Annotated in this window: 43 protein-coding genes and 1 pseudogene (1 of these 44 only partly in view); 19 read left to right on the top strand and 25 right to left on the bottom strand. The window is 71.8% G+C overall.

Annotated elements, in window-relative coordinates:
* From WMF11_RS40700 to ftsH, 4 genes are all read left to right on the top strand, one after another.
* On the top strand, positions 1-1,203 hold the 3' portion of the coding sequence (locus tag WMF11_RS40700; RefSeq protein ID WP_437974613.1) for a class I SAM-dependent RNA methyltransferase. Its footprint begins 195 nt before the window's first position; 1,203 of the gene's 1,398 nt are visible here — the last part of the coding sequence; the start codon falls outside the window, past its left edge; the stop codon is at positions 1,201-1,203.
* 128 nt (positions 1,204-1,331) lie between these two features.
* Positions 1,332-1,568, top strand: coding sequence for a hypothetical protein (locus tag WMF11_RS40695; RefSeq protein ID WP_437545180.1), 237 nt, complete (start codon positions 1,332-1,334; stop codon positions 1,566-1,568).
* On the top strand, positions 1,565-2,566 hold the full coding sequence (gene tilS / locus WMF11_RS40690; protein WP_437974612.1) for a tRNA lysidine(34) synthetase TilS: 1,002 nt from the start codon (positions 1,565-1,567) through the stop codon (positions 2,564-2,566). The genes WMF11_RS40695 and tilS overlap by 4 nt, the downstream gene beginning before the upstream one ends.
* A gap of 163 nt (positions 2,567-2,729) precedes the next feature.
* Positions 2,730-4,676, top strand: coding sequence for an ATP-dependent zinc metalloprotease FtsH (gene ftsH, locus WMF11_RS40685; RefSeq protein WP_437545176.1), 1,947 nt, complete (start codon positions 2,730-2,732; stop codon positions 4,674-4,676).
* A gap of 136 nt (positions 4,677-4,812) precedes the next feature.
* On the opposite strand, the gene WMF11_RS40680 is transcribed toward ftsH, so the two are convergent.
* The 3 genes from WMF11_RS40680 to WMF11_RS40670 form a co-directional block, all read right to left on the bottom strand.
* Entirely contained in the window at positions 4,813-6,282 is a 1,470-nt protein-coding gene (locus WMF11_RS40680) for an alginate export family protein (protein ID WP_437974611.1), read from the bottom strand.
* A gap of 219 nt (positions 6,283-6,501) precedes the next feature.
* Positions 6,502-7,350 (bottom strand): hypothetical protein, encoded by an 849-nt coding sequence (locus tag WMF11_RS40675; protein ID WP_437974610.1) that lies wholly within the window; start codon positions 7,348-7,350, stop codon positions 6,502-6,504.
* Complete coding sequence (locus WMF11_RS40670) at positions 7,341-10,283, bottom strand: GYF domain-containing protein (protein ID WP_437974609.1); 2,943 nt, start codon at positions 10,281-10,283, stop codon at positions 7,341-7,343. The genes WMF11_RS40675 and WMF11_RS40670 overlap by 10 nt, the downstream gene beginning before the upstream one ends.
* Before the next feature lie 153 nt (positions 10,284-10,436).
* On the opposite strand from WMF11_RS40670, the gene WMF11_RS40665 reads away from it, so the two are divergent.
* From WMF11_RS40665 to WMF11_RS40655, 3 genes are all read left to right on the top strand, one after another.
* Positions 10,437-11,177, top strand: a complete 741-nt coding sequence (locus tag WMF11_RS40665) for a ComF family protein (protein WP_437974608.1) — start codon at positions 10,437-10,439, stop codon at positions 11,175-11,177.
* A gap of 996 nt (positions 11,178-12,173) precedes the next feature.
* Complete coding sequence (locus WMF11_RS40660) at positions 12,174-13,211, top strand: polysaccharide deacetylase family protein (RefSeq protein ID WP_437545169.1); 1,038 nt, start codon at positions 12,174-12,176, stop codon at positions 13,209-13,211.
* Between the two features lie 189 nt (positions 13,212-13,400).
* A complete protein-coding gene (locus WMF11_RS40655; protein ID WP_437904495.1) occupies positions 13,401-14,114 on the top strand; it encodes a hypothetical protein in 714 nt (237 codons plus the stop codon).
* Between the two features lie 53 nt (positions 14,115-14,167).
* Here WMF11_RS40655 and WMF11_RS40650 read toward each other — a convergent pair whose 3' ends face one another.
* Complete coding sequence (locus WMF11_RS40650; RefSeq protein WP_437974607.1) at positions 14,168-15,232, bottom strand: endonuclease/exonuclease/phosphatase family protein; 1,065 nt, start codon at positions 15,230-15,232, stop codon at positions 14,168-14,170.
* A 14-nt stretch (positions 15,233-15,246) separates the two neighbouring features.
* Here WMF11_RS40650 and WMF11_RS40645 point away from each other — a divergent pair, with 14 nt between their 5' ends.
* Positions 15,247-15,705 carry a hypothetical protein gene (locus WMF11_RS40645; RefSeq protein WP_437904494.1) on the top strand — a complete coding sequence of 153 codons (459 nt, stop codon included), beginning with the start codon at positions 15,247-15,249 and terminating at the stop codon, positions 15,703-15,705.
* A 99-nt stretch (positions 15,706-15,804) separates the two neighbouring features.
* Here the strand turns inward: WMF11_RS40645 and WMF11_RS40640 are convergent, their stop codons facing one another.
* Entirely contained in the window at positions 15,805-17,166 is a 1,362-nt protein-coding gene (locus tag WMF11_RS40640; protein ID WP_437974606.1) for a tetratricopeptide repeat protein, read from the bottom strand.
* Positions 17,167-17,345: 179 nt separating this feature from the next.
* Here WMF11_RS40640 and WMF11_RS40635 point away from each other — a divergent pair, with 179 nt between their 5' ends.
* Positions 17,346-18,371 (top strand): hypothetical protein, encoded by a 1,026-nt coding sequence (locus tag WMF11_RS40635; RefSeq protein WP_437974605.1) that lies wholly within the window; start codon positions 17,346-17,348, stop codon positions 18,369-18,371.
* 34 nt (positions 18,372-18,405) lie between these two features.
* On the opposite strand, the gene WMF11_RS40630 is transcribed toward WMF11_RS40635, so the two are convergent.
* Together WMF11_RS40630 and WMF11_RS40625 are read right to left on the bottom strand one after the other, a co-directional pair.
* Positions 18,406-19,818 carry a DUF4331 domain-containing protein gene (locus tag WMF11_RS40630; RefSeq protein WP_437974604.1) on the bottom strand — a complete coding sequence of 471 codons (1,413 nt, stop codon included), beginning with the start codon at positions 19,816-19,818 and terminating at the stop codon, positions 18,406-18,408.
* A 32-nt stretch (positions 19,819-19,850) separates the two neighbouring features.
* The gene (locus tag WMF11_RS40625; protein WP_437974603.1) at positions 19,851-20,915 is read right to left on the bottom strand and encodes a hypothetical protein; all 1,065 of its coding nucleotides are present in this window, start codon (positions 20,913-20,915) and stop codon (positions 19,851-19,853) included.
* 289 nt (positions 20,916-21,204) lie between these two features.
* Between WMF11_RS40625 and kbl the strand changes: the two genes are divergently transcribed.
* A complete protein-coding gene (gene kbl / locus WMF11_RS40620) occupies positions 21,205-22,395 on the top strand; it encodes a glycine C-acetyltransferase (protein ID WP_437545155.1) in 1,191 nt (396 codons plus the stop codon).
* A 5-nt stretch (positions 22,396-22,400) separates the two neighbouring features.
* Here the strand turns inward: kbl and WMF11_RS40615 are convergent, their stop codons facing one another.
* The 3 genes from WMF11_RS40615 to WMF11_RS40605 all read right to left on the bottom strand — a co-directional run bounded on the left by WMF11_RS40615 (position 22,401) and on the right by WMF11_RS40605 (position 26,645).
* Entirely contained in the window at positions 22,401-23,570 is a 1,170-nt protein-coding gene (locus WMF11_RS40615) for a zinc-binding dehydrogenase (protein WP_437545153.1), read from the bottom strand.
* Positions 23,571-23,870: 300 nt separating this feature from the next.
* Positions 23,871-25,331 carry a signal peptidase I gene (gene lepB / locus WMF11_RS40610; RefSeq protein WP_437974602.1) on the bottom strand — a complete coding sequence of 487 codons (1,461 nt, stop codon included), beginning with the start codon at positions 25,329-25,331 and terminating at the stop codon, positions 23,871-23,873.
* Positions 25,332-25,571: 240 nt separating this feature from the next.
* Entirely contained in the window at positions 25,572-26,645 is a 1,074-nt protein-coding gene (locus WMF11_RS40605) for a hypothetical protein (RefSeq protein WP_437904490.1), read from the bottom strand.
* A 104-nt stretch (positions 26,646-26,749) separates the two neighbouring features.
* Here WMF11_RS40605 and WMF11_RS40600 point away from each other — a divergent pair, with 104 nt between their 5' ends.
* The 4 genes from WMF11_RS40600 to WMF11_RS40585 all read left to right on the top strand — a co-directional run bounded on the left by WMF11_RS40600 (position 26,750) and on the right by WMF11_RS40585 (position 33,345).
* The gene (locus tag WMF11_RS40600) at positions 26,750-27,748 is read left to right on the top strand and encodes an NAD(P)H-dependent glycerol-3-phosphate dehydrogenase (protein ID WP_437545147.1); all 999 of its coding nucleotides are present in this window, start codon (positions 26,750-26,752) and stop codon (positions 27,746-27,748) included.
* A 100-nt stretch (positions 27,749-27,848) separates the two neighbouring features.
* Positions 27,849-28,889 (top strand): hypothetical protein, encoded by a 1,041-nt coding sequence (locus tag WMF11_RS40595; RefSeq protein ID WP_437545145.1) that lies wholly within the window; start codon positions 27,849-27,851, stop codon positions 28,887-28,889.
* Between the two features lie 50 nt (positions 28,890-28,939).
* Positions 28,940-30,886, top strand: coding sequence for a sigma 54-interacting transcriptional regulator (locus tag WMF11_RS40590; protein WP_437974601.1), 1,947 nt, complete (start codon positions 28,940-28,942; stop codon positions 30,884-30,886).
* Entirely contained in the window at positions 30,886-33,345 is a 2,460-nt protein-coding gene (locus WMF11_RS40585) for an endonuclease MutS2 (protein WP_437904486.1), read from the top strand. The genes WMF11_RS40590 and WMF11_RS40585 overlap by 1 nt, the downstream gene beginning before the upstream one ends.
* Positions 33,346-33,382: 37 nt before the next feature.
* On the opposite strand, the gene nusB is transcribed toward WMF11_RS40585, so the two are convergent.
* From nusB to WMF11_RS40545, 8 genes and pseudogenes are all read right to left on the bottom strand, one after another.
* On the bottom strand, positions 33,383-33,805 hold the full coding sequence (gene nusB, locus WMF11_RS40580; RefSeq protein WP_012239877.1) for a transcription antitermination factor NusB: 423 nt from the start codon (positions 33,803-33,805) through the stop codon (positions 33,383-33,385).
* 16 nt (positions 33,806-33,821) lie between these two features.
* Positions 33,822-34,331 carry a 6,7-dimethyl-8-ribityllumazine synthase gene (gene ribH / locus WMF11_RS40575; RefSeq protein WP_272102824.1) on the bottom strand — a complete coding sequence of 170 codons (510 nt, stop codon included), beginning with the start codon at positions 34,329-34,331 and terminating at the stop codon, positions 33,822-33,824.
* A 96-nt stretch (positions 34,332-34,427) separates the two neighbouring features.
* The gene (ribB, locus tag WMF11_RS40570; protein WP_437974600.1) at positions 34,428-35,597 is read right to left on the bottom strand and encodes a 3,4-dihydroxy-2-butanone-4-phosphate synthase; all 1,170 of its coding nucleotides are present in this window, start codon (positions 35,595-35,597) and stop codon (positions 34,428-34,430) included.
* 55 nt (positions 35,598-35,652) lie between these two features.
* Positions 35,653-36,396, bottom strand: a complete 744-nt coding sequence (locus WMF11_RS40565; protein ID WP_437545137.1) for a riboflavin synthase — start codon at positions 36,394-36,396, stop codon at positions 35,653-35,655.
* Between the two features lie 17 nt (positions 36,397-36,413).
* A complete protein-coding gene (locus WMF11_RS40560) occupies positions 36,414-36,776 on the bottom strand; it encodes a PilZ domain-containing protein (protein WP_272102827.1) in 363 nt (120 codons plus the stop codon).
* A 6-nt stretch (positions 36,777-36,782) separates the two neighbouring features.
* A complete protein-coding gene (locus WMF11_RS40555; protein WP_437974599.1) occupies positions 36,783-39,374 on the bottom strand; it encodes an Rne/Rng family ribonuclease in 2,592 nt (863 codons plus the stop codon).
* A gap of 545 nt (positions 39,375-39,919) precedes the next feature.
* A complete protein-coding gene (locus tag WMF11_RS40550) occupies positions 39,920-40,456 on the bottom strand; it encodes a hypothetical protein (RefSeq protein WP_437904483.1) in 537 nt (178 codons plus the stop codon).
* A gap of 332 nt (positions 40,457-40,788) precedes the next feature.
* A pseudogene (locus WMF11_RS40545) lies at positions 40,789-41,160 on the bottom strand (carboxyl transferase domain-containing protein); the annotation flags it as partial.
* A gap of 694 nt (positions 41,161-41,854) precedes the next feature.
* Here WMF11_RS40545 and WMF11_RS40540 point away from each other — a divergent pair.
* The gene (locus WMF11_RS40540; protein WP_437904482.1) at positions 41,855-44,515 is read left to right on the top strand and encodes a protein kinase domain-containing protein; all 2,661 of its coding nucleotides are present in this window, start codon (positions 41,855-41,857) and stop codon (positions 44,513-44,515) included.
* Between the two features lie 9 nt (positions 44,516-44,524).
* Here WMF11_RS40540 and WMF11_RS40535 read toward each other — a convergent pair whose 3' ends face one another.
* The 3 genes from WMF11_RS40535 to pyrH all read right to left on the bottom strand — a co-directional run bounded on the left by WMF11_RS40535 (position 44,525) and on the right by pyrH (position 47,702).
* Complete coding sequence (locus WMF11_RS40535) at positions 44,525-45,760, bottom strand: KamA family radical SAM protein (RefSeq protein WP_437974598.1); 1,236 nt, start codon at positions 45,758-45,760, stop codon at positions 44,525-44,527.
* Complete coding sequence (locus WMF11_RS40530) at positions 45,747-46,808, bottom strand: peptidylprolyl isomerase (protein ID WP_437974597.1); 1,062 nt, start codon at positions 46,806-46,808, stop codon at positions 45,747-45,749. The genes WMF11_RS40535 and WMF11_RS40530 overlap by 14 nt, the downstream gene beginning before the upstream one ends.
* Positions 46,809-46,940: 132 nt before the next feature.
* Positions 46,941-47,702: a UMP kinase gene (gene pyrH / locus WMF11_RS40525; protein ID WP_080599110.1), complete on the bottom strand. Its 762-nt coding sequence runs from the start codon at positions 47,700-47,702 to the stop codon at positions 46,941-46,943.
* A gap of 236 nt (positions 47,703-47,938) precedes the next feature.
* Here pyrH and rpoZ point away from each other — a divergent pair, with 236 nt between their 5' ends.
* Positions 47,939-48,181, top strand: a complete 243-nt coding sequence (gene rpoZ / locus WMF11_RS40520; RefSeq protein ID WP_044966694.1) for a DNA-directed RNA polymerase subunit omega — start codon at positions 47,939-47,941, stop codon at positions 48,179-48,181.
* 108 nt (positions 48,182-48,289) lie between these two features.
* Positions 48,290-49,177, top strand: coding sequence for a class I SAM-dependent methyltransferase (locus tag WMF11_RS40515; RefSeq protein WP_437974596.1), 888 nt, complete (start codon positions 48,290-48,292; stop codon positions 49,175-49,177).
* A gap of 164 nt (positions 49,178-49,341) precedes the next feature.
* Here the strand turns inward: WMF11_RS40515 and WMF11_RS40510 are convergent, their stop codons facing one another.
* Positions 49,342-50,079, bottom strand: a complete 738-nt coding sequence (locus WMF11_RS40510; RefSeq protein WP_012239864.1) for a metallophosphoesterase family protein — start codon at positions 50,077-50,079, stop codon at positions 49,342-49,344.
* A gap of 364 nt (positions 50,080-50,443) precedes the next feature.
* On the opposite strand from WMF11_RS40510, the gene WMF11_RS40505 reads away from it, so the two are divergent.
* Entirely contained in the window at positions 50,444-51,136 is a 693-nt protein-coding gene (locus tag WMF11_RS40505) for a hypothetical protein (RefSeq protein ID WP_437974595.1), read from the top strand.
* A gap of 93 nt (positions 51,137-51,229) precedes the next feature.
* Positions 51,230-54,142 carry a type VI secretion system membrane subunit TssM gene (gene tssM / locus WMF11_RS40500; protein ID WP_437904477.1) on the top strand — a complete coding sequence of 971 codons (2,913 nt, stop codon included), beginning with the start codon at positions 51,230-51,232 and terminating at the stop codon, positions 54,140-54,142.
* Between the two features lie 15 nt (positions 54,143-54,157).
* Here tssM and rimI read toward each other — a convergent pair whose 3' ends face one another.
* The 3 genes from rimI to alr all read right to left on the bottom strand — a co-directional run bounded on the left by rimI (position 54,158) and on the right by alr (position 57,230).
* Positions 54,158-54,682 carry a ribosomal protein S18-alanine N-acetyltransferase gene (gene rimI, locus WMF11_RS40495; protein ID WP_437904476.1) on the bottom strand — a complete coding sequence of 175 codons (525 nt, stop codon included), beginning with the start codon at positions 54,680-54,682 and terminating at the stop codon, positions 54,158-54,160.
* Positions 54,679-55,887 carry a vWA domain-containing protein gene (locus tag WMF11_RS40490; protein ID WP_437904475.1) on the bottom strand — a complete coding sequence of 403 codons (1,209 nt, stop codon included), beginning with the start codon at positions 55,885-55,887 and terminating at the stop codon, positions 54,679-54,681. The genes rimI and WMF11_RS40490 overlap by 4 nt, the downstream gene beginning before the upstream one ends.
* A 62-nt stretch (positions 55,888-55,949) precedes the next feature.
* Positions 55,950-57,230: an alanine racemase gene (gene alr, locus WMF11_RS40485; protein ID WP_437545113.1), complete on the bottom strand. Its 1,281-nt coding sequence runs from the start codon at positions 57,228-57,230 to the stop codon at positions 55,950-55,952.
* Positions 57,231-57,242: the final 12 nt, after the last annotated feature.

Here is a 57,242-nt window from a genome sequence, read left to right as displayed (position 1 = left end):
AGGGGCAGGCTCCTCGGTGTCGTCGAGCCGAGCGCCGACCGCGTCGCTCCGCCGTGCCGCTTCGCTGACGCCTGCGGCGGCTGCGACTGGATGCACGTCCGTATCGAGGCGCAGCAGGCCGCGCACGAGCAGATCGTCCGGCAAGCCATCGCGCGGGCGACGTCGCTCGCCGAGGCCGATCTGCCGCCGATCCGCGTACATCCGGCCCCCCTTTCGCTCGGCTACCGGTCGCGGGCGAGGTTGTTCGCGCGCGCGGAGCGCGGCGAGGTGCGCGTGGGGTATCGCGCGCCGAGGACGCACGCGGTGGCGGCGGTCGATCGCTGCGTGGTGCTTGTCGACGCGATCGCGCCGCTCGCCGGCGAGTTGCCCGGCGTCCTCCATGGAGCCGTGGGGGAGGGCGATGTCCTGATCTCGCTGGGCGCCTCGAGCCGCCCGGTGGTCGAGGTCCTGTGGCGTGGGCAGCTGCCGCCGGCCGTATGGCAGCGGCTGGACGAGCGCACGGCGCGCGGGGAGTGGGCCGGCGCCCGCGTCACGCTCGACGGCGCGCGCGAGGCCGCGTCGTTCGGCGATCCGCGGCCCGCGATCCTGGGAGCGGACGGCCTGCCGCTGTTCCTCGCGCCGGGCGGGTTCGGGCAGCCGTCCGAGGAGGGGGCGGCCGTCCTCGCCCGCCGCGCCGCCGAGCTCGCCCACCTCGACTCGACCCGGCCGCCGCACGTCCTGGAGCTGTTCGCCGGGAGCGGGACGCTCTCCGTGCTGCTCGCGCGCGGCGCGCAGCGACCCTCCCCGGCCGCCGAGCCCGCCGGGGCCGCGGCCTCGGGCCCGCCGGGGCCCGCGTCCTTCACGGCCGTCGAGCTCTCGTCCGCAGCGGTCGCTTGCCTGCGGCAGAACCTCGCCGCTCGGGGCCTCGCCGGCAAGGCGATCGAGGCGGACGCCGATCAGCACCCGATCCCGGCGCGCACCGACGTCGTGGTGCTGGATCCGCCGCGCAGCGGGGCTCCCGGCGCGGCGCGCGCGATCGCCGCCTCGAGCGCGCGCGTGGTCGTCTACGTCTCCTGCGATCCGGCCACCCTCGCGCGCGATCTCGGCGGGATCCTCCGCGGCGGCTTCGAGATCACGGACATCGAGGCGGTCGAGCTCTTTCCCCAGACGAGCCATATCGAGTCGATCGTGCGGCTCTCCCGCGCCCGCAAATCCGTGCGCTGACGCGCGCTGATCCGCTCGGGCATGCCGGCCTGCTCTCCGCGCCGAGCGCTGCTCCGCCGAGCTCGGCCGGAGGGCCGCGCGCGGCCGCGTGGCGCCGTCGCCCGGCGGCTTGCGCTACGCTGCCAGGGATGATTCACCACCTCGACGATCGGCTCCGCGAAGAGGCGCGGCGCTATCGCCTCGTGTTCGCCTGCCCCGATTGCGCCTCGTTCGAGCCGGTGGTCCCCGATCCCGACGAGGGGGGCGCCGGGTCGCCTGGCCGCGGGCCTCGTTGCTCGCTTGGCTACCCGGTCGCGCCGCACCTGAGCACCTCACTCGAGGATCGCGACGAGATCATCTTCTGCAAAGCGTTCGAGCTGCGATGAGCCCTCCTTCTGGACCTCCCCCGCCGCCCAGGCGGGGCCGGTCGCACCCCCCGTCGCTGCTCCGCCTCGCCGAGCGGCTGATCCGGGATGAGCGGCTGCTGGCTCGCGGCGACGTCGTGCTCTGCGCCTGCTCCGGAGGCCCCGACTCGACCGCCCTGCTGCACGTCCTTTCGCTGCTCCGGCGGCGGATCGGCCACGAGGTGGTCGCGCACGGCGTCGACCACGGCCTCCGCGCCGCGGCCGCGGCCGAGCTCGCGATCGCGCGCGACCTGTCCGAGCAGCTCGGGGTCCCTTACGCCGAGACCCTCGTGAACGTGGCGCCCGGCGCGAACCTCCAGGCCAGGGCGCGCGCCGCCCGGTTTGCCGCGCTGGCAGCCGCCGCGGCGGCGCACGGCGCCCGCGCGATCGCGACCGGCCACACCGCGGACGACCGGGCCGAGACGGTGCTCTTGCGCCTGCTGCGGGGCGCGGGGCCGCGTGGGCTCGCTGTCCTGCCGCCGCGCGCCCCGCTCCCGTCCGACGTCGCCGGCGCGGCGTGCGGCGGTGTGGAGCCGGGCTCGGCGGCGAGCATCGAGCTCATCCGCCCCTTACTCCAGGCCCGCCGCGCCGACATCCTGGCTCACCTCGGCCGACATCGAGTGGCGTTCGCAGAGGATCCCAGCAACCGGGATCCCCGCTTCACCCGCGTCCGCGTCCGCCGCGAGCTCCTCCCGCTCCTCGAGGGCCTGTCGCCGGCGATCGTCGAGCACCTCTGCGCGCTCTCGGACATGCTCGTCGCCGAGCGAGATCGGCCGCTTGGCGGCGATCCAGACGTCCTCGACGGCAGCGAGCCGCTGTCGATTCCGCTCGGTCGGGCGCAGCGATTCGCGATCGAGCGGGCTCGCAAGCTGGGGCGGCCGCTGCGCGTCCGGGTTCGCGGCGGCGAAGAGATCGCCGTGGGCTTTCCAGAGGAGTCCAGCGTGCTTATCGAGGATGGGTCTGCGCGTCGCGGGACCTGACCGCATGCACCCCACCCGCGGCCCCTGTCGAGCCCCCTTTTTTCGCCGTGTCACCACGGTGGAGACCCGCGGTCGACGACCGAGCTGACGGGTGGCATGCTGACTGGAACACGCGTACAATTTCAGTACACGCCGGCTCGCCGCGCGAGCTTAGAGGGTCCTCGTGAAGCAATCGCACAAGACGCTGCTGCTCTGGGTTCTGCTGATCATGATGTTCTTGGCGATCTGGCAGTTCTTGAGCCCGGATTCCCGGCCCGCCACACAAGTCGCGTTCAGCGAGTTCATGGCCCAGGTCCAGGTCGAGGCCAAGGACAAGGATCCGCACGTCGAGTCGGTCACGATCAAGGACCGCGAGTACACCTTCTGGGTCAAGGACCCGAAGAGCGGGACGAAGACGAAGAAGGTCACGATCGGGCCTGACAACGCCGACGAGATCACGAAGACGATCGTCGACAACAAGGTCGCGGTGTTCTTCGAGAAGGAAGACACGTCGCCGTTCTGGCCGGGGGCGATCATGTACCTCCTGCCGACGGTCTTCCTGCTCGTGATGTTCTATCTGTTCATGCGCCAGCTCCAGGCCGGCGGCGGCAAGGCGATGAGCTTCGGCAAGTCGCGCGCCCGGCTGCTCAGCGAGGCGCAGAACAAGGTGACGTTCGCCGACGTCGCGGGCATCGACGAGGCGAAGGACGAGCTCGAGGAGATCATCGCGTTCCTCAAGGACCCGAAGAAGTTCCAGAAGCTCGGCGGCCGGATCCCGAAGGGCGTCCTGATGATGGGCCCCCCCGGGACGGGCAAGACGCTGCTCGCGCGCGCGATCGCCGGCGAGGCGGGCGTGCCGTTCTTCTCCATCTCCGGCTCGGATTTCGTCGAGATGTTCGTCGGCGTCGGCGCGAGCCGGGTGCGCGACCTGTTCGAGCAGGGAAAGAAGCACGCGCCGTGCATCATCTTCATCGATGAGATCGACGCGGTCGGCCGCCACCGCGGCGCGGGGCTCGGCGGCGGTCATGACGAGCGCGAGCAGACGTTGAACCAGCTGCTCGTCGAGATGGACGGCTTCGAGTCGAACGAGGGCGTGATCATCGTCGCCGCGACGAACCGCCCCGACGTCCTCGACCCGGCGATCCTGCGGCCTGGCCGCTTCGACCGGCGCATCGTCGTGAACCGCCCCGACGTGCGCGGCCGCGAGGGCATCCTCCGGGTCCACACGAAGAAGGTCCCGCTCGGCCCGGACGTCGACATGGAGATCCTGGCGCGGGGCACGCCCGGGTTCGTCGGCGCCGACATCGAGAACCTGGTCAACGAGGCGGCCCTCCTCGCGGCGCGTCAGGACAAGGACGTCGTCTCGATGGTCGACTTCGAGATGGCCAAGGACAAGGTGCTGATGGGCGCCGAGCGCCGCAGCATGGTCATCAGCGACGAGGAGAAGCGGACCACGGCCTACCACGAGGCCGGGCACGCGCTCGTCGCGAAGCTCCTGGAGAAGTTCTCGGATCCGGTCCACAAGGTGACGATCATCCCGCGCGGCCCGGCGCTCGGCCTCACGCAGCAGCTGCCGAAGGAGGACCGGCTCAGCATGTCGCGCGACTTCGCCAAGGCGCGGCTGTCGGTGCTGATGGGCGGCCGCGTGGCGGAGGAGATCGTGTTCGGCCAGTTCACGACGGGCGCGGGCAACGACATCAAGCAGGCGTCGAACCTCGCGCGGCGCATGGTGACCGAGTTCGGCATGAGCGACGTGATCGGGCCGATCTCGTACGGCGCTGACGAGGAGAGCGTGTTCCTCGGGCGCGATTTCACGAGCCGGCGCCGCGACTACTCGGAGACGATCGCCAATCAGATCGACGACGAGGTGCGGCGGTTCATCCTCGACTCCCACGCCGAGGCGCGGCAGCTCCTCACGGACAACCGCGAGATCCTCGAGCGGCTCGCCATTGCGCTCCTCGAGCGCGAGACGCTGGACGCCGAGGAGGTCGACGCCATCGTCGGGGGCCGCGAGCTGCCGCAGCGCCAGCGCGTCGTGATCCCGAGCTACAGCGACCGGGATCGCGCCGCCAAGGAGAAGCGCCGCGCGGCCAGCATCTTCGGCACCCCGAAGCCCGCCCCGAGCACCTGATCACGAAGCGCGGGGTGGCGCCCGATGCCTCGGGCGGCCCCCCGCGTACCTGAGGCGCCACGCGGGACGGCGCGGCGCCTCGAGCCCCTCGATTCCCTTCCCCAGCAGAAAAGCGGCGCGCGCTCCCGGGATCGCCTCAGGGGGCGGTCAGCGTTGCCTGCAGGAACGCCCACTGCTGCAGATCCGCCGGGCGGCCGTCGTCGTGCGCGCGGTTCGCCTTCGTGAAGATCGCCTGGGCGCCGTCACCGAAGATGAACAGGCCGTAGCCGAGCGCGAGGCGCAGCGGCTCCCACGGCTGCAAGGCGAGCGAGACGTCGATCTCGTGGCCCAGCGTCCGGCTCTCGTTGTCGCTGGCGGCGCCGACAGGGAGGAGGCGCGCTGTCACCCACCTGCCTGTCGGAGAGGCGAGGCCGACGAACGTGTATCCGGCGGCGACGGTCAGCGGGTCGAAGGGCGAGGCGCGGACGCTTCCGCCCCCCTCGATCACGTTGGACCACGCGTAGAGCCCCATGCGGCCGTGGTTGTTCTGCGCGTCGGGCAGGATCGGATCGAAGCGGCGTTGCGTCTCGCCCACCGCGAGCGTGCCGTCGTCGCCCGTCGCGTAAGCGCCGCGGGCGCTGAAGGTGAGGTGGGCGGGGAGCGCTGTCTCGAGCTCTGCCCGCGCTGCGGCCGCGAACGCGCCGAGAGCGCGGTCGGCCGCGAACGTTGCCACACGACCGAGCTCGTACGCCCCCTCGATCGCGTAACGAAAGCCCCGGCGGTCGCCGGAGACGCGCGCGTCGAGGACGACGGTGTCGCCGGGCGTGAGCCAGGCCGGGCGCGGCTCCCGGGTGATGCGCGCGAGCGCCGTGGCCTCGAGGTGGAGCAGGGGAGCGAGCCGCCAGATCGCGTTCAGGCCGTAGAGCTGGGACCCTGTCCCGGCGGCGATGGGCTTGCGCGTCCCCGCCACCTCGGGCGGAGCGCCTCCCGGCGCGGCGAGGAGCACGGCCATCGCCTCGAGGTCGACGTTGCCGAGCTGCAGCCCTGCGCGCACCGCGTCGAGCGATCGCCCGGTGAGCGTCTCGTCGTCCGCTCCGACGAGGCGGCCATCCCCCCACGCGATCCGCTGCCGGCCCAGCCGGATGAAGGCGCGGCGTCCCGAGCGCGCGCGCAGATCGATGTACGCCTCGTACGGCGCCGTCTCCGGGAGGGCCGGCTCGCCCGGCCCGACGAAGATCGCGTCGTCGTTCCCCCAGAGGCGCGCGTCCTGCAGCGTGACGACGCCCGTGACGGGGCCGCGCTCGACGCTCAGCCCGAGGCGCGCGCGCTGGGCGAAGAACCACTGTGTCTTGACGACGTTGCCCGTGTCGCTGAGCGGCGGCAGCGCGCCTCCGAAGCCCTCGGCGAGCACCGCGTTCGAGCTGTAGACGTCGCCGCCCGTGTCGACCGGGTACCGGCGGAACTCTCCGCGGAGCCGGAGCTCCACCGAGGGGCGGAACGTGAACCCGCCGACGGCCAAGCCCTCCGACTGCGGCGACGCCTGCGCCGCCGCCCTCCTGGGCGCGAACGTGAGCGCGAGGAGCGCCGATCCCAGAGCGATGGAGGCGAACGGCAGGGATCGGATCATCAGCGAGGAGGGCCGGAGCGCGGGGGCGTCGAACTGCACATGTGCGGCCAGGGCCGCGGCGTTCAGGCGGGCCGCGCTCCTGGATCGCTCGCGCGAGGATAGGCGTCTCGATGCGCGTCGGACAAGTGGGGAAGCGGCTCCGCTCCTCCCCGGCGGCCCCGGCGTCCAGCGGGGCCAGCGCGCGCCGTGCGGCGTGCGCGGTGCGCGATGCCGACGATGTCAGGGATCGAAATCGTCCTCGCCGTGCGACGTCGGTGGCTTCGGCGGCTTCGGGGCGGCCCCCGTGCTGCTCCCGCGCCGCGGCGGCGCCTTCACGCTCGCGGCGGGTTGCCTCGTCGGCGGTCGGCTCGCCGCGCCCCGCCGCGCCGGAGCGTCGCCCGAATCGACGGCGAGCACCAGATCGAGCGCGAGCTTCGACGCCCTGCCGGCATGTCGATCCGCGGCCGCGCCCGCCTCCGCGATCACGCGTTCGGCCGCCGCGAGCTCGTGCTTCACCTCGCGACGCTGCGGATCGTCCGCGAGCGCCTCTGCCCACGTGGCCGAAAGCGACGCCCGCTTCTTCTCGAGCTCCGCGGCGCGGTTCGAGAGCTCGCCGAGCTGCTTCGACGTCGCGAGGGAGCTCTTCAAGGACGCCTCGAACGCCGCGATGGTGTCCCTGTCCTCCGCGTCCAGCGAGCGCCCGCCTCGGGCGCTCGCGATCCGCGCCTCTGGCACGAGCTCGACCTGGAGCAGCACGCCCGCCGCGCGGAGCTCCGCCGCGCGCGCGCGCGCCGCTTCGAGCGCCGCCTTGCTGTCCGATTTCGGATCGAGCCCCAGCGCGCGCGACAGCTCGGCCGGCGCTGCGTTCGAGAGCTCCTCGGCCTTCAGCGACTCGTCGCGGAGCGCCCGGGTGGCCTCGAAGAACTCGTCGTAGGGCTGCTTGCCCGTGCGCAGGGCCTGTCCCTGATCGAGCAGCGAGACCTGCGCGGTGCACGCGGCGAGCAGGGGCGCGTGCGGCGCGACCAGCAGCAGCGCGAGCGCCGCCACGCGGAGCCGGCTCGCGCGGCCCGGCGGCCTCGTCACCCGCATTGGAGGATGACCCCCCAGAGCTCGTAGCTCGCGGCAGGCTTCGAGAGGAACACCACGCCCACGTAACCCGAGCGCGACGATACGCCGAGCACGCCTTGCCCGAAGTTCCCGGCCGGCGGCGAGAGCGCGATCGGATCCCCGATGGGGGAGAAGTTGGCGGCCAGGGTCTGCGCGCGCATGGCGCGGCTCCCCGGCGGGCCCTCGGTCCACACGAGGAGCCAGCGTCCATCGCCGAGCCCCGCGATATCCGGCGCGAAGGCGTCCCCCCCGGGGCCGCCGGAAGGGAGCGGGATCACCTGGGTCGACCTGGGGATGGTGCCCGGAGCGGCCTGCCCGGCGCGGATCTCCCATCGCCCGTCCGCTGGCCGATCGGCAAAGACGACGGCGAGCGCGCGCTCGTTCCATCCGAGCGATGGCTTGCCGATCGAGCCTCCGGAGCCGATCACCCGGGTGAGCTCGCCGACGGGCTTGCGCTCGGCGTCGAGCCAGCCTGCCCACACGGCCTTCTCGCGGCGGAACGCGACGGCGTAGCCGCTGGCGCCGGCCGCGAGCGCGCGCGGCGCCTCGAGCGGCTCATCCCCTTGCACCGGCCAGAGCGGGGAGGGGGCGGCGTCGGGAGCATCGGCCGCCACCAGAGCGCCGTCCGCCAGACCGACGACGAACGACCTCGGCCCCGGCACGCTGACGGGAGAGCGGATGGCCTGCTGCGCTGCCGTGAGGACGGTGAAGCGCTCCTCGACCGGCGAGATGCTCACGATGTCGGCGGCCTCTCGGTTCGAGAACCGCTCGCTTCGCTCCCCGGTCGCGGGATCGATCTCGAGGCCGACGGCCTCCATGGGGCTCTTCGCGTACCCCACCACGAGCTTGCCGCCCTTCGTCGCCGTGACCTCGAAGGGGATGCTCTTCGCAACGAGCGGCGCCCATGGCTGGGGCTGACGCGCCACCCAGCAAGGCTTCGGCGGGACGGGGATCGCCGAGCGCGCGGCGTCCTGCGCTGCGCCGAGCGTCGTGCGCGCCGTCCCGACCGGCGACTGGCGCGCGGTCGTGACGGAGCGGCGGCCCGCGAAGAAGGCGACGACGCTCATGAGCAGCGCCGCCCCGCAGAGGCCGACGAGCGACGAGACCGGTACGGTCACCGCTGCAGAGAGCCCCTTGCCGTCACCGCGTCGCGCCGCGAGCGCGCGCGGGTTGAGCCCTGGCGGGCCGTTGCCCGATCCGGGGACAGAGCCCCGATCCGATCGCTGGCCCGAGGCCTGCAGCGCGTCGGCAGCCGTCGCGCTGCGCTGCGGGTTCGGCAGCCCCGGCCACGAGCGCATCGCCGGGTGCCCCTGCGACGCGCTCGATCCGACGCCGACCGACGGGATCGTCGCATACTCGCGGCGCCCCATCGGCGCCTCGGCGGCCAGAGGAGAGCGCTTCGTCTCGCTGGGCACGGGCGGCGTGGGGAGCTCCGGGCTCTCGCGGCGCAGCACCGTGGTGGAGGGCTCCGGGGCGTCGCCGCGATCGCGGCTCGCCGCGGGATCGCGGCCGTCGGCGGCCGGCGTGTCCTCGGCGCTGCGGGGCGAGGGACCGTCGGCGGACGTCGCTGGGCTCGCAGGGCGAGAGCCAGGCGACGCCATCGCCGCGGGGCCGGCGACCGTGACAGGCGCCGCTTCGGCCGGCGGGGCCGGCGCAGCGAGGGGCAAGGTCGGCGTCGCCAGCGGGGCCGACGGCGCGGGGGGCGCTGCGATCAAGGGCGTGGCGCGGGGCGCGTCCGCAGGGGGGCGCGGCGGCGGCGCGGGGAGCGCTCCGAGACGGACGAGAGCCTTTGCGCCGGCCGCCGTCTGATCCGACGCGTCAGGCGCGCGCGGGCCTGCAGGCCGCTTCCCGGCGACCGCGGGGAACCGGACCGGAACTGGAGGTGGCGGCACGGAACGCTTCCCCGTGAGCGCGGGGCGCTTCGTGGCGCGACCGGGGCTCGACGGCGCCGGTGGCCCCGCCGAAAGAGGCTTGCCGGCGCCCTGATCCGCGCCGGTCGTCGCTCCGCCGCGCCCATCGTTCTGCGGTGCAGCGCCCGCCAGCTTCGCGTCGCGATCGACGGGGAGAGGCGGCGGCCGGGGTGGTCTCGCCTCCGCGCGCGACGTCGTACCGCCCGCGGCTCTCGGCGCCGTTCCCGGGCTGCTGGGCGCGGCCGCGCCCGCCGCGCGCCTCGGCGGCGCCGGCTCATCGCCGTCCGCCGTCGCGCCGGCGCCTCCCGCGGCGCTGCCTGCGTCTGCGGCAGGGCGCTGACCCGCGGAGGTCTCCTCGGGTTCCTCCGCCCCCGAGGGGAGCTTCGGCGCGCGCGGGATCTCGGTCGGTCCCTGGTCGCCGGGCGAGGGGCCGTCGTAACGGGGGAGCTGGGTGATCGCGCGGGCGACCCCCGCATCGAACGTCCCGCCCGCGGCTGGCACGACGATCGGCGCGCTCTGTCCGCTGGCCGGCGCGTCTGCCGGCGCCTCGACGCCTGTGAGCGTCCTCATGGACTCTCGCTTGCGCGGCGGCAGGGGAGGCGGCTTCGGTCGCGTTGTCGCCCGGCTCGCGTGCGGCGCCGCGGGCCTCCGCCCGTTCGAGGACCTCTCCGTGGGCGCCGGGCCGACGGGCTGCCCGCTGCGGGCGGGCGCTGCACCCAGATCCTCGATGAGCTCGAGCTCCAGCGCCGCGCCGTCCTCGCGAGCGGCCTCTTCAACCCCGGCGGCCGGCCCCTCGGGCGCAGCGGTGCGCGCCTCGGGCTTGCGCCGGAGCTGGGCGGCGTCGGCGAGCTCCGGCTGCCTGGACGCGGGCGCCCAGGCGTCCATGCCCTTGCGCCAGACGAGCGTGGAGCCTGGAATGATCCCGGCAGCCAGCGCGCTGCGCAGCTCGGCGGTGCCCAGGCTCCGCTGGACGCCACGCTCATCCGTCCATCTCCACGCGCTCAACGGGGGCCCCTCCGCCAGCTGGTAGAGCGCCGGAATTTCAGGACGTGAACCACGATGATCGCGATCGTACCGCGCGTCGTTTGCAAAGAGATCTTCTTTCGTGCGCCCACGCAACCGCACGTCCACTCACGACGAAGATCGCGCTGGTAGCTCATGAGCCTTTCCAGCGCCCTCGTCGCCGCAGTCCGCTCCGTGGTCGCCGCCGCTGCGCACACGCTCAGCCCGCCGGCCTGTGCGGGCTGTGACACCCCGATCGCCTGTGCCTCGGTGTTCTGCGCCGATTGCGCGCGGACCTCCGTGCCTTACGCAGGGGGGGCGCCGCGAGGAGGCGCGGGCACGCGCGCCGCTGCGGGAGCACCTCTCGTCGCGTTCGCTCCGTTTGGCGGGGCGGTTGCGGAAGGTATCCGGCGCTTCAAGTACGGAGATCGTCCGGATCTCGCGCGGCCGCTCGGCCGGTTGATGCTCTGCGCGGCGCGCGATGCGGACGTGCGCGTCGACCTCGTTGTCCCGGTGCCGCTGCATCCGCGTCGTCTCGCCGAGCGCGGGTACAACCAGGCCGCCCTGCTGGCCGCGCACGTCGCTGACGGACTCGCGGTGTCCTTCGCCCCACGGGCCCTCTGCCGTGTCCGTCCCACCGCGCAGCAGGCGCAGCTCCCGCGCGATCTCCGCCTGCAGAACGTGGCAGGTGCGTTTCGCGTGCACGCGCCCGAGCGCGTCCAGCGCCGGAGGGTCGCGCTCATCGACGACGTGGCGACCACGGGGGCCACGCTCGAGGCGTGTCGAGATGCGCTCCTCGGCGCGGGCGCCGTTTCGGTGATCTACCTCGTCCTCGCGACGGCCGAGAGCGGGGCGGACGAGCTCAGAAGCTCACCTCCGTCAGCACACCGCACTTGACGCGGACGGTCCTGCCCTCGGTGAGCCATCGCGTGCCGTCGCGCGTCGGCTCGCCGAGTCGAACGAAAAAGCGCCCGCAACGCACCTCGACGGGTCGCTCGCTGGGTCCCACCGGCACGCCCGTCACGTAGACGGTCGCATTCTGGGAGGAGTTGAGCTTGAGCAGGCCGTGGCCCTTTCGCGGGGTCGGCGGAGTCGTCGCTGCAGCGTCGACGGATGTCTGTTGTTGAAGGGCTGCCGTCTCGGTGGCTGATGGTGCTGGAGGTGCCGCGGCCTCGATGGCTGATGGTGCTGGAGGTGCCGCGGCCTCGGTGCTTGGCGGTACTGGCGGTGGCGCAGCCTCAGCACGTGGCGTCGGGGATGCGGTCGGCGTCGGCTGTGCCGTGGCCTCGGTCGCGCTCGCCAGCTGCATGGGGACGGCTGCTTGCTTTGAAGCCACAGCGGTGATGCTTACAGGACCGCCGGTGGTCACGATCGCCGGTCGAGGTGCTCGGCTGCGTGCCGCCAGTTCGGGCAGGCTCGTCTCGACGGTATACACCCCCAGCGCAAACAGGATGGTTGCTGTCGCCAGCGCAACTCCGGCGGTGCCGAGCGGCGAGAGCGGCTTCGACAGAGGCGCCGCGACTGACTCAGGTTGAGGCGAGACCGAACCAGGCTGGGGCGAGGGCGGCTTCGAGGGGGGGCCATCGCCCGACCCAGGTTGAGGTACGTCCACGCCCGTCGACCCAGGTTGAGGTACGTCCGACCCAGGTTGGGGGGCGTCCGACCCAGGTTGGGGGGCGTCCGACCCAGGTTGAGGGGCGTCCGTCGAGAACATCGGGCGCCACTTTAGCGGGATCGCTGCCGCCCCGGATTCCCCGGTCGGCGGCCCACCCGCCGGAAGCGCAGGAGCTTCGCCGTCGGAGCCGCTCTCGAGAGCAAGCACCAACGTCGGATGTGTGCTGGAATACATCCGTGTACGTCGTCGCACATCCACTGACGTGGATTCGCAGGAGGTTGCCGCGCGGTCGTCGTGTGCTCGCCGCCGGGGTGCTCGACACCCTCGGGCTCCTGGATCGCTTCCTCTGGCTGCGCGCGAAGCTTCGGCTGCCCGTGCTCTCCGTGTTCACCTACCACCGCATCGCGGAAGTCTCGGAGGTGGACGAGCTCGATCCCGGGGTCGCCGAGGTGAGCGCGCGCGAGTTCGAGGAGCAGCTCGCGGTCATCAAGACGCACGGCACCGTGGTGTCCCTCCGGGACGTGCGGCTCCTCGCGAAGGGGCGGAAGCTCCCGCCGAACCCCGTCATGGTCGCGTTCGACGACGGCTACCGTGACAACCACGACGTCGCGTTGCCCCTCCTCGAGCGCGCGGGGGTCACGGCCACGTTCTTCATCGCCACCGGGTACCCCGACAGGGGCCGCCTCTTCTGGTGGGATCGCGTCGCGCTCCTCATGCACCGGTGCCGTCGGGCGCGCGTCGAGATCGCCTACCCAGCGACCCTCGTGCTCGAGCCGCTGCGCGACCCGATCGCGGCGGCGATGCTCGTCTGCCAGACCATCAAGCGCACCTCCGGCGTCGACATCGGGCGCCTCTGGGACGAGATCGAGCGCGCCACGGGGGTGTCGATCGACCTCGGCGAGGAGCGCGCGCTCGCGACCAGGACGATCATGGACTGGAACCACATCGGGGCGCTGCGCCGGGCGGGCATGGACGTGCAGTCGCACTCGCACAGCCATCGTGTCCTCCAGACGCTCTCGCCGGAAGAGGCCACTCGCGATCTTGCGCGCTCCCGGCGCGTGCTCTCCGACGCCCTGAACGAGGCCGTGCACGCGGTCGCGTACCCCGTCGGATACAGCCTGTGCGGCGCGTTCCATCGCGCCGTGAAGGAGGCCGGCTTCGAGATCGGCTTCACCAACAACTCCGGCCTTTGCATGCTCTCGTCCTTCGACCCCCTGAATTTCCCGCGCATCGCCATGGACCGCGGGCAGATCGGCGCGCTCTTCAAGCTCAAGCTGCTCATCGGCCAGCGGCCCGGCTCCCGGTCCGGCCGCTGATCGAGCAAAGACCGCGCGCCGCTCCGCCGCCGCGCGCCCCGAGCGCCTCCGCTCGCTCGACGCCGCCTCGGCCGGCGCGCGTGTGGCCTGGGCTGTGCACGTGCACGTCGCTGGGCCGGTTCTGCACGCGCGTGGCCTCGATGGGCCAGGAAAGCTGCTGCGCAGCCTGTTCGACGAAGGGGGGCTCCCGTGAAAGGCACAATCCATGAACGCAGCTTCCGCGCCGCCGCCTCCATGCTCGGCGCAGCCTCGCTGATCTCCGCGGCCCTCGCGTCGGGATGCGGCGGCGCGTCGGCGCCCGCCGCCTCCGCGAAGGCGCCCGCGCGACCCGCGCAGGCATCGCCCGACGGGCAGGGCGCGCGGGGGGCCAGCGTCGAGCAGCGCGAGCAGCGCGAGGCCCAGCGCGCCTGGTGCGTGTACCTCGAGGCGCTCTACCAGCGGGCCACCGAGCAGGCGAAGGGCTGGCCGAAGTTCGAGCAATGCACGCAGATGACGACGATGGCCTCGCCGAAGATGCTCCGCGCGACCTCGGAGTGCTCGCTGGCAGCGCTGCGGCGCTTCGAGGGCGATCCCTTCACCGCCGCCTATGCGGAGGAGGTGAGCCGCTGCGGCTCCGAGGCCATGACGGCCACCACGCTCCCGCGCGCCGACCTGGCGCCGTACATGGCCGTCCTCTGCGGCCGCCTCGCGGGGTGCGGAGACCTCGATTACGACACCTGCCGGCAGAGCCTGGAGGACGGCCTCGGCCCGCAGCTCGAGCGAGCCATCGGCGCGATGAACAGCCGCGGCCGGCACGAGGTCCGCGCCTGCTTCGGCAAGCTCGCGTGCGGCGCCGATCTCGGCCCCCAGATCTCCGCGTGCCTCGAGCCCATCATGGACGACCTGCTCTGGCTGCCGGGGTGAAGGGCCGCCGCGCGGCGCTCCGCCGCGCCCAGAGCGGCGGCGCTGCGGGGCGGTCAGCCGGCGGAGCCCGGCAGGCGGCAGCGCGCGATCAGGGGGACATGATCGGATAGCCCCGCGAACGCGCCCTTGTGCCCGAACGGGTGCGTGCCCGTGAAGTCCAGCCACTGGAGGCGCTCGGACGAGTAGACGTGGTCGAGGTGCATGCGGAGGTTCATGAAGCCGGCCGTCGGGAAGGCGCGCGCCTCGGTCTCGGAGAGGCAGCGGACCTTCGCGAACGCGTCCACGAAGCCGATCTCCTCGCGCAGGAAGCGATCGACCGGCGAGCCTGGCAGCGAGTTGAAATCGCCGACCACCACGAAATTGTCGCTCCGGCGCTCGCGGCGGACGAAGTCGGCGAGCACCCTCGCCTCCTCGATCTGATTGGGCCCGAACCCCATCCGCGCCTCGCCTGTCCAGAACTCCCGCGAGAACACGCTCGGCAGGCTGAGGTGGGTGTTGAACACATCGAAGCTCTGCCCGCTCTCGTGCTCGAACGACACGTGCGCGCAGATGCGCGTCTGCTTCAGGCTCTTGACCCCCCGCCGATGGGTGATGTCGTGCGGGCGCTCCGCGTTGTGGTGTCCGATGTGGAATGTGTCGCGCGCGAGCACCGCGAGCCCGGTCGTGTAGATGTTCGTCCGCGAGGTAAGCCTGTAGGTGTGCGCGGGGAAGTAGTAGGCGACGTAGCGCTCGCGCCGCTCTGTCTGCGCCAGCGCCGCGTGCAGCTCCGTCATCAGGCGATCGAGCTGGGTCTCTTCCGGGTGCCAGCGCGGGTTCATCGTCGAGGACCTCAGCGACTGGGTCTCGACCTCCTGGAGGCACACGAGATCGGGCAGCGGGGACATCCGCGCGAGCGTCGTCGCGATCCGGGTGATGGCGGCGCTCGTCGAGGCGATGCCCCGCAAGCCGTGCCCGAAGTAGCGGACGTTATAGGTGACGATCCTGAGCGCCGTGGCGTCGTCGCGCGGCGTCCCGTGGCCGCGGAGAGCGCCGGGCGCCGCGCGCGTCGAGGTCGGGTCCGGTGCCCGCTCCTCAGGTGTTGTGCCGCTCGAACGAGGTGGGAGGCGTCGCTCGGTCATGTATCCTCTCGCCCATGGGCAAGAACGTCATCGTTTCCGAGGATACCATTCGTGACCTGCTGGAAGCGCATGCCTCCCTCTCCGCCTGGTATTACGAGCTCTGGTCGGCCCTGCGGGTCGCGAAGGCCTCGGCGAGCGCCCCCGATGATGCGGCCCGTGCGGCGTTTGTCGAGCGGATGGCCATGAGCTTCCCGGAGGTCGCGTCGATCGCCCGCTCCATCCAGGTGCCGAGGATGTTCGTCCCGCCGCCGCCCGCGGTGAGCGTGCCCCCCGTCGCGGCGGGGGAGACGGGAGGAGATGAGGCCCCGACAGCGATCGAGCCCGCGCCCGCCCGGCTGCGGGAGCTCCACGGCCAGCCACCGAAGAGCCAGCCAGGATCGGACCCCACCGATGAGCCCGCCCCTGCGCCGTCACAACCTGCGATCGCCCCTCCACCGCTGGTGGTCCCGTCGACCGTGAAATACGACACCTGAGGTCGAGTGCCCCCTCGGCCGGACTCCCGAGCTTTCACAACACGGCACGCCTCGCGTGCTCACCCTCAGCGCGCCTCCCGCGCTGCTCCTTCAGAGCCGTCAGCGCGCCGGGCCGCGGGGGGCCTTGCGACGCGCGAGGAGCTGCTCGGCCTCGGCGGCCCCTGTCATGTCGAACCCGGGGTTCAGATCGAGCGCGTCCCGCACGAGCCGCTCGCCTCGCGCCAGGTCCCCCAGGGCGATCCGGATCGCCCCGGCGTGGTAGAGCAAGCGCGCGTCCCTCGTGCCGAGCGCCAGCGCCCTGTCGCTGGCCGCGCGCGCTTCGGCCAGCTTGCCCGCGCGGTACAGCGCCCAGGCGTGAATGTCCTCGGTGTAGATGTCTGCGCGGACGGCGCGCTCCGCGTCGGCGAGGCGGAGCGCCTCGTCGCGCTCCAGGCCCTTGGTCGCGTAGTACAGCGCGAGGGTCCGCCGGTCCGACCGCTGCCCCGCGTCGACCGCTCCGGCGTAGGCTCGCGCTGCGCCGGCGTGGTCGCCTGCAGCCATCCTGGCGTCGCCGAGCAGCCACGCGGTCTCCGCGTCCGGGCGCTGCTGGTGGGCCCGCTCGAGGAGCTCGACGGCGCGGCCCCACGCGCCGCGGGCCAGCGCGACGCGCGCCCTGCCGGCGAGCGCCGGCGGATACCCGGCCTGCGCGGCGAGCGCCCGCTCGAAGCCCAGGTCTGCGCCCTCGTGGTCGCCCTCGTGCCAGAACATCATGGCCGCCTGGGTCAGGGTCCACGCGAGCGCCTCGGGTTCGCCCGGGTCGCCGGCGTCGATCGCGAGGCGGATGATCCGCTTCGCCGTCGCCGCGTCGCCCTGGAGCCACCGGAGGTGTGCGGCCCGCGCGTAGGACGGCAGGCCGGGCCGCTGGTCGACCATCCGCTGCGCGGCGTGCGCCGCGACCTGGAAGGCGCCGAGCGCGAGGGCGGCGTCGCTGAGCGTCCCGAGCGCGAGCGCGTCGCCCTCGTCCCGCGAGAGGACCCGCTCCGCCGCGTCGCGCGCCTCGGTGAACCTGCGCTCGTGGATCAGCGCGAGGCCGAGCAGGTTGAGCGACGCGCGATCCCCTGCGGCCAGCGCGAGCCCGGCCTCCGCGCACGCGTGAGCCCGGCCGTAGAGCGACGGATCGCCCGAGGCGCGCGCCTTTCGTAGCCACGCGTGGCCGAGCGCGCTCCAGAGATCCGCGCCGTCGGGCGCCTTCGCGATACGCCGGGATAGCGCCTCGATCTCGCGATCGACGGCGCTCGCGCCCGCCGGGGCCGCGAGCGCGAGCGCGCGCGCCGCGTCGAGGCTAGAGGGCGCCGGCGCCTCGGCGGGGCGCCCGGTCGACGCCGTCGCGGCCGGGACGGCCTCGGCGCGCGGGCGCTCGGTGCAACCGAGGCTTCCGCTCAGGGCAGCGCAGGCGAAGAGGCAACCCGTTCGTCGCAGCATCGGAGCGCTGACCTCCCCTCGCGCCGGAGCTCCGCCCTGGGCGCGCCGTGGCTCTCCCGGGGGCGTCACAGGCTCGAGCCGATCGCGAAAGAGCTTGCCTCGCCGGCCTGCGCCGGCAAGCTCGCCGCTCCAGCGCATCGTTCGATCGACCAGCAGCGCGCAGCGCGGAGGAGATCGCATTGCCTGTCCAGACGGATGGCCACCGCCTGCAGCGGCTCTGCGCCGCGGCGCTGATCGTGCACCTCTGCGCCGCGTGTGCTCGCCGCACCTCGCCGGAGGCGGGCGCGACCGCGACGCCGTCGCCAGGGGCGGACGCGGACGCGGCGCCCTCGCCGGAGGCGGGCGCGACCGCGGCGCCCTCGCCGGCAGGGCCCGCGGAGAACCTGCCGGGCGACGAGATCACCCCCGTCTACGGGAAGGCCGAGGGCGCGCCGGAGCCGCTCGCGGCCCGGCTGTGCGACGCGCTTCACGCATTGCCCGCGCGGCGCAAGGCGGCGTGCTGCGGCGGCGCCGCGGGCTTCCAGGCCGCCGCCGAGTGCGTGCGCGCCCTGAGCGTCGCGGTGCGCGCGCGGGCGGTGAAGCTATCGACCGACGATGTGGGCCGCTGCGTCGAGGCGATGGAACGGTCGCTCGATGGGTGCGACTGGGTCTCTCCGCTCGCCGCCCCGGTCCCGCCAGCGTGCGAGGGGATCGTGCTGGGCGCGCTCGACGAGGGGGCCCGGTGCCGGTCGTCGCTCGAGTGCGCGGGCGGGCTGCGCTGCGAAGGCGCCGGCCCCACCGACGCGGGCACCTGCCGCGCCCCGCGCGCCGCGGGGCCCTGCGGCCTCTCGGTCGACGCGCTGGCCGCGGTCACCCGGCAGACGCGCTACGCCGAGGCGCACCCCGAGTGCCGCGGCCACTGCGCCGGGCGCGCGTGCGCGGACGACGTCCCGCTCGGCGGCCGCTGCGAGGCCCACGCGGCCTGCGGGCGGGGCCGCCGCTGCGTCGACGCGCGCTGCAGCGAGGCGGCGCTGCCCTCCGCCGGCGCCGCCTGCCTTGGCGGGCTCTGCGCGGCCGGCGCGCGCTGCGTGGACGGGCGCTGCGCGGCGCCGAAGGCCGAGGGCGAGGCCTGCACGCGCGACGGCGAGTGCCGCGCCGCGTGTGTTCGACGAGGGCGCGGGGGCGCCGCGGGCGGCGTGTGCGGGATGCGGTGCGCTGCGCCGTGACAGGCGAGCTGCGCGCTGCGCCACGCCGGGCCGCTCAGGGCCGGAAGTGGCCCTGGGTCGCGCCCTCCCAGGCCGTCGCGAGGTAAGGGAAGGCCGGGAGGAACCGCGCGTCGTTCGCGCCCACGCCGTCGCCCGCCGTCGCGCCGAGCGCGCCGGTCAGGACGAGCGTGAGCAGCGCGTCGGTGACGTCGGTCTGCTCGTGATCCGCGCCGGGGACCAGCGCGCGGCCGTTCGGGAAGCCCGACGGCATGCCCAGATCGATCCGGAGCACGTCGCCGACGGTCTCCAGGCTGTGCCCTCCGAGGCTCGCGGGCTTCAGGTTGAAGGCGTCGATGAGGTCGCTCCGGCTCTGCTTCAGCGCCTCGGGATCGAAGGCCGCGAGCGGCTGGCCTGCCTGGTAGAGCCCGGCGAACTCGGCGTCCCGCACCAGGATCGGGTTCAGGAAGTAGGCTCCGAAGTTGGCGAGATCGTCGCGCGGGTGCGCGCGGTTGTACTTGTCCTTGTCCTGCAGGCCGATGATCCAGGTGTTGATCAGCGGCAGGCCGACGCGCGACACCTGGACCCAGGGACCGAGGCCATCTTCCTTGCCGTTCGCGCGCAGGATCCGCACCTTGCGGCGGCTCGCGGAGGCCCAGACGCCGAGCGTCTGCCGGTCGCTCGGCCCCGGCGTCGGCTCCGCGCCGCCGTTGACCGCGGCGAGCGGGAGCTCGAGCGCGAGCGTGTGGACGTTGAAGCCAGCGAGGTTGTCGCGCGCGGTGCACGACGGGTTCGGCGCCGCGAGGAGCGGGCACAACCCCGCCAGATCGGACGCGCGGCCGAGATCCGCGTAGAACCCGTCGTCGCGCGGCCCGGCCCAGGCGCGCCCCGCGCCGCCCGCCATCTGCTTGAGGAACTTCGAGGACGTCGCGAAGGCCGGGTAGCCGCCGCCGGTGATCCGGTAGGCGAGCTGGTTCGTCCTCCTCCCGATGTTCGGCGGCGCGACCGGGGCGTCCCTCAGGAGCACGGTCGACGCGCCGCCCTCGATCTTCGTCACGGAGTACGTCTGCTCCCCGCCGGCGAGCTGCGAGAAGAACTCGTTGCCGCCGCTCGGCGCCGGCGTGAGCCCCGCCGGATCCGCCGCCACGTACGGCCTTGTCGAGAACCGGAACTGATAGGTCAGCGCGTCCTCGAGGCTCGACGGCCCGCGCGCGATGTGCACCTCGTAGAGCACGTCGTCCGAGAAGCCGTGGAAGTTCGGCCCGCTGGCGGGCTCCTCGAGCGGAATGTAGCTCGCGAGGATCACGAGGTTGCCGCCTTCCACCCACGCGTACAGGTCGGTGTTGTCGGCGGCCGGATCCCTCGCGATGGCCGGCGCCTCGCGGTGGCTCGACGCTGCGGCGAGGCTGGGCGCGCTCAGCGCGACGGACGCCGTGAAGACGGCGACGGCGCGCGACGGTCGGTGGATCATGCGTGCGGGTCCTTCCATCGCTCCTCTGCGGCTCATTGCCTGAGCAGGAACACCGAGCCTTGCTTCTGGGCGCTGTGATCGACGAACGCGAAGACGTCGGCGCCCCTCGCCCGGTGCAGCCCCCCGGGCTCGTCGTGGCCAGGCGCGCCGGCGGCCGTCGCCGAGCGCGCTCCGGACGCCACCTCGATCCACACGACCTCGTCGGCGCCTCGGGTCGGGTCGCGCGTGAGCACGAGCAGCGCCGCGTCGTCGCGCGTCAGCGCGATGCCGCACGGAGTACCGACGTGCAGCCCGGTCGCGAACGGGCTCACGAAGCCGTCCTCGATCCTGAAGACGGTCGCCGTCTTGTCGGGGCTCGCGAGGGTGTCGCACACGAAGACATCGCCCCGGCCGGCGACCGCGATCCCGCTCGGATCGACGAGCGGGCTCCCCTTGGCGAGCGCCGACGCCTCGCCGCCGCGCGCCGGCAGCGAGAACACGCCGGGCTCGCCATCGTCGCGATCGCGCCCCGAGAAGATGATCCGCTCCTCGTTGTCCGCGCCGCGGGCGACCTCGAGGCCGCGCGCGCGCAGCCCCTCGCCGCCCTCGATCGGGGCGACGGCGCCGCCGGGCAGATCGATCGCGAAGAGCGCGCCCGCGTCGTCGAGCGCCGGGTCGCCCGCGCCTGGGTCGGCCACGAAGACGCGACCGCCGTCCGCGCTCGTCGCGATCCCGAGCGGCGCCACGAGCGGCGGACCGGCCGCGATCTCGGCGGCGCCCGCGCCGCCTTGCGCGCCGATCCTGAAGACCCCGGCCCTGCCGTCCGCGCCAAGAGCGGTGAAGTACACGTAAGCCCCGGCGACATCCGGCGTCGCGTCGAACGCGATCGCCGGGACGAGCGGCAAAGCCGCATAGGGAGCATCCCCCCCCGCGCCGCCCCCGCCTCCCGTTCCGCTCGCCGCGGTCGTGCCTGGCGCTCCGCCGGTGGAGCCCGCGCTGGTCCGTCCGGGCGGATCCTCCGCGCGGCTGCAGCCCGGGTGGCTCGCGGCGGCCGCGAGCCACGCGACAGCGCACAGCACACCGGCGCTTCGCCGGAAGTCCCCCCTGGCTTCCGTCATGCCTGCTCCTCCCGAGGGCGCCGTTCGTGCGCTCGGCCCGCGCGGCGCGCGCTGGCGCACGCGACGCGAGCCGCACGGCGATCGCGCGGCGCTGGACGCTGCCCGTTCTGCCACGTGCCTCCTGGATCGAGTAGGCCGCGGCCGCGCCGCGCGCGACAAAGCGGCGTGCACCCTGCCTCTCGTGTCCGGGGTCGCCTGCTGGCGCTCAGGCCCATGAGCAGCGCCGCCCTGGGGGTCCGGACGGCGTTCCCCCGTCGACCGGCTGACAGCCCCGTTTTATAACGACGTCATGTTCGATGTCGCTCGGTCACTGTACGTACGGGCGTTGGAGGACATCCGTGCGGCGGGTCTCTACAAGGAAGAGCGGATCCTCGCGACGCCGCAGGGGCCGGTGATCCGGACCGAAGGCGGCGCCGGAGTCCTGAACTTCTGCGCGAACAACTACCTTGGCCTGTCGTCGCACCCGGCGGTCATCGCGGCGGCGAAGGAGGCAATCGACACGCACGGCTTCGGCCTCTCCAGCGTGCGCTTCATCTGCGGCACGCAGGACCTTCACCGGCGGCTCGAGTCCAGGATCGCCCGCTTCTTCGGCACCGAGGACGCCATCCTCTACTCGTCGTGCTTCGACGCGAACGGCGGCCTCTTCGAGACGCTCCTCGGCGAGGAGGACGCCGTCATCTCGGACGCGCTGAACCACGCGTCGATCATCGACGGCGTCCGCCTCTGCAAGGCCGAGCGGCACCGCTACCCGAACGGGGACATGGCCGCCCTCGAGGAAATCCTCCGCGCGACGGCCGGCAAGCGGCTCCGGCTCATCGCCACCGACGGCGTGTTCTCGATGGACGGGTACCTGGCGAAGCTCGATACCATCTGCGATCTCGCCGACAAGTACCGCGCGATGGTGATGGTCGACGACTCGCACGCGACCGGGTTCATCGGGCCGACGGGGCGCGGGACCGCGGAGCTCTGCGGGGTCATGCACCGCGTCGACGTGATCACCTCCACGCTGGGCAAGGCGCTGGGCGGGGCGAGCGGCGGCTTCACGACCGGCCGGCAGCCGATCGTCGATCTGCTCCGGCAGCGATCGCGGCCGTACCTGTTCTCCAACACGCTCGCCCCGGCGATCGCCGGCGCCTCGATCGCCGTGTTCGACCTCATCGACGCGGAGCCCTCGCTGCGCCTGCGGGTGATGGAGAACGCGCGCCGGTTCCGGCAGGGGATGACGCAGGCCGGCTTCACCATCAAGCCAGGCGTCCACCCGATCGTGCCCATCATGCTGGGCGACGCGCAGCTCGCGAACGAGATGGCGAGGGCGCTGCTCGCCGAGGGCATCTATGTCATCGGCTTCTCGTACCCCGTCGTGCCGAAGGGCGAGGCCCGCATCCGGGTGCAGCTCTCCGCCGCGCACGAGCCCGAGCACGTCGATCAGGCGATCGACGCCTTCCGGCGGGTCGGCCGGCGCCTCGGCGTCGTCGCCTGAGCGGCTCAATACCGGAGGATCACCTTCGGGTGGCTCGAGATCGCCTCCTGGAAGGCCGCCGCGTCGTAGTCCTCGAAGTCGAACACCGTCCCCTCGCCCCGGTTCAGGATGACCTCCCAGATGAGGTCGTGGATGTTCGGATCGCGCGACTCGAGCAGGTGGCGCGTGATGTGCCACGTCTCGAAGATGCGCCGGCCGATCACGCTGTGGAGGCTGATGCCGTCCACGATGAGGCGGTCGAAGTTCTCGATCACCGCGTCACCGCTCTTCAGGCCGAAGAGGATCACGTCGCCCCCGCGCCTCGCCGCGTGGATCGCGTTGTTGACGCTGCTGTTCACGCCGCTCATCTCGAGCACGACGTCGACGCCGACGCCGTCCGTGAGCTTCCGGACCCGCTCCGTCAGCTCGGGATCGCTCGCGTGGGGCCGCTCGGGGCTCGCGCGGTGCGGGCGCAGGACCGCGTCGGCGCCCAGGCGGCGGGCCATCTCGGCGTTCCGCTCCGCCGGCTCCACGCCGATGACGTAGATCGCCCCCATCGCGCGGGCGATCGCGATCGCGAACAGGCCGATGGTGCCGCAGCCGAAGATGGCCACGCGCTTGCCGCGGAGGTTCACCTTGGTGCACGCGTGCACGGCGTTGCCGAACGGCTCCTGCACCGCGGCGACCTCGGGCCGGATCTTCGCGATGTCGGTGCGCCAGAGGTTCTTCGCCGGCAGCTTGACGAGCTCGGCGAAGCAGCCGTCCTCGCTGATCCCGATGATCTTGTCGTCCGCGCACACGTGGGTGTCGCCGACGCGGCACTGGTAGCAAGCGCCGCAGGCGATGTGGCTCTCGGTCGACACGATGTCGCCGATCTGAAGCCCGAAGGACCGGCGCGCGTCGGTCCCGAGGTCGACCACGCGGCCGAGCAGCTCGTGGCCGATCGTGCGCGTCGCCTTCCGATCGCGATCGAGCGACGAGAGGATCATGTCCTTGAAGGCGCTGCGGAACCAGATGCCGCGATCCGAGCCGCAGAAGCCCGTCATGATCGGCTTGACGAGGACGCTCGCGCGGTCGTGGTAGTCCCTGGCCTCGTCGATCGCCGGGCGCTCGACCTGATCCTTGGACAGCCCGACGGTGGACTCCCACGGCTGCTTCTCGCGGTTGTACGTCAGCGCCCACATCGCGTCGCTCATGCACCTGGCTCCTGTTCGGGGTTCGAGGCGCACGCAGCTGGCGCACGGGCGCCTCGGGCATGGGAAGCGTGGCGCGTGAACGACCGAGCGCCCATCAGAAAATTGCGCTCGGGCTGCTCACGTCTACCGGCGCCTCCCCTCGGCCTCTTCGGCTCGATCCCGTGGCGCCCCGGGCGCACCGCCTGCTCTGTCGCCCTGGACCGGAGCATGACTCGCCGCGTCGAGATCGAGGGGACAAGACCGCCTACGCGCTGTCGTGGAGACTGCGCTCCCACGCGCTGTCGGCGCGGCTTCAGTGCTTCAGCGGCGCTTCGACGGAGGGCGCGCGGGCGGGGGCGGCGGGGTCGTCTCGGAGACGGGGGGCCGCTCGCGGAGGCATTTCTCGAGGCCGTCGTGCAGGGTCGCCTCGTGGGCGCCGGGGAGCTTCGGGCGCCCCATGACGTTCACGAAGAGGCGATCCTGCGCGATGCCGCCGCCGGGGCCGAAGCTCATCCACACGAACATCGCGCGTCCCTTGATGTGATCGAAGGGCACGCCCGCGCCGAGCCCGCCGCGCCAGCTGCGCGAGTCGTGGCTGTTGTTGCGGTTGTCGCCCATCACCCACGCCTCGTCGGTGGCCACCTTGAAGGGGCCCTGGAGATCGCCGCAGATGCCGCCCCGGCACGTGGAGCCCGGCGTGCAGTCGTCGCTCTCCACGCACATCATGCCGTCGGGGTTCTTTTCGTAGAGCGAGAAGTACGACTTGTCTCCGAGGTATTCGACGAACAGCTCCGCTTGCCGGCCCTCGTAGTGGTAGGGGCCGACGTGACAGTGAGGGACGAGCCAGCCGTTGATGACGGGGCGGCCGTTGATCGCCTCCAGCGTGTCGCCGGGGATGGCGATCGTCCGCTTGATGAAGTCCTGCTCCTTGTTCTCGGGGAACTTGAACACCATCACGTCGCCGCGCGACGGCGGCAGGCGAGGGAAGAGGCGCTGGTCGGTCCAGGGGATGAGCGGGCCGTAGGTGAACTTGTTGACGAAGATGTGGTCGCCGACCATGAGGGTCGGGATCATCGAGCCGCTCGGGATCTTGAACGCCTCGACGACGAAGGCGCGCAGGAGGAGCGCGACGGCCACGGCGATGCCGATCGACTCCGCGTACTCGCGCATCTCGCCCTTGCGCCAGCGGCCGAGGTGCTCGCCGACCGCGCGATCGGCGCGGCTGTGGGCGGCGTCGAACTCGTCGGCGTCGAACGTCTCGGCGCTCATCGCGCGCTCGAGCGCCGCGATCGCCTGCGTCACCTGCTCGCGCTCGCCGCTCGTCAGCTCGCGCTCGACGTCACGCTTGCGGCCGCGCAGGATCCGGTGGGCCTCCTCGAGGAGGGCCGCGGCGTCCTCGAAGCGAGCGCGCGCCTTTGGCGGGATGTCCCGGCGGCCGCCGACGCCGATCGCCGACGCGAACGGCAGCTCGTGGCGGAACCGCCAGAGGATCATCGCGAAGATCGTGAAGAGCACGATGCCCGCCGGGATCTGCTGCTCGCCGACGAAGACCCGGAGCGGCTGGGAGCTCCCTCCCTGGGCCGGCGGGGTGAGCAACCAGACGTTCAGGACCGCGAGCGCGAAGGGAACGATGCAGATCCACACGAGGTGGAACAGGAAGCGCAGCGGCGCCCGGCCGTCCCTGCCCCCTGGCGGAGGAGAGCTGCCCGTCGAGCGCGGGTCTGCGCCGCCTGTCGCCTTGGCCGCGCTGGCGCGGGGCTCCGAGCTCGCGCTGCCCCTCATCGAGGGTCTGAACTCCGAGCTTGCGGGCCGACTGGCCGCGACCGACGGGACGCTCTGGGGTTGATCATCGGGGCGCGGCGGCAAGAGAGAGCTTATGTATACGCCGCCCCTCGCCGCGGCAAGTGCGCAGGCGTGGCGGGCGACGCGCGGTCCGTCGGCGTCGTCGCCCGCGTGTCCTCGTTCGCCCTCGTTCGCCCTCGTTGCCCTCGTTCGCCCCTCGTTCGCCCTCGTTCGCCCTCGTCAGGGCGCGTCTCCGACCTCGACGGCGTAGCTCACGAGGGCCGCGCGGTCGTCGCGGGCGTACGTCGTTGGCTGCGTCCGCCCCGCGGCGCTCGTGTTGTCGATGACCAGGTAGTATTGCCCCTTGGGCAGCGGCACCGTTCGCCGCCAGGGGGCGCCGGAGTACACAGGCTCGTCGAGCAGGGCCGCCGCGGTCAGGGGCGCCGGCGCGGGCTGCGTCAGGTACGCCTGGAGCCACGGCTCCCCGGCGCCTTGAGGCACGAGGATGACGTCCACGCCGGGCGCGCCCTCGACGGCGACCGTGAGCGTCAGGGCCTCGTCGCTGCCCGCGATCTCCAGCGGGCCGATGTAATCGCGCTGCTCCTGGTGCACCTCGGTGCGCTCGTTTGCCAGGAGCAGCTTGCCGTTGTCGCGGCGCTGGTACGGAGCGTTGGGCCGCTGCCCCTTCTCGATGATGCCGAGCCCGAACTGCACGGCGCCGTCGTCGTCGCGGATGACGGTGAAGCCCCGGGCGATCTCGGTCTTCAGGAGCTGGGCGCCGAGCGCGTTCGCGTACGCGCTGCCCTGGGCGAGCGACACGCCGCCGAGCGAGATCGCGGCGGGCTGCTCGATGAGCTTGGTCGTGAAGCTCGCCGCCGTCGTCGAGCGCTGGCGGAAGTACACGTACATCGTGTCGCCATCCATCAGGAAGTCGTGGTCGTACTCGACGGCCGCGCTCGCATCGAAGCTCATGCGCTTCGTCAGGTTCGTCCAGACGACGCCGCTCCCCCCGAACTGGAGGAGCAGGTGCCCGTTCGCGAGCTCCTGGGCGACGCACGAGCCCGGGTAGAACCGGCCCGTCACCGGATCCTCGTCGCGGAGGCGCAGCGGCACGCTCCGCTTCCGCATCTCGGTGCAGAGCTGGCTCGTCGCGAAGGCGAGGATGGCCCTGCGGAGGGAGAGGTTTCCCGGATCGTTCACGACGCCGGGCATCACGCCGAGCGCGCCTTGGCCGCACGCGCCGCACACCGTTCCGAGCAGCGAGAGGCAGAGCGCGAGGCCGAGCGCGCGCAGCGCGGCGGTGCGGAAGAGCATGGGCGCAGCATAGTCGAAACACCGGCGGGTCGAGCGGCGCGCCGGCGGGTCGAGCGGCGCGCCGCCGTCGGCCCCCGCTCGCGGGTGGTGATAGGGTCACTGCCATGGCGAACGTCGCAGTCATCGGGGCCGGCGCGTGGGGGACGGCGCTGGCGAAGTTGCTGGCGGACAAGGGCAACCCCACCGCCCTCTGGGCGCACCACGGCGAGCTCGCCGAGCGCATCGGCCGCGAGCGCCAGAACGACCGGTACCTGCCGGGCGTGGAGCTGCCCGCGAGCCTGCGGGCGACGGGCGATCTCGAGGACGCGCTGCGCGGCGCGGAGCTCGCCGTCGTGGTCGTCCCGTCGCACGCGCTGCGCGAGGTCGTCCGGGAGGCAGGGCGCCACATCCCCCGCGACGCGCTCGTGTGCAGCGCGACGAAGGGCATCGAGAACGACTCGCTGATGCTGATGAGCGAGGTGCTGGTCGACGAGCTCGGGCGCGAGGCCGAGCCGCGGCTCTCGTACCTGTCGGGCCCGAGCTTCGCGCGCGAGGTCGCGGCCGGCCAGCCGACCACGGTCGTGGTCGCTGGCAGGAGCGAGCGCGAGACGCACGCGGTGCAGCGCATGTTCGCGACCGACAGGTTCCGGGTCTACTCGTCCGATGACGTCGTGGGCGTCGAGGTCGGTGGCGCCCTCAAGAACGTCATCGCCATCGCCGCTGGCATCTGCGACGGCCTCGGCTTCGGCCACAACGCGCGCGCCGGCCTCATCACGCGCGGCCTCGCGGAGATAGGCCGCGTGGCGGCGGCGAAGGGGGCGAACCCGCTCACCCTCGCCGGCCTCTCCGGGATGGGCGACCTGGTGCTCACGTGCACGGGCGAGCTGTCGCGCAACCGCACCGTCGGGATCGAGATGGGCAGGGGACGGAAGCTCGACGAGATCCTCGCCGGCCTCGGCCATGTCGCCGAGGGCGTGAAGACCGCAAAGAGCGCGCACGACCTCGCGGACAAGCTGGGCGTGAGCGCGCCGATTACGGTCGAGGTGTACCGGATGCTGTACGAGGGAAAGCCGCCGCAGCAGGCCGTCGTGGACCTCATGACCCGCGCCCTCACGAGAGAGTGAGACGCGGGGTCGGCTCGCGGGAAGGCACTTTCTCGCGCCGCCGCGCGCCTCGCCTCTCGCGAGCGTGTAAAGTGGCGGCGCGATGCACACGCGACCTCTCATGAGTCTCCTCTCCGCGCTCCTCCTGTCGAGCGTCAGCTCGACGGCCGCCGCCCAGTACGGCGCGCCGCCCTACGGTGGTCAGCAGGGCGGCGCGTACGGCGGTCAGTACGGCGGCGGGTACGGAGGCCAGTACGGCGGCTACGGGTACGCCCCGCAGAAGAAGAGCGAGCCCAAATCGACGCCGCTCGAGGTCGGCTACCTCTACGCCACCTCCGTGGCCTACGGCGTGGGGACCGGCATCTGGATCGACGCGCTCGCCGGCATCGACGATCCCGGCGCGCAGTTCATCGCGCCCGCGCTCCTCGGCGTCGCGGCGCCGGTCGGCGTCTACTTCCTCGACTCGCCGCCGATGCCGCGCGGCATGCCGTCCGCGATCGCCACGGGCATGGTGATCGGCGCGGGCGAGGGGCTCGGCATCGCGTCCTACCAGTACGTCAGCGCCCGGAAGGGCAAGGAGTGGGGCTTCCTCGGGCTCGCGACCGCCGAGGTGATCGGCTCCACCGTCGGCGGCGCGGCGGGGTGGGGTTTCTACTATCTCCTCCGGCCCAAGCCGCAGACCAACATGTTCCTCGCCTCGGGCGCCGTCTGGGGCTCGCTCATCGGCAGCGCGTTCGGGGCCGCCGCCAGCAACGGCGACTGGAGCGAGTCGAACGACAGCATCTCGCTCGGGGGCCTCATCGGGTTCAACGTCGCGACCGCGGGCGCCGTCGGCCTGTCCGTCGCGTGGACGCCGTCGTGGAACCAGCTCGCGTGGATGTGGGGCGGGCTCGGCATCGGCACGGTGGTGTCGTTGCCCATCTACCTCGCGTACATCGGGAGCGATCACGACCCCCGCCGCGGCCTCATCGCCCAGGGCGCGGCGGGCACCCTCGGCCTCGTCGCCGGCGCTTTGTTCCTCGGGAGGCCGGACTCGAGCGCCTCCGTCGCCCTGGACGACCAGGAAGATCGTGGCCGTCCCCCGTTCGCGCGCGTGCTCGGCGGCAGCCTCACGCCCTATCGAGGCGGGCTCGGCGCCGTCGTCGTCGGAGAGCTCTGGTAAGCCGCGGTGTGCCGTCCAACACGGCTGCATGAGGCCGCGGCGCGCCTGCTATGCTGCCCTCGATGCCGACCCTGAAGTATTTCCCCTCCGAGGGCGCGCCACGCCTGTACAGCGTCCACAAGCCGGTCACGACGATCGGCAAGGCGCTCGGAAACGACGTCGCGGTCGCGGGGGCAGGGGTGCTGGACCATCACGCGCAGATCGTGTTCGACGGACGCGATTTCGTGCTGGAGGAGTGCGAGCGCGACGGGGAGATCGCGATCAACGGCAAGAAGAAGCGGCGCGCCCGCCTGGTGCACGGCGACCGGCTCCAGCTCGGCACGGTCGAGGTCGGCTTCTCGATGTTCGCCGAGGCGCCGACCGTCCAGGCGCGGCTCCCGGCGTGCGACGGCGGGTCGGAGCGGCCCGCGCCGCTGCAGGGCTCGTCGGAGCTCGCCGGCGTCCGCAAGCTGTTCGCCTTCAGCGAGAAGCTCATCAACCGGCGCAGCGTCGACGAGCTCCTCGAGGCGATGCTCGACGACGTCATCGAGCTGACGCACGCCGACAAGGGCTTCCTCCTGCTCCTCGAGGGGGCGGAGGCGGCGGCCGACACGGCGGTCAGCGGCGGCGCTCCGGCCGCGCCGGCCGCGGGCGGCGACCGCAAGCTGGCGGTGCGCGCGTCGCGCAACATCCGCAAGGAGGCCATCACGGACGCGGCCGGGGGGATCTCGGACAGCATCGTGCGTCAGGTCATCGTCTCGGGCCGCCCGGTGATCGTCTCCGACGCGCTCGCCGATACGCAGTTCGGCCGGAGCGACAGCGTCATCGCGATGAAGCTCTCCAGCGTGATGTGCGCGCCGCTCCTGTCGCAGGGCCAGATCATCGGCGCGCTCTACGTCGGCAACGACAAGATCAAGCACCTCTTCGACCGCGCCCAGCTCGACCTGCTCAGCATCTTCGCGTCCCAGGCCTCGCTCATCCTCCAGAACGCGATGCTCCTGAACGCCCTCAGGGCCGACAAGGCCAAGCTCGTCGCGGAGCTGCACGACAAGAAGTTCGGCGAGATCATCGGCGCCTGCCCGTCGATGCTCGAGGTGTTCCGCAAGCTGCAGAAGGTCGCGGCGACGGACATCAGCGTGCTCATCACGGGCGAGACGGGGACCGGGAAGGAGCTCATCGCGCGGGAGCTGCACCGGCGCAGCCCGCGCGACGGCGGCCCCTTCGTCACCATCAACTGCGGCGCGATCCCCGAGAACCTCATCGAGAGCGAGCTCTTCGGCCACGTGAAGGGCGCCTTCACCGGCGCCATCGCCAGCCGCCCGGGCAAGTTCCAGGTCGCCGACAAGGGCACGCTGTTCCTCGACGAGATCGGCGAGCTACCGCTGAACCTCCAGGTGAAGCTCCTCCGCGCGCTCCAGGAGCGGGTCGTCTTCCGCGTCGGCGACTCGAAGCCCGAGAAGGTCGACATCCGCATCGTCGCCGCCACGAACAGGAACCTCGAAGAGGAGATCCGCGCCGGCAATTTCCGGGAGGATCTCTACTACCGGCTCAACGTCGTGAACCTGTGGCTCCCGCCGCTCCGCGAGCGCGGCGACGACGTGCTCATCATCGCCAAGGTCCTGCTCTCGAAGTACGCCGACGAGCTCGGCAGCGCCGTGCGAGGCTTCAGCCCGGCCGCGCTCTCCGCGATCAAGAAGTACCCCTGGCCCGGCAACATCCGGCAGCTCGAGAACCGCATCAAGAAGGCGCTCGTCCTCTGCGACCAGGCGCTCCTCGCCGTGGAGGACCTCGATCTCGGCCCGGGCGCCGAGACGGCCATCATGCCGCTGGAGAAGGCCAAGGAGGAGTTCCAGCGGCGGTACGTGCTGGAGGCGCTCGAGCGCAACAACGGCAACCGCACGCAGACGGCCCGCGACCTCGGCGTCGACCCGCGCACCATCTTCCGCTACCTCGAGAAGGAGCAGAACCCGATGCCGAGCGGGGCCGGCGGCGTGGCCCGCGATCCGACCGAAGCGTGATGGACCACAACCCCGAAGGGCCCTTCGCAGATCCCTGTCCCACCAAGACCCGCGCCGACCTGGAGTGGGATCGCGTCCTCGAGGCGCTCGCGGAGCGATGCGCGTCTCGGGGCGGGAAGCGGCTGGCCCGGGCCCTGCCGTTCGCGTCGACGCGCGCCGAGGCCCTCACCGCGCTCGCGGAGGTGCGCGAGGCGGTGGAGCTCGCCCGGGCCGGGGAGCCGGTGCCTTCGCGCGACGTCGCGGAGCTCGAGGACGCGCTCGATCGGGCCCGCATCGGCGCGGCGCTCGCGAACGAGGAGCTGCGCGCCGTGCTCGGCCTCCTCGAGGCCGCGCGGACGTCGCGGCAGTACCTGCAGAGCCGGCGTCAGATCGCGCCCGCGCTCCACGCCGCGTGCGCGACCAACCCCGAGCTCGACGCCGTCGCGCGCGAGCTCGCGGCGGCGTTCGATCCGGACGGCACGCTCGCCGATCGCGCGTCGCCTCGCCTGGAGGCGCTTCGCGCGGAGCGGCGCGCGGTGCGCGAGCGGCTCGTCCGGCGCCTCGAGGACCTCATCCAGAAGCACGAGGACATCCTCCAGGACCGCTACTGGACGGAGCGCGACGGGCGCTACGTGCTGCCGGTGCGATCCGACGCGCACGAGCGCTTCCCCGGCATCGTCCACGCGACGAGCGCGAGCGGCGCCACCGTGTTCGTGGAGCCCCGGGTGCTCGTCGAGACGGGCAACCGGATGAAGATGGTCGACGCCGAGGTCGCGCGGGAGGAGCTGGCGATCTATGCGGCGCTCACCGCCCGCGTGGCCGAGGACGTCGAGAGCGTCGCGGCCGCCGCCCGCGCGCTGGCCCACGCCGACGTGCGGGCCGCGGCGGCGCGGCTCGCGGAGGACCTCGACCTCACCTTCCCGGACGTCCCGGAGGACGCCTTCGAGGCCGGGCGGGGCGCCTCGGAGGGCGGATCGAGGCCGACCTCCATCGAGCTCATCGGGGGCCGCCACCCGCTCCTCGCGCTCGACGGCGTGAAGGTGGTCGCGAGCGACCTCGCGATGAGCGCGGGGCGCGCGATGATCGTCTCCGGACCGAACGCCGGCGGCAAGACCGTGGCCCTGAAGACGCTCGGGCTCGCGGCGCTGATGGTGCGCGCGGGCCTGCCGGTCGCGGCCAGGGACGGCTCTCGCGTCGCGCTCTTCGACGTCGTGCTGACCGACGTCGGCGACGAGCAGAACCTCCACAAGAACCTGTCGACCTTCAGCGCCCACGTGAAGAACCTGGGGCGGATCCTCGGCGAGACGCGCCCCGGCGCGCTCGTCCTGCTCGACGAGCTCGCCGGCGGCACCGATCCGCGCGAGGGCGAGGCGCTCGCCGCGGCCGTGCTCGACGCGCTGTGCGCGCGCGGGGGCACCGTCGCCAGCACCACGCACTACGAGGGCCTCAAGGCGCTCGCGCTCGGGGATCAGCGCTTCGAGAACGCCTCGGTCGGCTTCGATCTCGCCACCATGAGCCCGACCTTCCGGCTCGTCGTCGGCGTGCCCGGCGCCTCGAGCGCGCTCGCGGTCGCGCGGCGGTTCGGCATCCCGGGCGCCGTGCTGGAGCGGGCCGAGCGCTTCCTCACGAAGGAGACGGTCACCTTCGAGCAGATGGTCGAGAAGCTCTCCGCCGAGCGCCGCGCGCTTGAGCTCGCGCGCGAGGACGCCGAGCGGGAGGCGGCCTCCTCCCGCGCGAAGCGGCGGGAGCTCGAGGCAGAGATCGAGCGGCTCCGGGACAAGGAGCGCGGCGTGATCACGCGGGAGGGGGAGGCGCTGCTCGCCAGCCTGCGGCGCGCGCGCGAGGACCTCAAGGCGGCGCAGGCGCGCCTGCGCGGCAAGCCCACCGAGGAGGACGTGCGCGCGGCCGCTCGGGCCATGGACGCGGTCGGGCAGAAAACGTCGATCGGCGGCGAGCTCGAGCTGCGCCCGAAGGACGAGCCGCAGGCGCGGCCGGCGATCGATCCGGCCGCCATCCGCGTCGGCGCCCGCGTCTACGTGCCTCGCTTGCGGGCCGAGGCCGAGGTGGTGGAGATCCTCTCGGGCGGCCAGCTGCGGGTCACCGCCGGCTCGCTCAAGCTCACGACCTCGATCGCCGAGCTGCGCGGCACCGGCGCGCCGCCGGCCGCCGCGGCGCCCCCGCAGCGCCGCGTCGATCTGGACGCCGCCGCCGACCCCGACGTCCCGATCCAGACGGCGGACAACACCGTGGATCTCCGTGGCCTGCGCGCGCACGAGGCGGTCGCCATGGCCGAGCAGTTCCTCGATCGCTCGCTCGGCGCGGGCCGCAAGGTCACGTTCTTCGTCCACGGGCACGGCACGGGCGCCCTGCGCGATGCCGTCCGCGAGGCGCTGCGCGGGAGCCCTTACGTGGCGCGCCTCCGCCCGGGCGGCCCGAGCGAGGGCGGCGACGGCGTGACGGTCGCCTGGCTGAAGTGGTGAGCGAGGCGCGCGCCCGAGCGACGGCGCGCCGTGACGCTCAGCGATCCCGGTCGACGCGGCCGAGGTTCTCGGCGATCCGGTCGAGCACGCCGTTCACGAAGGCGCCGCTCTCCTCGCTGCCGTAGCGCTTGGCGAGCTCGACCGCCTCGTCGAGGATGACCGCGCGCGGCACCTCCGGGCGGTTCATGAGCTCCCACGCGCCGAGCCGGAGGACGTTCCGATCGACGCGCGCCATCCGTTCAAGGCGCCAGTTCGTGCTCGCCTTCCGGATCGCCTCGTCCACGGCCGCGAGATCCTCGGCGACCCCGACCACCACCTCGTCCGCGTAGGCGCGTCCCTCGGGATCGCCCGGCGTCTCGCGCCAGAAGGTCGCGACGACGCGGGGCGCCGAGCTCCCGCCGGCTTCCACCGCGAACAGCATCTGCAAGGCCGCTTCGCGGCCGGTAGAGCGCGCACCCATCTCTCAGAACCTTCGTTTACAGGCCAGCGGTGTCCAGCGCGGCGCCGAGCGCGAGCATCTCGATCGCGCTGACGGCGGCCTCCCACCCCTTATTGCCATGCTTCGTGCCCGCCCGCTCGACCGCTTGCTCGATCGAGTCGGTCGTGAGCACCCCGAACGTGACCGGCACCCCGGTCTGGAGCGACACGGTCGCGATCCCCTTCGTGACCTCGGCCGCCACGTAGTCGAAATGCGGCGTCGAGCCCCGGATCACCGCGCCCAGCGTGATGATCGCGTCGACGCTCTTCTTGTGCGCGAGCCTCCCCACGATGGTGGGCATCTCCCACGCGCCCGGGACGCGCACGATCGACGTCCGGCCGAGCGCGCCGCCGTGCCGCGCGATGGCGTCGAGCGCGCCCTCGACCAGGCGGTCGACGATGAAGTGGTTGAAGCGGCTCGCCACGAGCGCGAAGCGCGCCCCCGGCGGGACCACCAGGTTCCCTTCGATCACCCTCGCCTGTGCCTGCCCGACCGCTTGCTCTGCCATCCGCCGTTCCTCTTTCCTGCCGCGCGGGATGCGCGATCGTCGCGATCGCGATCCTGTCCGAGCGTCCTTTTACCAGCGAACGAGCGCGCCCGTCTGTCAGGCTTCGCCCTTCATCGAGACGAGCGGCACCCGCTCGATCACGGTGAGCCCGTACCCGGTGATCCCTGCGATCTTCGGCTGGCTGTTCGTGAGGAGCCGGATCTGGTGCACCCCGAGGTCCGCGAGGACCTGCGCGCCGAGGCCGAACTCCCGCAGCGTCCACGGCTGCTGCGTCTTCACGACGGGGAGCGTCTCGTCGTGGCCCGAGCCCTTCAGCAGCTCCAGCTCGCGGCCCAGGTCCCCTCGCGACGGGATGTAGACGACCACCCCGACGCCGGCGCTCTCGATCGCGAGCAGCGCCTCGCGCAGGTTCGAGCCGCCGTCGAGGGGCGTCGAGCTGAAGAGGTCCGCGATGGTCGACCCGGAGTGCACGCGGCACAGGATGGGGTCCGGCGTCGCCACCGCGCCCTTGGTCAGCGCGAGGAACTGCCGCTGCTCGTTGATCACCTCGTAGACGTACACGGTCCACTCCGTGCCCGTCAGATCGAGCCGCAGCGTCCGCTCGCCCACGCAGCGGACCAGCCGCTCGGTCTGGAGCCGGTACTGGATGAGGTCCGCCACCGTCACGATCAGCAGGCCGTGCTTCGCGGCGAACACCTCGAGATCCCGCATGCGGGCCATGCTGCCGTCGTCGTTCATGATCTCGCAGATCACGCCCGCCGGCCGGAGCCCGGCGAGGCGCGCGAGATCCACGGACCCCTCGGTCTGCCCCGTCCGCACGAGCACGCCCCCGCGGCGCGCCTTCAGCGGAAACACGTGCCCCGGCGTGACGAGATCCTCGGGCGCGGCGTCGCGCGCGATCGCGACCCGGATCGTGTGCGCCCGATCGGCGGCGCTGATCCCCGTCGTCACCCCGGCGCGCGCCTCGATGCTGACGGTGAAGGCGGTGCCGAGCGGCGGTCCGCTCCGCCCTGGCGCGGACATCATCGGCAGCTCGAGGCGCGCGACCTGCTCCTCGTCGAGGGCGAGGCAGATGAGCCCGCGCCCGTGCATCGCCATGAAGTTGATCGCCTCGGGGGTGACCGCCTCCGCAGCCATGCAGAGATCCCCCTCGTTCTCGCGATCCTCGTCGTCGACGAGGATCACCATCTTGCCCGCGCGGATGTGATCGAGCGCGGTGTTCACCCGGTCGAGGACCGCTTTGTCGATGGTCAGCCGATGAGGCATCGGGCCCCCGGAGGTCATGTCCTGGTCGAGCCTGCCGCTCGAGGCTGACACAGCCTCACCAGAATCCCCCCGCGCGCAGCTTTGCGAGGAGTCGTTCGTCGTGATCCGCATGCTCTCCCGTATTTCCGCGCTCTTCGTCGCGCTCGGTGGAGGCATCGCCGCCGAGCGCGTCCTGGCTCGATCGGCCCTTCACGCTGGCGAGCGATGCGACCTCGAGCGCCCGCGCCACGTAGCGCGCGAGCACGTCAACTTCAAGGTTGACGGCCGCGCCGGGGCGGAGCTCGCCGAGGAGAGTCCGGCCGATGGTGTGCGGCACCAGCATCACCTCGAACCAGATCTCGGCGGCGCCCGGCTTGGACACGGCGTTGAGCGTGAGGCTCGCGCCGTCGACCGCGATCGAGCCCTTGGGAGCGAGGTACGGCGCGAGCTCGGGCGGGGCGCTCACCCGGAGGCGGATCGCGTCGCCGGCCCGCGCGTGCTCGACGACGCGGCCGAGCCCGTCGACGTGTCCCAGCACCACGTGCCCCCCCATCCGCGCGCCGAGCGGCGTCGCGCGCTCTAGGTGGACGCGCGCGCCGACCGGCAGCGCGCCGAGCGTCGTGCGGCCGAGGGTCTCGGCGGACATGTCGCACTCGAAGCCGCCGGGCGCGATGCGATCGACCGTGAGGCAGGCGCCGTTCACGCTCACGGACTCGCCGAGCGTCAGCGGCCCGAGGCTCGCCTCCACGAGCGCGCGGGCCACGGCGCCGCCGCTTCGGCGGCGGAGGACCCCGATCGTCTCGACAAGCCCGGTGAACATCGCCGACGCCCCTCTGCCTAGCCCTTCGAGGTGCGGTGCCCCTGGCTGGTCAGGAGCTTGTCGATGAGCCCCTGCGAGTAGCCCGACAGCTCGGTGAAGACGACGCCCATCCCCTGCGGATCGTCGTGCACGCGCACGACCTCGCCGACGCCCTCGACCGTCTCGATGTCGTCCATGATCACGGTGAACCGCAGGTTCACCTTCGTCCCGACGGCGAGCGGCGTCTTCGAGCGCACGAACACGCCGGTCCGCGAGATGTTCGTCACGTACTCGTTGATGAACGCGTCGTAGGACTCGAACTCCTTGTTGATGGTGACGCGCTCTTCCTTGCGCCCCGTCTTCGCGTCGCTGCTCTCCGGAGAACCCTGATCGTCCACCATGACGCCTTACCTGCCTTGCAGATCGAACTGCTCGAGGTGGTACTCCTTCCGGGGCACGAGATCGATCCGGCGCTGGAACAGCCGCTCCGCCTCTTGCACGGCGATGCGCTCGTCGTTCTTCAGCAGGTCGATCACGGCCGGGTGCGCGTTGACCACGACCGAGTAGCCGGGCAGGTTCATCCGCTCGCGCCGTATCTGCCGCAGGATCTCGTAGGCGACGGTCTGCTTGGATTGCAGCTGGCCCGTCCCGTCGCAGTAGAAGCACGGCTCGAGGATCGTCCGCCCGAGGCTCTCGCGCGTCCGCTTCCGGGTCATCTCGATGAGGCCCAGATCGGAGATCCGGTTCAGCGTGGTCTTCGCCTTGTCCCTGGAGAGCAGCTCCTCGAGGCGGCGCCGCACCTTCTCCCGGTTCTGGGCGCGCTCCATGTCGATGAGGTCGAGGATGATGAGCCCGCCGATGTTGCGGAACCGGAGCTGGTAGGCGATCTCTTCGACCGCCTCCAGGTTCGTGGTCAGGATCGTCTCCTCGAGATCCTTCGACCCCTTGCCGACGAACCGCCCTGTGTTCACGTCGATCGCGGTGAGCGCCTCGGCCTGGTCGATGATCAGGTGCCCGCCCGAGGGCAGCGGGACCTTCCGCGACAGCGCGCGCTGGATCTCGTCCTCGATCCCGTACGCGTCGAAGATCGGCTCCGTCCCCTCGTAGAGCTCCACCGCGTCGGCGCGCTCGGGCATGAACATCTCGACGAAGCGCCGCAGCCGGATGTACTCCTCTCGGTCGTCGATCACGATCTTCTCGATGTCGTCGGTGAAGAGGTCGCGGGCGGTCTTCAGCACGAGGTCGAGCTCGGTGTAGAGCACCGCGGGCGCCCTCACGCCGCTCTCCCGCTTCTTCGCCACCTCGCCCCAGAGGCGCACGAGGTAGCCGACGTCGGCCTTGAGCTGCTTCTTCGTGAGGCCCTCGGCGAGCGTGCGCACGATGAGCCCGCCCTGCGGAGGCTTCATCGCCTCGATGGCGTCCCGCAGCCGGGATCGCTCCTTCTCCGAGCCGATGCGCTTGGAGATCCCGATGTGATCGACCGTCGGCAGGTACACGACATAGCGGCCGGGCAGCGAGATGTGGCTCGTGACCCGGGCGCCCTTCGTCCCGATCGGCTCCTTCGAGACCTGGACGATGACCTCCTGCCCTTCGCGGACGACCTCGCGGATCGGCGTCGACTTCGAGATCCGCGGCGGCTCGTTCTGCCAGCTGCGTGAGCTCTGCTGGCCCCGCGCGGTGCTCTTGCCCTTGCCGTCCCGCGACTGTTCGCGCCCGCGCTCTCGCGTCCGCTGCTCGCGCCCGCGTTGCTCGCGATCGCGCCCCTCGCGTCCGCCCTGTCCTTTGCCGCCCCGGTCGCGCCCTTCGCGCGGCGCCTCGCGGCCTTCGCGCGGGGCCTGGCGTCCCTCGCGCGGCGCCTCGCGGCCTTCGCGCGGGGCCTGGCGTCCCTCGCGCGGCGCCTCGCGGCCTTCGCGCCCCTCGCGCGGCGCCTCGCGTGCTTCCGCCGGGGCCGCCTCCGCGAGCGCGGCGCCGCCCTCGAGGTTGGCGCGCCGGTCGCGCGTCCGTCCCGATCGGCGCACGCGCGCCTCGCGCCGTCCGCGCGTGCGTCCGCTGCGCGCACGCGCTGCCGGCGGGACGTCATCGCCCTCGGCGGCCGCCGCGGCCTCCGGGACCGGCGGCGCGCTCGCCTCCTGCGCTCCCGTCTCGCCGCTGTCCGCGGTGTTGCTCAGCGCTTCCGGATGCTCCTCGGCCGCGCTCCACGCGTCCGCGGCATCCTCCGGTGGCGGGGAGGCAGGCTCGACCTCGTAGCCGGGCGCGTCGAGCTCGTCGTCGTCCTCGATGCTCGCCTCGTCGGGACCGGATTCCTCGTCGCTGGCCTCGTCGGCGTCGCTGCCTCCGCCTGGCGCGACCAGCTCCTCGTCGTCGTCCTCGTGCCCGTCGTCGATCTCCGGCTCCGGGTCGTCGGCCTCGTCGAGCGTCACCATCGTCCCCACGCCGGCGAACGCCTGGCCGGAGGGGCTTCCGAGCACATCGAGCGCCGTGGGCAGCTCGATCGGCACGTCGCTCCCTTCGTCGAGCGAGCCGCCGGCATCGACGGAGCCGCCGGCCTCGAACCCTTCTTCCGCCCCGAAGTCCCCTCCTTCCCGCAGCTCGTGTCGCCCGGGCGTCAGGTCGGGGCTCTCGGGCGCGGCTTCTGCGCCCGATAGCTCATGCACCTCGCTTTCGTCAGGTCTAGGCGCCTCGCTGCCACGCGCGGCGCGGCCTCGCGAGGAGGCGCGCTCTTCCTCGACAGTCCGGCGGTGCCCAGCCAGGTACGCCTCGAAATCGTCGGGCCGGATGAGGTCCTCGACGTGCAGGAAGGCTGCTCGCTCGAGCCCCACGTCGATGAACGCGGCCTGCATTCCGGGCAAAACGCGGCTGACTTTGCCGAGGTAGATGTTTCCGAGCGTCCCCTTGGAGCTCTCCCGCTCGAGATGCAGCTCAGCGATGATCCCGTTTTCGATCAGCGCGACGCGTGTCTCGCGGATGTCCACATTGATGACGAGAAGGTTCTTTCCCATGTCGGATGCCGCACATCGGCGGCGCCGCCAAGCGTTACCACGGGTTGCCCGGCCCATGAAGGCGCAACCCGGAGTATGCTGCGCGATTGAGGGCCCGGGACCGGAGGTCGCCGAGGCAGGCCGGCCGCCAGCGCGTGAGCTACCTCGCGTCTCCGCCGCTCTGCCTCGACGGGGCCCGGCGGCGCCTGCCGTCTGGCCCGCGGACCGGCGGCTCCTGCCGCCGGGCCAAGGCCCTGGCCGGGAGCGCCGGGTCGAGGCGCCCGCGCGCCGGCGAGGGCGCGCGAGCTTGGGCGACGTCCCTCAGGAGGCGCTCCCGGCCCTCGCTCGGGACCCGAACCGCCCGGTTCCCTCGCCCACGCTGGCACGCCGCCGCTTCCGTTGCTGCTCCGGAGCCGCCGGTGTCGTGCCCCGCGCCGCCCTGCGCCGGCTGTCGAGCCGCGACGGCTGGCACGGGCGAGCCGTCCGCCGCGGCTCAGCCCGCATAAAGGCCGAAGGGGGCGGCCATCTGGCGCCCCCTTCGGAGATGCGCTGCTGTTGTCAGAAGCTCACAGGCCACATACCGGCTCTCCGGCGGCATCGCAGCTCTTGGCGCACTCCTCGCAAACAGTGCACGTGAGGAGGGCGTCGTAGGGCGCGACCCCGGCCGCGATGTCCGTGCGGCACGTCTCGATGCATGTGGCCGGGTCATCCTCGTCGGCGCAGTCAGCGATACACACCACCAGGTCAATACAATCCTCGCTGTCCGCGCAGCCCTGGTGGACCTCTTTGCACGGCCCATCGACGGCGCACTTGTAGCAGCCATCATTCGTGTCGCGGCCGCACGTGTCCTCCGTGTCATCACAGGTCGGGGTACCCGTCGAGGAAGTGCTCGTGGCGCTCGTGCCTCCTTCTCCGCCGGCGCCGCCGCTGCCGCCGTTGCCGCCATTGCCGCCGTTGCCGCCGCCGCCGCCACCGCCGCCAGAGCTGCTGCTCCCGCTGCTGCTGGTGGTGGTGCTGGAGCCCGACGACGTGGTGCCGTCGTCACCGCAGGCCACGAGGGCGCAGCCGGAAATCAAAACCGCAGCGAATACCCAAGATTTCATGCTCAATACCTCCACAGAATCCAACCGACCCTTCATTCGTGTACTCGGCGCCCCCCCAACGCTCGGCATGCCTGCCAAACCACCCGTTTCCTGCGACCGGCCCCCGGGTGCACCTGTGCAGATCGTCGGTCAGAGAGAAGCATCGCGCGTGGAGTTCAAAGAAAAACAGCCACGCAAGTCGTTTCTACACGCTCGGGATCGGCTGCGCAACGGCGTCGCTCGCCCCAGCACCCACCTGCCGTGGCGCTCTAAGCGGTTTGCTCGCTGATCTCTCCCGGAGCACGGCTCTCACGGGCCCCCCAGCTGCCGCAAAATTCTGCTAAAGCGGGATGTTTGATGTGCTTGGAGGCCATGACGTCGTAAGCGCCGCCGCAGGCCTTGCCGGTGATCACCGTCGCCTCGGGCACGGTGGCTCCGGCGAACGCATAGAGGAGCTTCGCTCCGTGAGTGATGATCCCGCCCTATTCCTGGTCGAACCCCGGGAGGAAGCCGGGCACGTCGACGAACGTGACGAGCGGGATAGTGAAGCAGTCGCAGGAGCGGACGAAGCGCGCCGCCTTGATGTCGAGGATGTCGAGGCAGCCGGCGAGCCCCTGGGGCTGGTTCGCGACCACCCCGATGGGCGCGTCCCCGATCCGGGCGAGCTCGACCACGATGTTCTGCGCAAAGCGCTCGTGGATCTCGAGGCGGCGGCCCTCGTCGACCCCGGGGCCCCATCACGACGCCCGGAGAGATCGAAATCCCGCCGCGCGCGACCGCGCGACGCCATGGCAGGGCGACGACCCCGTGCAGCCTGTACGACAAGGGAGCGAGGCCGGCGGAAACGTGCGAACCGTGCGAAACATGCGAAACGCGCGCGATGTGGAGACCTGGGGACGTGCGAGGCGCGCGGGACCTGCGACGAAAAATGACCGCGGTCCTCGAGCGGCTCCGCCCTACTCTCTTGCGCGGGCGAGGGGACACCACGTACGCTGAGCGGCGCTCAGCTGCCGATGGTAAATGCAGGAATTCCCGATACGTAGACCATCTGAAGACCGGGACGCGGGGGCCGCCATCGCCGCCGCGGACCTGCCGCGCCGCGACTTCGAACGGGGCAGCTCGGGCCGACGTGGCAGCAGAGCGGTCGCCTGCCACGGCAACTGACGTGCGGCGCCTCGTGAGATGCGCACGGAACAGCGTCACCGGTAGCCATCGATCGTTCGCGGGAGCGCCACGCGCTCCTGGCTCGCGGCGCCTAGCGCTCGACGGCCTCAGCGTGGCCTTCCGCCTCGCGTCGCGGGGTGAGATCGTTTCGGACGAGAGGTCGCTCGAGTGAAGCTCGCTCAGACTCGTGAGGCTCGTGCCCTGGCCGTCGCCGCCGTGGCGCGAGGGCTCATCGAGCCCAACGCCCTTTGGGATATGGCTTGCCGATGGACCCTCGGCGGCGCGTCGACGCCCCAGGAGCTCTTCGAGGGGATCCTCACGCCCGAGCAGCTGGCGGCGCTGCCGGAGCTGCTCGCGCAGGAGGGCCGCAGCCCGCCCGTCGCGCGCGCCCTCTCGCCGCAGAGCGACGACCAGGACGCGCTGCGCTTCGACACGCAGCGGGAGATCGACCTGCCAGGAGAGGACGTCGGGGCCGATTTCCCGACGCTCGCGACCTCCGCCACGCGCGCCGTGAACTCCGGCGGCACCCGGTACGAGGTGGGCGAGGCGCTCGGGGCCGGGGGCGCCGGGAAGGTGGTGAAGGCGCGCGATCGGGAGATCGGGCGCGTTGTCGCGCTGAAGACCTTGAAGCCGGGGGCCGAGGAGGACTCCGCGGTAGGCAACCGCTTCCGGACCGAGGCGCGGATCACGGCCCAGCTCGAGCACCCGAACATCATCCCGGTCTACGACCTCGGCACGCTGCCGAACGGCCAGCCGTACTACTCCATGCGGGTTGTCAAGCGGCAGAGCCTGCAGAACGTGCTGACGAACCCCGAGCTCCGCAGGCAATGGCCGCTCGTCCGGCTCATCGGCGCGTTCGTGCAGATCTCCCGGGCGCTGGCCTACGCGCACCGGCGAGGCGTCGCCCACCGCGACATCAAGCCGGAGAACGTGCTGCTCGGCGACTACGGCGAGGTCTACCTGGGCGACTGGGGCAACGCGAAGCTGCTCGCGAGGGCGGAGGTGAGCGAGCCGATCTCCATCGATCCGAGCGGGCAGGACTTCGGCCGGAGGCGGCACGAGGCGATCGCGAGCGCGCTCTCGGGCACGCCCGGCTACATCGCGCCCGAGCAGATCCGAGGGGATCACGCGCGGATCGATCACCGCGCGGACATCTTCGCGCTCGGCGTGGTGCTCTACGAGATCCTCACCGGCGAGCACCCGTTCGACGCGCCGACCGTCCTCGCCGTGATCCTCGCGACGCAGACGCGCGACCCCAGGCCGCCGCGCTCGATCGCGCCGAGCTGCCCGCTGCTGCTCGAGGACCTCTGCCTGGCGATGCTCGCGAAGGATCCTGATCAGCGACCGCCGACCGCCGACCGCGTCGCGGCGGAGGCGGAGGCGTTCCTCGAGGGCGCCAAGGAGCGGATGCGCCGCCGCGAGGAGGCCATCAAGCTCTGTGAGCTCGCCAAGGCCCCGCTCGAGCGTGACCGGCGGCTCGACGGCGAGCGCGAGCGGCTCGTCGAGGAGGCGCGGCGGCTGCTCAAGGACGTGAAGGAGTACGAGGCGATCGAGCGCAAGCGGGCGGGCTGGCAGCTCGAGGACAGGGCCGCCGGGGTCGAGCGCGAGCAGGCGCGCGCCGCGGCGGAGGCGATCGATCTCTACACGAAGGCGCTGGCGTACGATCCGGACCTGGTCGAGGCGCGCGCCGGGCTCGCGGATCTCTACTGGTCGCGCGCGGTGCGGGCGGACCAGGAGCACCAGCACGCGGCGCGCATCTACCACGAGGCGCTCGTGGCGGAGTTCGACGTGGGCCGCTACGCCGCGCTGCTCACCGCCGATTCGGTCCTCTCGTTCGACTCGTCGCCGCCCGGCGCGAGCGTCGTCGCGTACCGTTACGTCGAGAAGGATCGCATCCTCGTGGCGAGCGACGAGCGCTCGCTCGGCCGCACCCCGCTCCGCGAGGTGCACCTCAAGCCCGGCAGCTACCTCTTCATCCTGAAGCGCGCCGGCTGCCGGGACGTGCGCTACCCGCTGCTGCTCAAGCGGGGCACCCACCACCGCGTCGAGGTGAACCTCTACACCGACGCGGAGATCGGCGAGGGGTTCGTGTACATCCCGGGGGGGACCTTCATCGCCGGCGGCGACGCGCACGCCTACGATCCGCTCCGCCGCGCCGAGCTCCACGTCCCCGACGTCGCGATCGCGAAGTTCCCCGTCACCTTCCGCGAGTATTGCGAGTTCCTGAACGAGCTCGAGACGCGCGATCTCGACCTCGCGCTCAAGCGCGCGCCGCACGGGACGCGCGGCTCCGAGGGCTACGTCGCGCGGCCCGCCAGCAGCGGCGGCTGGGAGCCGTTGCCCAGCGTGGTCGAGGGCGACGCGCAGAAGCGGTTCCCCGCGGAGGAAGGGCACCTCTGGAACCTGCCGGTCATCCTCATCGACTGGTTCGACGCCGTGGCCTACTGCCGTTTCCGGAGCGAGCGCGACGGGATCGAGATCCGACTGCCCACCGAGCTGGAGTGGGAGAAGGCGGCTCGCGGGACCGACGGCCGGTTCTACCCGTGGGGAGATCACTTCGACCCGACGTTCTGTCTGATGCGCTCGTCGCGGCCGTTCCTGGCGCAGCCAGAGCCGGTAGGGACCTTTCCCATCGACAGCTCGCCCTACGGCGTGCGTGACATGGCGGGCGGCGTGCGCGAGTGGGTCGCCGACGTGAACGGCGAGAGATCGTGGGCGGAGACGTCGGGTGAGCTCGAATCGGCCGCCGACGCCGGCGGAGACGCGCCGCCTTGGCGCATCGCCCGCTCCGGGAGCTGGGCCGCGGACTCGCAGCAGTGCAGGAGCGCGTCGCGCACCCGCTTCTTCGGGATCGCGCGGGCGCTGAACCTGTCGTTCCGGGTCGCGAAGCCGCTCTCGCGGGGCCCGGGTCGCTGAGCGGGCGGCTCAGCCGCCAGACCCCGCCGGGGGGTCGACGTACTCGACCTCGACGCCGCGGTGCGTGCGGAGGACGGTGCGCCCCGGCCGACGGTCGACGACGTAGTCGGGCCCGATGGGCACCTTGCCCATCCCGCCGGGCGTATCCACGATCAGCTTCGGCAGCGCGATGCCGGTGAGCCGGCCCTGGAGCTGCTCCATGAGGGAGACGCCGGTCGCGAGCGGCGTGCGCAGGTGCGCCGTGCCGCGCACGGGGTCCATCTGGAGCAGGTAATAGGGGCGCACCCGCCAGCGCACGAGACCCCGGAAGAGCGTGGCCAGCGTCGTCGCGTCGTCGTTGATGCCGCGCAGCAGCACGGTCTGGTTCATGACGGGGAAGCCGTGATCCGCGAGGCGCTTGCACGCGCGCTCGGCGGCGGGCGTGAGCTCCTTCGGGTGGTTGAAGTGCGTCATCACCCAGAGCGGGTGGTACGGCTTGAGCGCGCGCACGAGCTCCGCGGTGATCCGCTGCGGCAGCGTGACCGGCACGCGCGTCGCGATCCGGATCGTCTCCACGCTCTGGATCTGCCGCAGCCGAGCGATGAGCCGCACCACGCGGTCCGTCGAGACGGCGAGGGGATCGCCGCCGCTCACGATGACATCGCGCACTTCCGGGTGCGCCTCGAGGTACGCCATCGCCGGCGCGAGGCGCTCGAGCGCCACCGCGCCGCCGCCGTCGCCGACCATGCGTGATCGGGTGCAGAAGCGGCAGTAGACGGCGCAGCGGTCGGTCGCGAGGAGCAGCGCGCGATCCGGGTACCGCTGCACGAGGTGGGGCGCGACCTCGTGCGCGACCTCGCCGAGGGGGTCGACCAGATCGCCGGGCACCTCGATGGCCTCATCGGCGAGCGGCACGCACTGCCGGCGGATCGGGCACGCCGGATCGCCGTTGTCGCAGAGGCTCAGGTAATAGGGGGTGACGCGGATGGGCAGCCCCGCCTTTTCGGCGCGCCTGGCGCCAGCGAGCTCCTCCGGCGTCAGCGACAGCGCCCGGTGGAGCTCGTCGGCGCTCGACAGCGCGTGACGCAGCTGCCATGTCCAGTCGCTCTTCCGCGTCTTCACGCGGGCTGGTCGCGCTTCCTGCTGCGCGCTCGCGGCGAGCGGCCCCGGTCGCTCCGGCAGCGCGACGGCGCGGGCGTTCGCGCCTTCCTCGCCGGGTCGCCGGGCGAGCCGCGCGGCGGCGACGAGCTCGCTACTTGCCCGCATCGCTCGACGGCGCCGCGGCAGCGCCGGACTGCTCCGGCTGTGGCGTGCGGGGCTTCGTGGGATCGGGCTGCGCCGCGCTCCTGGTCTGCATGAGCTGCTCCGGCACCTTGACCGAGGAGAGCGCCGCCTCGTTGATCTCGACGGGGAACTTCTTCCGCAGCTCGTCCTCGAGAGCGCGCTCCTGGTCCTGCATCTTCTGCTGGAGGAGCGCGACCCGGATCGAGCGCTCGGCCTCCGCGAACTCGCGCCGGTGCCCGCTGGTGAGCCCGTTCAGGCGGACGATGAAGAACCGTCCGTCGGCCTCGACGACCTCCTCGCCGACCGCACCCACGCCGCCGATGCGAAAGGCGGCCGCGCGGACCGGCTCTGGGACGCGGGGGTGGGCGCCGCGCGGATCGCCGGGCGGGCTGACGATGCCGAGCTCTCCGGCGAGATCGAGCGGCGGGGCCGCGCTCTTGTCCTTCGGCGCCGTGAGCGAGTGCTTGAGGAAGAGCTCACCCCACGCGCCGCTGCTCCCGGCCTTCTGCGCCTCCTTGAGGACCTTCTCCCCGAGCGCTCGGTCGCCGACGACGATGGCGGCGACGCGCCTGCGCTCGGGCTCGCTGAACTTGTCGGCGTTCGCCTCGTAGTACGCGCGCACCTCGGACGCGGGGATGTCGGCCGGCGCGGGCAGGCCCTTTCGCGCCCGGGCGATCATCGCCTCGCGGAGGATCTGCCGGATCGTGTCCTCGACCGCGGGGTCCTTGTCGAGGCCTCGGCGCCGGGCTTCCAGCGCGAGCAGCTCCGCGTCGATGAGCTCGCTGAGCAGCTCGCGGCGCCGCTCCTTCGTCTGGTACCGGAGCCGATCGAACTGGTCCATTCGCTCCAGCGTCCTGCCGAAGTCGCCCAGCGTGATCACCCTGTCCCCGACCTTCGCGAGCACGCGCGCCGACTGCTCGGCGGTGAGGCCGAAGACCGGATCTCCCGCGTCCGAGGGGACCTGGAGCGCGGGCTCATCGCAGCCCGCGACGAGCGCGACGAGCGAGATGGCGAGCAGGGGTCGGCGCACCGGAGCTCGGATCATTGCTGGCTCGGGGTCTAGCACGGTTTCCGCGTGGCTCGAGGTCGCAGCGCCTCGTTCGGGCTGGCGCGTCGGCGGACGCCTCGGGTCGTCGCGCGCGCTGAGCGCTCGAACGCGCGCTCAGTCGACGATCGTGCCGATCTCTTCGCCCCTGCAGACGCGGAGGATGTTGCCGCGGGTCATGAGCTTGAACACCCGGATGGGCATCTTGTTCTCGCGGCAGAGCGTGACCGCCGTCGAGTCCATGACCCCGATCCTGTCGGCGAGGAAGCGGTCGTAGCTCAGGTGCGCGAACATCTGCGCGCCTTCGTGGCGCACGGGATCGCGGTCGTAGATGCCTTCGACCTTGGTCGCCTTGAACAGCGCCTGCGCCTGGATTTCCATGGCCCGCAGCGCTGCCGCCGTATCGGTCGAGAAGAACGGGTTGCCCGTGCCCGCGGCGAAGATGACGATGCTGCCCTTCTCCAGGTGCCGCATCGCCCTGCGGCGGATGTACGGCTCGGCGACCTGCCGGATCTCGATCGCGGTCATCACGCGCGTCGGCACGCCCGTCTTCTCGAGCGCGTCCTGGAGGGCGAGCGCGTTGATGACGGTGGCGAGCATGCCCATGTAGTCGCTCTGGGAGCGGTCCATCCCCGCGCTCGCGCCCTTCAGCCCGCGGAAGATGTTGCCGCCGCCCACGACGACCCCGATCTGCACCCCCATCCGCTGGAGCTCGGCGACCTCGCCGGCCACGTGGTGGAGCGTCTCGGGACGAATGCCGAACCCCCCTTCCTCGCCGCAGAGCGCTTCGCCGCTCAGCTTGAGCACGATGCGGCGGTACTTCAGCCCGGGGGCCGGACGAGGGGGAGGGGGAAGGAGAGAGTCCTGGTCAGCGGCCACGGTGCGACCTCGTAGCCGGGACCTGCGTGGAGGGCAACGAACAACGTGAACCATCGCTCGGGCCAAGCGGCAGCGCGCGCCGCAAAGGAGGAAGAGCGGGAGGCAGAACCAGAGCAAGCGGAGCAAGCAGAGGAAACAGAGGAAACAGAGGAAACAGAGGCAACGGAGCAGGAAGACCCGCCGGGGCGGCATGCGCCTTGCGCTTGCTGGGGCGGGGAGCTAGTCTCGGGCCCCCTATGGCGCGTGTGACTGTGGAAGACTGCCTCGAGCGCGAGGAAAACCGTTTCGCTCTCGTCGTGCTCGCGGCCAACCGGACGCGGCAGCTCATGAAGGGCTCGGACGCTCTCGTGAAGACGAAGAACAAGCCTGCCGTGACCAGCCTCCGAGAGATCGCGGCAGGCAAGGTGCACTTCCACCGGAGCTCCCACGAGGTCGTCTCCGAGTGGCTCCAGCAGATGAACGCTGGCGGCCAGCGCTGATGCCGCATCGGAAGGGCGCGCGTCCGGTGATGCGCGCCTCCGTGGAGGCACCGTTCCGCAGCTCGCTCCCGTCACCGTGCCAGCGCTGCGCTTGATCTGTTGCCTCGCATGAGCTGGATGGCCACGAGGCGGACGGCGCGTGTTTCGGGCTCCGGCCAGCGTCGCGATCCGGAGCTCGAAGCAGGGACGTCGGCTCACTACGAGGATCCGGCGTACTACGCGAAGACGTACGCGCGCCGTAAGGATGACGTCTGCTACTACGTCGACCTCGCCGTCGCGTCTGCGGGGCCGGTGCTCGAGTACGGCTGCGGCAACGGGCGGATCACGCTGCCTGTCGCGAGGGCGGGGGTCCAGATCACCGGGGTGGACCTGTCGGCGCCGATGCTCGGCGATCTGCGCGCGCAGCTTGGACGCGAGCCGCGCGGTGTCTCCTCTCGCGTGAGCCTCCGGCGGGGCGACATGCGGGCGCTGCGGCTGGGGCGCCGCTTTCCGCTCGTGATCTGCCCGTTCAACGCCTTCTTGCACCTGTACACGCGCGTCGATGTGGAGCGGTTCCTCGCGCGAGCGCGCGAGCATCTGACGCCGAAGGGCGAGCTCGTCTTCGACGTTTCCATGCCCGAGCCGGCAGAGCTCGCGCGAGATCCGGATCGCGCCTATGCCACGCCGCGGTTCCGGTACCCCACGAAGGATGGCCCTGGCGAGTTCGTCCGGTACACGGAGCGGTTCGACTACGACAAGGTCCGGCAGATCCTGTTCGTCTCCATGGAGTTCTCGCCCGTCGACGGCGGCGAGCGCTGGATGACGCCGCTCGCCCATCGTCAGTTCTACCCGCAGGAGCTCGAAGCCTTGCTCCACTACAACGGCTTCGAGCTCACGGAGCTCCGCAGCGATTTCTCCGCGGAGCCGCCCGACAACCAGACGAGCATGCTGCTCTATCATTGCCGGCCACGCCGTTCTGCCAGGGCTCGCCGCCCTGGACATGACGGGGGCCGCTGAAGGAGCGCGGCACCGGCGCGCAAACGCCCGGCGCCTGCTGCGCCTTGCGCCGCCGTGTGGTGGCGCCCGGTCGGCATCAGGCCATGCGCGACGTGTCCGTGCACGAGCGCGCCCCTTGGTCCTGCCGCACCGAGCGTGCGCCAGTGCCGCCGTTGCCTGGAGTCTCAGACGCCGATGTAGAGGCGGTGGGCGAAGTTGCGCTCGAGTTTGGCGCGCAGCACCTTCTCCGCCGCTGTCTCGATATCGTACTCGACGCGCTTGAACTCGAAGCGCTTCGTGTCGCTGTCGTAGACCGTGTAGCTCGCGCGGTTGTCGTAGTCCCGCGGCTGTCCCACCGAGCCGACGCTCACGATGTACTTGCGACCCTGCTCAAGCTGGAAGTCGACCGCAGGAAGCTCCTCGACGCTGTTCGGCGTGAGCGCGAACACCTTGCAGAGGTGGGAGTGGCCGATCAGCGTGATGTGACCGAGCTCGTTCCACATCGGGAGGCATTCGCGCGCCTGCTCGGGGGCGAAGATGTACTCGAACTCTTCGAGCCGGACGGGCGAGCCATGGCAGAGGTCGACGTTGATGTCCGTCAACTTCTCCTGGTACGTCAGGCTCCGGAGCCAGGCTGCGTTCTCGGAGGACAGCATCGCAGCGTGGGTGTCGAGCGCTTGCCGGGCGGCCTCGTAGTAATACGAGTAATCCATCCGACCCGCGACGGCCGCGTCGTGGTTGCCGAGGATCGTCTTCTTGGCCACCTTGCGGACGAGATCGGCGCACTCGTTCGGCGAGCCGCCGTAGCCGACCGTATCCCCGAGGCAGTAGTAAACGTCGATACGTTCGTGGCGGTAGGACTCGAGCACAGCGCTGAGCGCCTCGTAGTTGGCGTGCGTATCGCTGAAAATCCCGAGTCTCATTTCGACGCGAGGGCGGAGCTTAGCACGAAGGCCTCGACTTCCGTTAGGAATTCAAACCTGGATCCACGGATGGGCTGGTCGGACCGGCACCGAGCTTTGTCGGCTCGCTGGCGTTGTGTCGGCTGGCTCGTTGGTTCCGCTGGCTCCGGCGGAACCATCGGGTCCGTCAGTTCCGTCAGTTCCGTCAGTTCCGTCGGTCTCGTCAGCTTTGTCCGCTCCGACGGAGCGTGCTTCCGCTGCGCCCGGGGATCTGCAGAGGACGATCGAGGGCCGGACACGGTCCTTGCGGAGCTTGCCGAGGCGCTCCCAGCACGAGCACGTTGACGAGCGGCCACCCGCACCGGAGAAGAATAGCGTGGAGCCCATGAATACCAAACAGAACGGTGCAGGGACGTCTCCGATTTCTGCGGAGCGGCCGGCCGAGTCTGCGCTGTCCGCTGCAGCTGTCGAACCTGTCGCGCCGCCGCCGTCCACCGTGGAGGATCTCGCCGAGGGGTGCGTGCGGTTTGTGGAGCGCGCCCTCGGCGTACGGCTTGACTATCGGCCGGAGACCTTGCCCGTGCTCGACCACTACCTCGAGCAGGCGCGTGGTGCGACGTCGGAGCGGGTCGAGGCCTTGCCGATGATCGCGCACATGGCAGGCGCTTACTTCGGCGAGGTGATCCGGCGCCGGCACGCGTCGTGGTGGCGCCTGGATGGCGAGGATCCGACCTACTGGCAGGTGCAGTTCGGCTCGGTTTACCTCGCGTTCAGCCCCGTCCTCTTCGTGCGCGAGACGCTCACGCGCGGACATCGAGCCGACGCCGCGCTGGACCTTGCAGAGGACTCCCTGAGCGGCGATCCGGCGGCGCTGGAGCTGCAGGAAGACGATCGCGAGGCGGTCGCGGCCAGGCTCGCGGAGCTGCCGTCGGTCTCGGAAAACGAGTACTACGCCCCCTCGACGCGGCTCGAGGTGATCGACATCGCCGTGGACGCGATCCGTTCGCGTCGGCTCGCGGCCGGCGAGGATACCGACGCCGCGCTCGATCCGGGCGACTACGAGCGCGGCGGCGACTGACGCGGGTATCGCGGCGCGCGGGGCGCCCACGCTCGCTCGGCGGCGCCGCGTGGACGTGCTCCGGAAGCGGCGACCGGTGGTATCGTCGCTTCCGTGTTGTGGGTCCTCTTCGGGCTGTTGTTCCTCATCTCGTGGGCGGCGTTCTTCACGTTCGACCTGCCCACCGCGATCCCGATCGCGACGAGCGTCGTCATCGCGCTCGCCGCGATCGCGCTCTTCGTGTACCGCCGGATCAACGCGCGCCGCGCCGCGTCTGCGCTTGAGCGGGCCATCGTTCAGCAGGGAGCGCAGCAGGCGCTCAACGCGCGGCCCGAGCGCCGCGCCGAGATCCAGGAGCTCCAGCGGCAGGTCCAGGGCGGCATCAGCGCCCTGAAGAGCTCGAAGCTCGGCAAGGGGAAGGAGCACGGCAACGCCGCGCTCTACTCGCTGCCCTGGTACGTCATCATCGGCCCGCCCGGGGCGGGGAAGACGACGGCGTTGAAGCACTCCGGCCTCGTCTTCCCGTACGCGCACCCGAGCAACGGCGGCGGCGTGCGCGGCGTCGGCGGCACCCGCAACTGCGACTGGTGGTTCACCAACGAGGCGATCCTCCTCGACACCGCGGGGCGCTACACGACGGAGCAGGACGACCACGAGGAGTGGATCGCGTTCCTGCAAATGCTCCTCAAGCACCGCGCCCGCCGCCCGCTCAACGGCATCCTGGTCGCCGTGAGCGTGGCGGATCTCATCGACGCGAGCGAGCAGCAAGTCGAGCTGATGGGGAAGAAGCTCCGCGCGCGCATCGACGAGGTGATGACGCAGCTCCACATGGTGCTGCCCGTCTACCTCCTGTTCACGAAGTGCGACCTCATCGCGGGCTTCTCGGAGTTCTTCGGCGACATGCGCAAGAGCGACCGCGCGCAGGCGTGGGGAGCGACGCTCAAGCTGAGCGCGGACAAGGCCGACCCGGGGAGGCTCTTCGACGCCGAGTTCGACGCCCTGGCGAGGCAGATCCACGCCCGCTCGCTGAAGCGGCTCGTGATGGAGCGCAGCCGCGAGGCGCGCGAGCGCGTCTACCAGTTCCCGCTCGAGTTCTCGGGTATCCGGCGGAACCTCTCCGATCTGGTCTCGACCGTCTTCATGGTCAACGCGTTTCAGGGGACGCCCATCTTTCGCGGCTTCTACTTCACGAGCGGCACGCAGGAGGGGAGGCCGCTCGACCGGGTCCTCCAGCGCATGGGCCAGGCGATGGGGATCCGCACGCACGAGGCCGCGGCGCAGCAGAACGTGGAGTCGAAGAGCTACTTCCTCCACGACGTCTTCATGAACGTCGTCTTCCCGGACGGGGACATCGCCGCCAGGAGCGCGAGCGAGATCCGGCGTCAGCGGCTCGTTCGTGGCGCTATCAGCGCGGCGGCCGCGGCGCTCGGGGTCATCCTCGCGATCCCCAGCGTGGTGTCGTTCGCCAACAACCGCGCGTTCCTGCGCGACGTGGAGGCGGACGCGCGCACCGTCAGCGCGCTCCGATGGGAGGACACGCGACCCCTCTCGGAGAAGCTCGCCGCGCTGCGGCCTGCGCTGGATCGGCTGAAGGAGATCGACAAGGCGCGCGAGGAGGGGCCGCCGGACGGGAAGGGGTGGACGATGTTCCAGGGCGAGACGGTGTACCCGCCGCTCGTGCACGTCTACGTCGCCAGCCTCCAGAACGGCTTCGTGATCCCGTGCAAGCAGCGGCTCGAGGATCGCCTCAAGCTCGCGAAGGGCGACCACTACCTCCGCGAGCGGAACGACCTCAAGCTGTACCTGATGCTGAGCGACGTCGAGCACCTCGACGTTCCGTGGGCGAAGGACAGGTTCACCTCGCTCTGGGCCGAGGTGCTGCGGGCGACCTCGAACCTCACCGAGACCGAGCTGAAGAAGCAGCTCGAGCGGCACGTCGAGTACTACCTGACGCTCATCAAGGAGAAGCGGGTCACGCCGATCGCGCGCAAGGAGGATCTGGTCGCGAGCGTGCGCGCGACGCTCCAGGCCGTGCCGCCGCGGAAGCGGTACTACGACTTCTTCGTCAACGCGATCATCGAGGAGAAGTACGACGAGACGGGTGATAACAGCCGCGCCAACCGCAAGTACCCTCCGCACACGCTCGGCGACATGTTCGCCGACCGTCCCGCCGTGCTGAAGATCATCGGCAGCAAGCTGTACGCGAAGGAGAAGCGCTGGAAGGAGGTGGACGGTCCGTACACCGAGAGGGGGCACTTCGCGGTGCTCGAGAGGCTCGAGAGCGGCGCCGACAGCTTGATGGCTGAGCGGTGGGTCGTGGACCTCGCGCCCGGCGAGGAGGCCTCGATCAACAAGAACCTGGACGGCCTCGCGGCCGACTACGACGTCAGCTACATCGCCCAGTGGACCGACTGGATGGCGGACCTCACCGTGCGGGTCCCGGCCAACCTGAAGGAGGCGAAGGAGACGTACCAGGCGCTCACCCAGGCGGATTACCCCTACCTCCGCATCCTCCGCGCTCTCGAGGACAACACGCAGTGGAAGCGGGATCGCAGCGCGATCGAGGACTCGGCCCTGGCCAAGCGGGGGAAGGAGTACCTCGATCGAAAGATCGAGCAGAAGACGAGGCTGAAGGTCCCCGTCAACGTGAAGCTCATAAGAAACCGGGCGAGCTCGGTGCCGGATGAGTTCAAGCGGACCGTCGAGTTCGGCGTGCCTGCCGCGCCGAGCGGCTCGGCGCCGATCACGGACACGCCCCTGGCGAGGTACATCTCGTTGCTCAGCGCTCTTCGCGACGAGATCCAGCGCCTCGAGGATCTGAACCCCAACGTCGACGCGCGCCTCATGGCCGATCGCTTGGTCGAGGCGACGCGACAGGCCGACGCGCTCCTCCAGCCCTTCGACGAGCGGGCCAAGACGCTGCTCCGGCCGCTGCTGCTCACCCCGATGCAGGTGGTGGCGGCGCGGCTGCCGCCGCTCGCCGCGGTGTCTCGCTTTCCCGCGGCGCCTGCTGCGGGCCCGCGCTGAGCCCCGCGGCGCGGTTCAGATCTCGATGCGGATCTCGTCCCGGCCTGGTTGCACCGCGCCGGTCGCTGGATCGAGCGTGAGCACCATCTCGATCGCATCCTCGCCGTTGTCGCTGTAGTACCGAGGGCGGACCCCCATCGCGGTGAAGCCGAGCTTCCGGTAGAGCCGGATCGCTGCCCGGTTCGAGCGGCGCACCTCGAGCAGGATCAGCCGCACTTGCTGCTGGCGTGCATACTCGAGCGATCGATTCATCAACGCCGTCGCGAGCCCGCGCCGCCGCGCGGCCGGGCAGGTGGCCACGTTCAGCACGTGGAGCTCGTCGGCGACGTGCCACGCGATGAGGAAGGCGAGCGCGCGCCGCTCTTCGCGCGCGACCCAGCAGCGCGTCCAGGGGCGGCGCAGCTCTTCTCGCGCGGAGAATTGCGGCACGTCGAAGGCCGCGGACGCGACCGCGTCGATCTCGTCGAGCGCAGCGTCGTCCGCAGCGTCGGCCGTCAGCTGGCTCAGCGAGGTTGAGGGCCTCGTCGCGTCGCGCTTCACCTCGCCACCTCCGTGGGACAGCCGGAGACGATCTGGACTTGCCCCACCCGCCCGCTCTTGAGCTTCTTGCAGGCTTCCCCGAGGAGCTCGACGACCGCGGGCGACTTCCAGCGCCAGCCGTTCTCCGGGTCGTAGGCGACCAGCTCGTCGTCCAGGTAGACGTTCGTCTGTCCCGCCTCGGGAGGCGGATCGACCAGGTCGAACTCGCAGGAGACGACGATGCTGGCGATCTTCGAGAGGACGTTCCCCAGCGTGTCGAGGTTGTCCACCTTGAAGTAGAACGGGCTCACGAACTGCGCCGCGCCGCCGGCGAGCGCCATCTGGTCGAGGACATCGCCGTAGAACTCGCTCCCCGGGATGCCGACGACATAGACCTCGATCCCGCTCGCCGCGAGCCGCTCGATCGCGGCGACCGTATCGTCGCGATCGAGGCACCCTTCGGGGCCCGAGGGGCCCAAGGGCGAGCAGCAGTTCTCCTCGGGGTCGGGGCACTGCTGTTCGATGTTGGCGATGCACCCGTCCGCCTCGCAACTCGCCGAGCTGTTGCAGTTCGGACCGCCGTCGGTCGCGAGCACGACGATGGTCTTGCCGGGGAGCTCGACGAGCTTCGGCGTCAGCGCCGCGAGCGTCGCCGCGGTAGGCGTGCCGCCGAGGGGCGCGGCCCGCGTCGCCGCGCGGAACCGCGATGTCGTCGTCGAGCCCTCCTGTCCCTCTGCGAAGGGAGCCCCCGGCGTGACAGCGAACACCTCGCCGCCTGGCCTGCACGGCGCCTCGTCGGTCGCGTCCAGGGGGAACACGGCGGCGCCGACGTTGATCAGCGGGCCCAGGTTGCGCACGAGGTCGACCGCGGCGTCACGGACCCGGTCGTATCGGGTCGCGTTCGAGCTCGAGGAGGCGGGGCTGAGCATGCTGCCCGACGCATCGAGGACGAAGTAGATGTTCGGCGCTTCGGCGATCTCGACCTGGTGGATCCGGTTGCCGCAGAGCCCACCCGCATCCGCGGCCGGTGGTCCGCTCGGGTCTTCGGTGTCCGGATCGAACCCGTCCTCCGGCTCTTGCGCCTCCTGACCGGCGCCGCTGCGCGGACGTTGCTTCGTGACCTCGTCCTCGCATGCGGTCATCGCCGCGCCGCCGAGCGCGAGCGCGGCTCCGATGCAGAAGAGCACGCCGCTGGCGCCGGCTCGCTGCTTCACGGCCGTCTTCATGGCGAGCAGCGTATCACGCCCGCTCGAGCCGTCAGCGCCAGCGCGGGCGCCGCCGCGCGCGTTCAGGGCTCGCGGTAGAACCTGGGCACGCGGCGCGAGATGCTGGTCAGCACCTCCCAGGCGATCGTCCCCGTGAGCCCCGCGATCTCTTCAGCGCTGATGGTGCCGCGCCCGAGCGGCCCGTCCTGCGTTCCGAGGAACACCACTTCATCTCCCAGGCGTGCTCCCGGTACATCCGTCACGTCGAGCATCGTCAGATCCATCGACACGGCGCCCGCGATCGGCGCGCGTTGACCGCGCACGAGGGCGGCCCCGCGGTTCGAGAGCTGGCGGCTCAGGCCGTCGGCGTACCCCATCGGCACGGTGGCCACGACGCTCTCCCGGGAAGCTTGCCAGGTGTGGCCGTAGCCGATCCTGTCGCCCTTCGCGATCGTGCGCAGCGCGACGATCTCGCTGCGCACCCGGATGACCGGCTTGAGGTCGGGCGCGAGCCCCGCGCACGGCGATATTCCGAAGAGCGCGACCCCCGGACGGACGATGTCGAGCCACGCTGCTGGGAGGCGCAGCATCGCCGCGCTGTTCGAGGCGTGCCGCACCCGCGGCGTGAGGCCGAAGCTCTTCGCTCGCTGCTCGATCTCCCCGAAGAGGCGCATCTGCTCGATCGTCACGCCGAGATCGTCGGCGTCCGCGCAGGCGAGGTGGGTCATGAGCCCGTCGAGCTTCACCTCCGGGTGCTTGGCGAGCGTCGCGAGCACCGCCTCGATCTCCGAGCTCGCGGCCCCGAGCCGTCCCATGCCGGTGTCGACCTTGAGATGGACGCCCACGCGACCGCGCTGCTCGATCCGCACCACGCTCGCGAGGCGCTCGATCTGGCCGGCGTCGTAGACGACGGGCACGAGATCGCGCGCGATGATCTCCTCGAACCCGTCGCGCCGCGGGCCGTAGTAGCCGCCCATGACGAGGATGGGCAGCCGGATGCCGGCGTCTCGCAGCTCGATGGCCTCCTCGAGCAACGCGACGCACAGGCCGGGGATCCCTGCGCGCTCGAGCGTCCGTGCGACCGCTGGCGCGCCGTGGCCGTACGCATCGGCCTTGAGCACCCCCCAGATCTGCGGCTTCGTCGCGCCGGTCAGCCCTCGCTCGAGGACGCGCAGGTTGTGCCGCAGGTGCGCGAGGTTCACCTCGGCGCGGGTTGGCCGCACGGCGTCCGCGGGCGCCGCTCGCCGTGGCCGCAGCACCCGCATGGGGCCTGCGCTCGCGCCGAGCCCCTCGAGGGGCGACGCCGCGCCGTTGCGATCAGGAGTCGTGCTGCTGAGCTCTTTGGGCGCGTGCGAAGCGGACATCGTGTACGCCGA

Origin of the sequence: Sorangium sp. So ce295, assembly GCF_051527405.1 — a bacterium.
Classification (GTDB): Bacteria; Myxococcota_A; Polyangia; order Polyangiales; family Polyangiaceae; genus Sorangium; species Sorangium cellulosum_B.
The sequence above is the reverse complement of the archived record's forward strand: the minus strand, read 5'-3'. Positions and strand labels throughout refer to the sequence as shown.

What these genes read in the sequence shown, in the direction of transcription:
- WMF11_RS40695 (WP_437545180.1), top strand. Translation starts at nt 1,332, where the DNA reads ATGATTCACCACCTCGACGATCGGCTCCGCGAAGAGGCGCGGCGCTAT.
- tilS (WP_437974612.1), top strand. Translation starts at nt 1,565, where the DNA reads ATGAGCCCTCCTTCTGGACCTCCCCCGCCGCCCAGGCGGGGCCGGTCG.
- WMF11_RS40680 (WP_437974611.1), bottom strand. Translation starts at nt 6,282, where the DNA reads ATGATCCGATCCCTGCCGTTCGCCTCCATCGCTCTGGGATCGGCGCTC.
- WMF11_RS40675 (WP_437974610.1), bottom strand. Translation starts at nt 7,350, where the DNA reads ATGCGGGTGACGAGGCCGCCGGGCCGCGCGAGCCGGCTCCGCGTGGCG.
- WMF11_RS40665 (WP_437974608.1), top strand. Translation starts at nt 10,437, where the DNA reads ATGAGCCTTTCCAGCGCCCTCGTCGCCGCAGTCCGCTCCGTGGTCGCC.
- WMF11_RS40650 (WP_437974607.1), bottom strand. Translation starts at nt 15,232, where the DNA reads ATGACCGAGCGACGCCTCCCACCTCGTTCGAGCGGCACAACACCTGAG.
- WMF11_RS40645 (WP_437904494.1), top strand. Translation starts at nt 15,247, where the DNA reads ATGGGCAAGAACGTCATCGTTTCCGAGGATACCATTCGTGACCTGCTG.
- WMF11_RS40640 (WP_437974606.1), bottom strand. Translation starts at nt 17,166, where the DNA reads ATGCTGCGACGAACGGGTTGCCTCTTCGCCTGCGCTGCCCTGAGCGGA.
- WMF11_RS40630 (WP_437974604.1), bottom strand. Translation starts at nt 19,818, where the DNA reads ATGATCCACCGACCGTCGCGCGCCGTCGCCGTCTTCACGGCGTCCGTC.
- WMF11_RS40625 (WP_437974603.1), bottom strand. Translation starts at nt 20,915, where the DNA reads ATGACGGAAGCCAGGGGGGACTTCCGGCGAAGCGCCGGTGTGCTGTGC.
- kbl (WP_437545155.1), top strand. Translation starts at nt 21,205, where the DNA reads ATGTTCGATGTCGCTCGGTCACTGTACGTACGGGCGTTGGAGGACATC.
- WMF11_RS40615 (WP_437545153.1), bottom strand. Translation starts at nt 23,570, where the DNA reads ATGAGCGACGCGATGTGGGCGCTGACGTACAACCGCGAGAAGCAGCCG.
- lepB (WP_437974602.1), bottom strand. Translation starts at nt 25,331, where the DNA reads ATGAGGGGCAGCGCGAGCTCGGAGCCCCGCGCCAGCGCGGCCAAGGCG.
- WMF11_RS40605 (WP_437904490.1), bottom strand. Translation starts at nt 26,645, where the DNA reads ATGCTCTTCCGCACCGCCGCGCTGCGCGCGCTCGGCCTCGCGCTCTGC.
- WMF11_RS40600 (WP_437545147.1), top strand. Translation starts at nt 26,750, where the DNA reads ATGGCGAACGTCGCAGTCATCGGGGCCGGCGCGTGGGGGACGGCGCTG.
- WMF11_RS40595 (WP_437545145.1), top strand. Translation starts at nt 27,849, where the DNA reads ATGAGTCTCCTCTCCGCGCTCCTCCTGTCGAGCGTCAGCTCGACGGCC.
- WMF11_RS40590 (WP_437974601.1), top strand. Translation starts at nt 28,940, where the DNA reads ATGCTGCCCTCGATGCCGACCCTGAAGTATTTCCCCTCCGAGGGCGCG.
- WMF11_RS40585 (WP_437904486.1), top strand. Translation starts at nt 30,886, where the DNA reads ATGGACCACAACCCCGAAGGGCCCTTCGCAGATCCCTGTCCCACCAAG.
- nusB (WP_012239877.1), bottom strand. Translation starts at nt 33,805, where the DNA reads ATGGGTGCGCGCTCTACCGGCCGCGAAGCGGCCTTGCAGATGCTGTTC.
- ribH (WP_272102824.1), bottom strand. Translation starts at nt 34,331, where the DNA reads ATGGCAGAGCAAGCGGTCGGGCAGGCACAGGCGAGGGTGATCGAAGGG.
- ribB (WP_437974600.1), bottom strand. Translation starts at nt 35,597, where the DNA reads ATGCCTCATCGGCTGACCATCGACAAAGCGGTCCTCGACCGGGTGAAC.
- WMF11_RS40565 (WP_437545137.1), bottom strand. Translation starts at nt 36,396, where the DNA reads ATGTTCACCGGGCTTGTCGAGACGATCGGGGTCCTCCGCCGCCGAAGC.
- WMF11_RS40560 (WP_272102827.1), bottom strand. Translation starts at nt 36,776, where the DNA reads ATGGTGGACGATCAGGGTTCTCCGGAGAGCAGCGACGCGAAGACGGGG.
- WMF11_RS40555 (WP_437974599.1), bottom strand. Translation starts at nt 39,374, where the DNA reads ATGGGAAAGAACCTTCTCGTCATCAATGTGGACATCCGCGAGACACGC.
- WMF11_RS40550 (WP_437904483.1), bottom strand. Translation starts at nt 40,456, where the DNA reads ATGAAATCTTGGGTATTCGCTGCGGTTTTGATTTCCGGCTGCGCCCTC.
- WMF11_RS40540 (WP_437904482.1), top strand. Translation starts at nt 41,855, where the DNA reads ATGGCTTGCCGATGGACCCTCGGCGGCGCGTCGACGCCCCAGGAGCTC.
- WMF11_RS40535 (WP_437974598.1), bottom strand. Translation starts at nt 45,760, where the DNA reads ATGCGGGCAAGTAGCGAGCTCGTCGCCGCCGCGCGGCTCGCCCGGCGA.
- rpoZ (WP_044966694.1), top strand. Translation starts at nt 47,939, where the DNA reads ATGGCGCGTGTGACTGTGGAAGACTGCCTCGAGCGCGAGGAAAACCGT.
- WMF11_RS40515 (WP_437974596.1), top strand. Translation starts at nt 48,290, where the DNA reads ATGAGCTGGATGGCCACGAGGCGGACGGCGCGTGTTTCGGGCTCCGGC.
- WMF11_RS40510 (WP_012239864.1), bottom strand. Translation starts at nt 50,079, where the DNA reads ATGAGACTCGGGATTTTCAGCGATACGCACGCCAACTACGAGGCGCTC.
- WMF11_RS40505 (WP_437974595.1), top strand. Translation starts at nt 50,444, where the DNA reads ATGAATACCAAACAGAACGGTGCAGGGACGTCTCCGATTTCTGCGGAG.
- WMF11_RS40490 (WP_437904475.1), bottom strand. Translation starts at nt 55,887, where the DNA reads ATGAAGACGGCCGTGAAGCAGCGAGCCGGCGCCAGCGGCGTGCTCTTC.
- alr (WP_437545113.1), bottom strand. Translation starts at nt 57,230, where the DNA reads ATGTCCGCTTCGCACGCGCCCAAAGAGCTCAGCAGCACGACTCCTGAT.